Origin of the sequence: Caldivirga maquilingensis IC-167 (genome assembly GCF_000018305.1) — an archaeon.
Taxonomy (GTDB): Archaea; Thermoproteota; Thermoprotei; order Thermoproteales; family Thermocladiaceae; genus Caldivirga; species Caldivirga maquilingensis.
Genome location: NC_009954.1, coordinates 1 through 57,671 on the forward strand (window position 1 = coordinate 1; position 57,671 = coordinate 57,671).

A 57,671-nucleotide genomic window follows, 5' to 3' on the forward strand; every position below is an offset into this window, starting at 1 on the left:
TCTTACTTAGCGCCAGGCCCAAATAAGCCTCCTGCCAACCTCCTCCTCCTCCAGTTACCGTACTCTATCAGCAGCACCACTATTATTATTATCACAATCAGTATTATGACTGCCACTAGTATTAGCGTACTTAACGGCACGAAGGCACCGAATATTACGTAGCCGCTTATTGGCACAATAGCCCTAACACTCATCACTGAGCCAACGGTTGGAGTCACTGTGGTTGAGTTGGTTACACCATAAGCACTCACACTAACTGTGTATGACACGCCACCTGGCACTATAACGCTCACTGAACCAACACCAGCTGCAATCTGCTTACCACTGTAAGTTACGGCAATCTGTGCATTACTCAACTGAACACCATTAATGGTGTAGGCGGCTATACTCAACTGGCTAACCGGCACACTCACTGATGCCTGTGTACCAGGTGACACAGTGACTGTTATTGGTGATAATGGTACACCACTCACATTACCAATCAGTGAATATGTTCCACTCGGCACAATTATACTTACATCACTGGCCGAACCACTGGCAATAGTCCTACCATTATACTGTAGGGCTAGTGAGTAGCTGCTCGGTATCAAACCACCGGCAAAGCTGACTGCAATCTTACCAACAGGTATAGTGGCTGATGCTACTTGCCCAGTAGCCACTGACACACTTATTGGTGATAATGGTACACCACTCACTACTCCAGTTAAACCATAGGTACCAGCTGGAACAACTATACTCACTGCACTTGCTGATCCACTGGCAATAACCATACCATTGTACGTTAAGTTCAATGTGTAGCTACTTGGCACGTAACCACCAGCGAACTGGACGGCAATCTTACCCACCGGTATAGTTACCGATGCCACTGAACCAGCACCAACACTAAAGCTCATTGCTGACAGCGGCACACCGTCAATTGTACCATTTATACTGTATGAGCCGGCTGGGACAACAACACTTACATCACTCACACCACCACTGGCAATAACCATACCATTATACAGCAGGTTCAGTGTGTAGCTGCTTGGTACTAAGCCACTGGCGAAGCCAACAGCTACCTTACCAACAGGTATGGTGACTGGGGTAGTGGTGCCGTTGGTGACAGACACTGATATTGCTGATAATGGTACACTAGTAACCACACCGGTTAAGCTGTAGCTACCTGGTGGTAACACTAAGCTTACGTCACTGGCTGATCCACTGGCAATAACCATACCATTGTATGTTAAATTCAACGTGTAGCTGGTTGGTGTTAAGCCGCCGGCAAACTGGACAGCCAATGCACCAGCTGGGGCAATTAAACTCTGCACTGCACCATTCATTACTGTGGCGCTTAGGCTCTCTGGAACACCCTGTATTGAAATATCCACGGTGTAGGTTGTACCACTGGCACTATTCACAGGTAGTACGAATGTACCAGGTAGTGAACCAGTGGTTACCTGCGTTGTACCATAATATACTGTCACTGAGGTCTGCTCAGTGGGTAACGGCTTCAAGGCTGGTGTCACTGTTAATGCACCAGCTGGTACAGTGTACTGTATTGGTGCTGTGGCATTGCTTGGAGTCAGTGTGTATATCCTGGTTGAGTAGACGCCTATGGGTACATGCATCCACTGTACTGTGGTTACATTAACAATAGCACCACTTACGCTTATTGGTAATACTGGTGTAGTTACAGTACCACTTGATGGCACAGTGAACGCTCCTGAGAATACCTGCGCCGGAATGGGTCCACTAATTATTGGTACACCAGCACTAGTTATACCATTGAAAATATACTCTGGTTCAGTTACCGTTATACTAACATTGGCTCCAGTTGGTATACTGCCAACACTGGTTAATGTGCTAAGTGATAATAAACCAGTGCTGACACCAACGATTACCGGTACGTACACTGCCCTTAATGTAACACTGAAGACACCGCTTGGCACAGTGGCACCACGCTGTATACTGAATGTTGCATTACCAGCCTCAACATAACTATTATCATACACCGGCACGTATGCTATAATGAAGAAGCTTGTTGCAGGTACCTGGCTATACACAGTGGTGCCTATGCTACTCACCCTATGGTCGTATATTGTTGCTGAACCACTGGTTCCGGTGGTTGTCATGCCCTCAAACTCAACACCCTGCGCTGTTGAATCATAGACTAGTACAGTGGCATTGCTAACTGGCTGACCACCAGTGTTCTCCACTGTAACAGTCATGGCGTACACATACGTCCTAACACTGGTTGCTGAGAATGAGTCACCTAACTGGTACACGTCATTGGGTACTGAGGTGTCGTAGATGTCTATGAAGTAGTACTTCTTCGGGTTAAGTAACCAAAGTGGGTAACTATCATACCAGTACACCGCAATCCTAACCGGTGGCTTGGCTGAAGTCGCCGCTGTTACGCTTGACTGACCCACTGTGACACCGTATGCGCTTGACGTGTAGGTTGTGGTGAATGCAGTACTGTTAATACCCTTTAATGCTGTTGATGTTACTGAGGTGCCGTTGGCGTATGTTGCCGTTGCTGATACTGAGACGCTGACTGGTAATGGTTGGGCTAGTGTACCATTCTGCGTTGTTACAGTTAAACCAACTAGATTGTTACCGAAGTACACTGCCACGGTCTGGTTTGCTAGTGGTCTACTGTTCCAATCCTGCACCACGGTTAATGGGGCATAGTAGACGCTTACAGTGAAGGTACCGGCCAACGTTGTCTTAATGTACTGGTCACCGTCAGTGGTTGGGAACGTCATACCTGTGTCAACCCAACCACCAAGCACCTTACCAACAAGCCTATAGTAACCACTGCTCACTGATGCTTGTACAACCGTGGCGTTTGTGCCTGCGTATAATTCAGTGAAGGGTATCTGTATGTTGGCTGACTGGCTAACCACAATTGGTGTAATGAAGCCTTGCACCGCACTTAATGGTAATTCACCGGTATAGCCATTAACAGTCACCGGCTGGCCAGCGTAGTTGTATAGGTAGAATACGAAGGCCTCAGTGTACGGTGTGTAGGTTACGTTGTACAGGTACTTGACGTAGTATGATATGCTTAAGTCCATTGAAGGCTCAACAAAGGACATTACATTAACTGGAGCCATCTCGCTCTCTAATGCGGCTAAAACCTCAGTGGCGTTTATTGCGAAGGTTGAGCCGTATAGTCCAGTCACCGGTATGGTGGTTATCATGCCGAACGGTAACTGGACTGGTGTGGGGAATGATGCACTGGTTATTTCAGTTCCGTTAACGTAGTATACGTAGCCTGTGGCGTTGACGCCAGCCATCACTGTGGCGTATGGTATTGGTGATGGTGGCGTCATGGTGTTGTACACTTGAATACCCTCAAGGTACACTGTGGGTAGGTTAATCGCGTTATGCATTATATCAATGAAGGCCAGTGGCTTACCCTCAACGACACCGTATATCGCATACAGTGGCCAGAACCCGGCTCCAGTGCCGAATCCAACACCAGGTATGCCTTCACTCATGTCACCACTGAATGATGCAGCAACCACGCCAGGCTTCAGTGAGCTAACGTATATTGTTGACCAGTTACCTGTCACGTTATAGGCGTTAAGCACCATGAATAATGAGGCGTTAACATATGGTAGAGTCACTATGGCGTTGCTTGGTGCGTAACCAGTAGTCATGACTGAGATCCAGCTTGGCTGGTTGGGTGTGCTTGGTGTACTTAACACATATGCCCTAGCAATCCTAGCGAAGAATAATGCATTAGCAGCCTCACTGCTTGGTGACGTGGTTAAGAGGCTTGGGTATAGCGTACTCACCTTAATCAGTACCCTGGTTAGGTTGAGTTCAGGCAGTATTGGCGTGTAGCCAGCGGTGTTTAATGCGTAGGTTGGTATGTCTACTAAAGCCTCACCGCTTGGCCCAACTGAAACCAGTAGCGTGAATGGTGAACCGAAGTAGTTGGCCCAACCAACTGGTGTTGTGGCTGTGGCGAACGGTAGCGTTGTGCCATTAACCGGCACAACCCTCCACCACACTAGGCCCTTACCGTATCCAGTACCGTTATTGTAAACAGTGATACTGCTCCTGGATAAGTAGCCACCCATTGCTGTTGAGATCACTGGCGTTGTCTCAAAGGCCCAGCCTGAACCAGTACCGTAAACTATTATTGAAACAACCTCACCAGTAACCGTCGCCTTTCCACTTAAGACCTGGGTTAGTAGCTTAGCTGCGGTTAAGTTTGTTACCTGGGTTAATAGACTCTGAACACTCACAGTGAACGCCATGGGTACCCATCTGCCAACAGCCAGGTTATAGTACATTGTTAGGTTCTTAGTGGCCACGTCAACAACGAAGGTACCCGTTGCGTTGGTGACCAGTAACTGCACCACTGCCGTGGCGTTGATTATGCTGCTGCCTGGCTCAACATATATATATGCCTCAAAGGTCCTTAATGCCAACGCCGCAGTGGATGGTGAGAAGCCTAATGATACAGTGCTATTGAATCCGTAGAATGAGCCTAGGGTAACAGGGGTGGTTGTTGGTAGTGTTACCTCGGCTGCAAGCTCATTAATCTTAACTGCACCGCTTAGGCTTGGTGGGAATAGTAGTGAGACGTATGGCGTTGTCACGTATGTTGGTACACTGGTTGTGAATATTGATGTACCAACAGTCACATTAGTTATGTAGGCTGAGCCACTCCAAATGAAGTTACTCATGGGTAGCTCAGTGATGCCTACACCAGGCGCCATTACGTAGCCTGCTAGGTTGGGTAGGTAGTAGGCTATTAATGCGTACTCTGATTGCGGTGAGGCGTATTTACTGTAGTCAACGCCACTGTAGCTATTGGATATGTACTCTGAACCCTCCCTGGCTATGTAGGTTGCTGCATTAATGTAGGCTTCACTCAACGTCTCGAATGGTGAAAGTAATGATGATAGGTAGCCGGCTGCCCATGATGATACACTTGACGGTACTGCTTGACTTGGTATAAGTACCTTGAATAATGAATCGTAGAATGTTAAAGCAACCACAGTGTTACCCACATTATAACCTAAGCTCTTACTGGTGACGTTAAGTAACACTGGATACACGCTGCTAACTATAACTATTGAGTTAGGTGGCACTTGTACAGGCATACCACCCTCATACACAGTGTAGCTGCTCACGAACTTAATGGTGCCGTTGGCGTAAACCAGGGTTATCATACCCGGCGGCGGCACTATTATGTTGCCGCTGAACACCTCATAGCCCAGGTAGAATACTTTACCGTAGAATACTTGATTAGGCATGAATAACCTAACCAGGAAGCCTGTTGATGACCTACCGTATGGGTATGATGGTATCTTGAATACTGCGTACTGGCTTGTACCTGAGGCGTTGGCTAAGTATATTGAGGTTAATAGGTATGACTGATTGTTAAGCACATCACTGTATAATCCCTCACCTAAAGCCACAGACGTCAGGTTATAGAATATTGAAGCCAACCTAGTGTACAGTGACTTAGCTCCAGCAACACCCATTGTACTGAAGAATGTTAGGTTCCATGCATTATATGGGTAGGTGAACCAGACGCTTGCACCATTGTATGGACTGAAGGCGTCGTAGATAAGTAACGTAGTATTCATCCAGACTGCGGCACCAGGCAGCGCCATGGCTGGGTAAACCAACTGGTTGGCTAGGACATTATTCTGGGCATCAACCACGTAGGCGTGCAGGTTCTCAACATAGACAGGTATCTCGAAGGTGTAGTAGCAGGATGTGTTAACTGGTATTGAATACTGGGCATTATAGTAAGCCACTAATCCCTCATCAATCTGAGCCCTAGTACCAAACGTGTACGCTGAAACACCTGATGGTAGGCCTAGCCAAGCCGCGTACTCCGCATAGGTCTGGTTCCATAGTGACTGCAGGTAGGTGTATGTCCAAGACTCCTCAGTACTCGGTATAATGGTTCTGACCTTTAATTCAAAGTAACTATTAGGCATTATGTAACTTGCGTTAATGGGTACATTCATTATGACTGCGGTACCGTAGTTGGGTAACCCGGTTTGAGCATTAGCTGGAGGTAACTGGAACCCGGTAATGTGGCCATTAGCCACGAACTCAGTGGTGCCGTTGGTAATACCCTCAGTTATCTTCTGCCCAGTAACTGAACTGTAGGCCGCCACAACAAAGCCAGGTAGCGGTGTTGCCGGTGTAGTTACATTAGTTACTACCTGAATCACCACGTCAATCAATGGGAAGTATATGAGGTTAACCACAGTGGGCTCTAGGGTTATTGGAGTCGTTATGGCCTGCCTTGTGAATGGATTAACAGGCGGCATTACGTAACCGAAGTAGTTCAGTGTGAAGCTTGCTGTTGGTGAAACAACAGTAACGGGTACATTCCACATGTTAACCTGCACTGGGAACTGGAGCACTGTGTATGGGTAGGCGAATAACAGTGACACATTGAACTTACCGTACGTTGTAGATACCGTGACAACACCCTGGGTTATGGTTTCATTGCATAGGTTAACGAACTCAACCTTATATAAAGCAACGTGAACAGCAGTAATACCCTGCTCAGCAAAGTATGAGCCAGTAGCCGCAGTGAAGAAGGCCTCTTGGGCTGTGCCGTATAGCGTATTGTTAACTAGGCTTGGGTAATACTGAGATGGATAATAGGCCTCAAATATTGGGTATATGTAGCCGCTTGGTATTGCTAATGGGGCATTGTAAACATTAACACTTGAACTATTATAACTGGCCTCAAAAACACCTGAACCAACCAGTATTGTACCGTAGTAGAGCTGTAGGTTGAAGTACTCCAATTGAGTTGTTGGGTAGTAGAATGGCTCAGCGGTTAGTGATTCACCAGGTATTACTGATGCTGAGCTGAAGGTACCCTGCAGTGTGGGTAAGGGTAGTTCAACAACAGGTGATTGAGCCAAGAAGCCGTTACTTATGTGAACTACTTGAAGCGCCGGGAACACGGCTACTGTTGCTACTGTTGATGCTGAACTATACATTGTTACGTTACCAGTGGCCATTAGCGATAACTGTGATGTGGATGGACCGGCTAATAACACTGCCTTAATCTGCTCAGCCTTCTCAGCAAGTAGAGGCTCTTGACTAGTTACTGCAACACCGGGTGTGTACAAGGTTACCTCAAGTACAGTGGGTAGTAGTGATGTCCATATACTGCTTATGGTTACTGTGGGTGTATTATACTTTATGGCTAGGTTGATTAATGATGATATGTTTAGTAAGGCTACATCCCAAGTACCACTTGTTGTTTGAAGCTCAATGGTAAGCATCATCTTAGTTGGTGAAATAGGTTGAGCCGTTGGTGATGTTGGTGGGTATACAGTGCCCGTGAATTCAACAGCCGGTATTGTGAAGCCCTCTATTAGGAAGCTTATTGGCAATGGACCATAGAGTATCTGCGCCAACTGCGGGCCAGTGGTTATCTCAAAGAGCAGTGAGGCTGTTGGTGAGAACTCGAAGCTGCTTGCAGCTATCAAATTACCCTTAATATCATATATGTTATGCGCTAACAGTGTTATTAAACCGCCTGCAATAACTAAGTCAGGTAAGCCTTCAAAATGCAGAACCCCTGTTGACGACTTCACTACACCATACCCGTAACCATCCATTGACGTTATGTTGAAGAAGGCATCATAATGGAAGTCGTAGCCAACCAATGCACCACCGAGGAGTAGACTACCGTTTGAGTATCCAGCTGAGGCGTAGTTGGTGGTTGCGTATACTGGCACTGACACAATACTCTGGGTACCTGGGTTGTAGTAACTGTACGTTACATTTATTGTGAAGTAAACTGGGTTACTACTACCACCCTCAGCGTAACCCAGTAGGTGACCGTTCTGGAATATTAAACCAGTGAAGTACACTAATGGCCCGAAGGCGGCATAGCTGACACCGTCACCGTATATGCTGGTGCTGAATTGACTTGCCGTTGGGTTGTAGGATAATGAGGAATTCACTATAATAGGCGTACCATTATAATACTCAGCGAATGTTAAGGCCAAGTCACTTAGTATTGATGATGACACTGAGGAGGCTACTCTTGAATCATTTAAATCAGTCCCAAACCAAATATATATTACATTAACACCAGGCAATGGTAACGCGTAGTACTCACCCGTAGTGCCGTTAACCTGAACCATTATTTGGAATTCCTTACCATTAGGCGCCGTTAAGAATGAGGGTGTTGAGCTTGATGCAGCACTAGTTAAGTTGGCTAGTAGGCTACCTAATTGGGCTGGTGCAGTGGTGAAGTTGAATGCAACCCACTGGTAACCATCATAGTTAATAGTAACTACAACGAACCAGGAGGCGGTGAAGCTTGAGTAGTTCAGTGACTCAGGTGATACCGGTAGCTGGAAGCTGCTGGTGAATCCACCAGTGCTGTTTAGGGTTACTGTGAATGATTCACCAACCAGTAGGCCTATATCACTGGAGACTGCCGTATTGAAGTAGTCTAGGTAGGAGCCTGGAACCAGTGTGCCGTCGGGGTACTTTATGTCTGATGCGTTAAGTATGTAGAATGTTATTGTTTGCCCAGCGACACCGTAGTATGCTGGGACTGTGTCGTAGAGCAAGTGGTACATGCCCACTAGCGTAGTGTTTAGACTACTTACATAGGATACTGGTGGTTGAGCGTAGGCTAGGTTTAGTGATATTGTGAAGGTTTGATTAACTATCTTAACAGTAGGCGGCACCGGTGGACCAGGTAGGCTTATTGCCTTAACCGCATGCCCAGCCCAGGCTAGGGCCAGGGCTAGGGCTACTGCGAGCACTGGTAGTATTTTTGCTATTCCGTATTTCCCGGATTTATTGGACATAAGCCCCTCCTAGAGCCACCCCTATTTAAAGAACCCCTCAGCCTCATCATGGAACAGTTAAAATAAGATCATGGAACCAAGCAAAACCATCAATGAACCAACACGACTAAGTAAACTCAACGCAATTCCACCATTAATTAACATCAATACGGCTTAATCACACATGGGCTTAAGCCGGAGGAGTGATTCAGTTTGAAGAAAATGGTTTAATTATTTTAAAGGTAGTTCACTTTAATTACTTGTCAAGCAGTTGCGTACCGTAGTACACCAGGTTACCCACGTCTAGTGAACCAAAACCATTGACAGGGTTCCAGATGCATGGATTCTTAATAACCCAACCATTCACAGCCGTGGCGCCGTTTTGACCATATATTGATGGGTAGAAGACACCGTGGGTGTTTGTGCCGTAGACTGATGTTGGGTAGTAGGCGTTGCAGAAGCTTGAACCAGCCTCAGTGGCCCATATTTGGCTTAATGGCACTGCGGCTAAGCCTACTTGGTAAGGTATGCCGGCTTTATTCAAGTAGTCCTGCCATAGGGCAACCATACCCATGGTTAATGGTGACGCCAGGCTAGTGCCACCCCATATGAATGGGTTAAGTTCACCATCAATCACTATCAACACACCTGTATATGGATTAGCGTCAGCTGAGACTATTGGGTAACCCTTAGCGCCAATGGGTACGTATAGGCTTGGATAAAGCATCCACTCAAAGGTCCTGTAGAGGGGCGTGTATGGGTTAATGTTGAGTGTGGGTACGTAGGGTTCATTAACGAAGAATTGACCAAGCAATAGACCCCATATTAATGGCTGGAACTGGGTTTGCTCATAGAAATTACCCTCACCTATTAGGTTGAATATGTACTGGTACTGGTAGAGCGGCATATCGAAGAATATTGAGTAACCACCGCCACTCCCCCAATATATTAAGTCCCATGGAGGTAGGCCGAAGCTGTAGAAGCTCCACGCGGTAATGAACCTTGATCCACCTGGGAACAGGTAGCTTGTTGTTCCACCAACCCCAGTGACCCATGGGTCAATGGATGGGTGGAAGGCTGAGACGAATGGGTAGAACTCGTAGGCACCAGAGTCACCGGAGGAGGCGAATACACCAATGCCCTGTGCCGCTGCCTGCATGAATATTTGATCGTAGGCTAAGGCATAGTATGGGTCAAGGTAGTCCTCTGATAAACCCCAGCTTAGGCTAATGAAGTTAACTAGGCTCTCATTAACCATGTACTCAATGGTAACGTATAAGTCATCCCCAGCATCAGGGGACACCCCGAAGACTATCCTGGCCCCTGGGGCTATTGCGTGAACCCACTCATTATCGAGGACTGATTCAAAGGACCAACCGCAAGCATCAACGCTGTTAAACGGAGTGATGAATGGTTCACCAGCCGGGTATATTACTGTAATACTCGCTGGAGGTAGGTCGAAGAGTGATGAGAATGCATTAACATCACTAACTATTATATCGTTGTACGGTGATAAGGCGTAGCCGCAGAATCCGTTAACTAAATGACTCTCAGCGTCACCGAAGGCGTCAACTATACCCACGGTAACTGATGAACCGTTGTAACCGTTGTAATCACCAATGAACCAAAGCGGGTACAGTGGTGTGGCATTGTAAAGTAGCTCAATACCCTGGGGTAGGTATACTTCTATTGGGAATTGCAGTATGAATTCACTGGGCTTATTTAACGCTGAGTTGGCTAAGGCGCTTTGAGCCTCCAATTGAACAGCAACAGGCTTACCGTTAATCACCAGCGGTGACTTTGAGACAACGCCACTGGGCTTAATCATACTGTAGCTAGGCTGCACCTGAAACTCCCTAGCCAGGTATAGGGCTAAGGCGTGGCCAACACTGTAACCGTGGCTACCCCTCACGTAGACGGCATACTTCATTAAGACTGGTTGACCCTTATAAGTTACCGGTAGTTGGATTACACCAGTGTTATTATTAATAGATTCAACGGTCTTAAGCAACTGCTGAAACTCACCGGGTGTTATTTCAAGGAAGAAGCCCTGTGGATTAGTCTCAGTAACCAACACCCAACTAACCCATGAAAACGAAGCATTATTGTAAATGAAGTACTCTATCGTCGCGTTAATTATTGATATGCAGGCGTTGTAAGCATTACTCTGCACACCTAATGCAGCATACATTGGTGCTGACTTAACCTCCGTGGTTAAGTTATAGTAACTGTATATTGCCGTTAAGTTACCGTAGACGCTTGCTGGCGCTGAGTACCATTCATCGAATTCAGCCGCTGATATGAACCTGTGGTATAGTGGGCTTGAGGGATTATAGTACTCACTATAAAGCACGTTACCTAAGCCTGTGGCGTTGTTTAGGTATAGGAACGTTATTAGGCTTGTTGGGTAGGGTAACGGTATAAAGGTCCCATTAGGTGCAATAATTCCATATTCTATGCAAAACACCTCTGAGCCCAGGTAGTATGGGTTTGGTTGATCAGGTGATTGAGCGTTAACCACGTATAGTGAGATGACTATAGCCACTGTTACAGCCACTAGTATTGCAGCTATTTTACCCCCTTTACTGAATCTATAATCCATGAATTACTTAAACCCACTGTAGGTTTTTTAAAAATTCACCTATAGCTTCAGCGTTACCTTAATCTTCTACTCAATACAATTAATAATACCACTGTAACTGTAAATATGATTAATGCTATTGAATAATAACCCACCGCTGGTTTACTTAATAGGCATGCTTCATTAATGGGTACTAGTGGTTTAATGATACCGTAGGCGTTACTCACCTGCCTAACACTATACTCACCGCACTTAACCATTACTGTTACGAATGGTTCCGGTAACCCCAGTGAATCCGTAACCTTAAACACCCTGTACGCTACATCAGCCTCAGCGTTAATGGGTTGATTAACCATTGAGGCGTTTACTATTAATGGTTCCTTAAGCCTAATTGTTAAGTTACCCCATTTAACACTACTGATGATTGGGCTGCTTGCATTAACCCACCCACTAATAATAGTTAACGGTGTGTTGTTTAAAGTGTGTACGCTGATGCTTATGAACCACTGCTTAAGGTACATTACAGTTACGTTTAATGGGGCATTAACCACCAATTGATTAGAGTTTATCGGCTTCCCATTAACCAGAATACCGCTTAGTATTAGCCTAGTGCTGTTTCCTAGGCTTAACACTGGGGTTGGGCTTAAGTTAAGTCTAGTTGATGCGTTAACCCAATACTCCTCAAACATCCACGGTGACTCATCTATCGTGGTTACATTGGTTAATAGGTACTGGGGTGTGTAGGATTCATTAATAATCATTGGACCAGTCACATTAATGATAATGCTATTTACCCTAGGTATGAGCCTGGTTAGGTTGCTTAACTCAATAATGGTATTAGTTATCTTAATTATTGAATCTGAGTTAACCCATTCACTAGTCTCATTAAACACACCGAGCTTAGAGTATTTAACCATGGTTACTAGGAATTGAATAACATAAGTCACGTTAATAATTATCGGCTCATTAACAGTAACCTCAACCACAGGGGTCCTTGGTATTAGCCTAACGCTGCTATTAATGTTAACCACCGGCCTCGGCATTACCCTGAGTATTGAGTCTGAGTTAACCCAAAGCCAAGTCTCATTAATTAAACCAAGCCTTGAGTACTCTATTATAGTTACATTATACTGCCTAGTGTAGTTCACGGTTACTGTAAGTGGCTTATTAACAATCACTGTTACTGGTGTTTCATTAATGAGCCTAGTACCGTTATTGAAGTACACGAACATAGGGTACTTTATCACATAACCCTCCCTAAACCAACCCTCTGTTGAGTTAATGGGTAACCCATTCACAAGTACATTAACCCTAACCCAATACTCCCTAATCCAAAGAACATCAAGGTAATTAACCATTCTACTCAACCTTATTGAGAATGAGTTATTGGCTATGTATTCACCGTTGAATATTGAACCATTGTATATTAGTCTAGTTCCATTCCCCAACGTTAAAACCAGTGGTAATGTCACATTAACAGTCTCATTACCGAGATAGTAGCCTGAAAGCTTTAACGCTAAACCTGATTCATCCATCACTATTAACTCACTGTGAAGTACAACATTCACCATTATGCATAATGGCCCATAATCAATGTAAATGCTCCCATTGAATAGACTCCACGTGTATGCGCATACGGTGTAGGCGCCATTGTTGGTGAAGTTCCTCACTAATTGGAGTGATGTAATGTTGGTTTCATTTAAGGTGAATATTCTTAAGCCATTAGTACTTATGATTAATGTTAGGTTACCTGGCTTACTTAGATTAAGGTATATTAATACGCTTTGATTACCAGGTATTATTGGCTTAACACCCATGTCCTCGATTACCGGCGTTCTCCACGTGATGTTAATTACGTTTAAGCCAGGCTTAAGATGAATAATGGTTTCACCCAGGTATTGAACGGTACCGTTGATTAACCTAATTGTGAATAACCTAATTAAGCCTACTCTACTTAATGTTAGGTTGAATAATGATGCATTACCCAGTATTATTGAATCATTAACCACACCACTCATAATTACCCTATACTCCCCAGCCTCATTGGGTGCCCTAATGGTAACGTTGACTATTGGGGTTAAGTCAACGTCAAGTGTTACTGATGAATTAATGTTTATGTTCTCCGACTCACCTATGAAGTACCTAGCCTTAATACTCATTGAGTAATTATTACACACAACCATTAGTGAGGCTTCACCCGACCCATTACTCAACGCCACATACTTATTGGCGTTAGGCCAATTACTAACTAGGGTTATGGATGCGTTAGCCACTGGTTCACTGGTTCCATTAACCATAACCCTCACTGTTACATTGCATAGCCTAACCCTACTCAGCATTAGGTTAATAACCTCATTGGAATCCACAATAACGCGCTCAGTCACGTTATAATAGCCCTCAGCCTGGGCTAGTAAGGTATATTGGCCTTGGGGGAGGGGTATTGTTGAATTCGGGGTTATGCTCAATGAGACTGGGCCGCTTAATTTAATTAATGCATTCCGGGTGTTGGTTAATAGGGTTACATTATATATTACTGGTATTGCCTCCCGGGAGGCCACCGATGATGAACCATCATTACCAACCACGTAGAGGACACCAGGTGAGATTGGGGTTATTGAGTAGAGTATTAGCGGTAGGTATAGGTTCCCACCTTGAATAGTGTTGTAGAGTGGTGTTAAACCATATATTGAGTAGTAGCCGTAACCACCATCACCACTTGATGTTGAGCCAGCGAAAACATACTCATAATCAATGTAAGTAACACTGGTGAGTAGACTGTATTGGTTCAGGTACATGCTTAAATCCTTGAATTCACCATTACTAATATTGAATATGCCAGCCACCGGCACTTGAATTAGGTAACCGGAGGAATTAACCACACCTTCACCAACAACCATGAATCCAAGGGGCCCGTACGCCGCTGAGTATAGTACGTAATTGTAATTTGATGGTAATTTACTGCTCAGGTTTATTAAGGAACCAGTTGACATATTATAGAACCCTAATGCAGCACCATTAAGGCCCTCACCGACAATTAGGAACCCGCCGTCACCGTATGCTGCACCGTAGAGGGCTTTGAAGCCTATTGGCTTAATAATACTGTAACCAACCCCAGTGGTTAATACTATTAACCCAGTGTTATTAACTGAACCAAGGGCCATGAAGTAACCGTCACCGTAGGCAACACCATATAAGGCCCCAGTACCATTAATATTAATAACATTATAAGCACCATTGGTTAAATTATAGATGATGAAAACCGGCCCACCGCCCTGGCTCACACCAACGGCAACAGCCATACACCCACCCACAGCCACTGAGTAGAGTATTGAGACGCCATGCACGCCCACAGTGCTGTATGGACCTGAATTACCCATTACACTAATTAACCCAACACCCCCGGATTCACCAACTATTACAATGCGGCCACAGCCATATGCTACACCATAGTATAATTGACTACTCGCCACGAGCGATACGGCTAATGTAATTACAGTGACTATAACCAGTACCTGCAGCTTCATTGCAGTTGAATCAGGGTGCTTAATTTAAGCATTATTGCGATGAGTGCGCTTAATGAGGCGCCTCCGCTATTGCTCACTTACCCTTGGCTGCAGGCTTCTTCTCAGACTTCCTCCTACTCTTCAACTCATCCCTAATCTTCTTAGCCTGATCCTTAGGCATATTCCTAAGCCTAACATAGAGTGGCTCAACTAATTCAGCTGTATTCTTATCAAAGTACACGTGGACCTCAATCCTAGAGACCCCGACACCATACTGCGTATACACGTGCGTCACATAGGTGAGTTCCGGGTTTGAGCCAAGTGCCTTAGCTAACTCCTCCCTTAACTGAAGCCTCTGGGGTGTTGGTAAACCAACGTGATAGACTATGGCCTTAACCTCCTTACGCTGCAGCAGTGGGTTATTAAACTGCTCAATAACCTTAACCTGAACCTTACCAGGCTCCACACCCTCAGGTAGGGGTGAGATTACTAAACCACCCCCAGCCTGCTCCCTACCCTGCTCTTCACCACTACTCATTAAACACCAGTAATTTAGGTGCATTTTTAAACTCTGACCCAGCCTCACCATATGATTGATGCAGGGACTGTTGATGGATATATTGATCCACTTACCCCATTTAATGCATTATAATTCACTGCTAGAATATAGCCTAACTGCGGATTAGCCGCATTCGTATTATATCTAGTAACTGTACTAGATTATTGCGCTTATGACTAATGATGTAGTTGTTTGAGTAAACGTAACAGGTAGTATTGAGGTTGACGTTAAGATGCTTGTAACTGGAGGTGCAGTGGATTTAACGTAAAAACCTACGAAAAACCCGCAATTACGGCAAATAACATAACAACAGCAGTTATTATAGCTGGAGTATTTGATGCATGTTCCCCATAATAATATTAGCCATTAAACATTTCATAAGTATTGTATCATTACCACATAGTATATATTTTACTATAATGCATTGATTCTACCACTATCATGGTGTTGAAAAGCGGATGAATTAACCTTTACTTTAAGGGATGGGTGAATCCACTTACTAGTTTGCTTACTGACCCCTTTACTTGAGGGTGTGGGTTTAGTCTTAATCCGTGAGTTCAATTACCTTGCTTAACTCACCCTCAATGAAGCCTAAGCCAAGTCTCCTCAGTGTGCTTCTCCTGGGAATACCCCTCTCATCCCATCCCCTAGCCTCATAGTACCAGTTCAGCATCTGCTGGTATGCGTTATAATCCAGTTTAGCCCCCTTGAGTGGGCCCTTGGTTAATGGGTCCTTAAACCACCTAATGGGTGGTGTATCGTAGTCCCTTGACCAACCCCCATACTCCCTAATCCAGAAGGCCCTAATGAGCGTGTAAACCCTATTAGCAACCCCCTCTAGGTCTAGGTCCATGCCTGTTGCCGCCTTATACATTCTCCAGTACCAGTCCAGTTCAAGGCCTATTTCAACCCACGGTAGCCTGCACCCAACCATAACCTCAAACCAACCTCCCCTAATGTTCTGTAGTTCAATAACCTTAAGCACCTTATCCCTACTGTAGGCGAACCTATTGGTTTGAACCTCCCATGAAATAACCCACGCATCCTTATGGTGAGCACCAATTGGGCTTGTGGCGAAGGCTAAGGCCATGCCTGGTGCCGCGTGGCAATCGTAGGCGCTTACCTCAAGACCCTTAACATGCATTGCGAATCCCCCTGACCCACCGCCGATTCTACTTGAGGCACCCTTAACCCCAAGTCCAAGCAACCTACCTAATTCACTCCCCTGGTGGGCTATGTCTAAGGTAACCTCAGCAGCCCTCTTGTAATCACCCCACTCTAAGCCATCCTTAATAAGCCCCCTCTCAGTGGCCTCCATGGCCCAGCCTAACGCGGAGCCTAGGCTTATCGTATCCATACCCATCATGTCCGCTAACCTATTCAGGTAGGCGACCTCCTGTAGGTTTCCTACGCCTATGTTACTGCCCAGCATTGCAATGTTCTCGTAGTCTAATTCCGATAACTGATCCTCAGCATCCTTAACCACGTGGCCACAGGGCATTACGCAGTTTGGGCATGATCTAGTGGTTACGTTATTCTTCTCAACCATGACGCCGCCTATCCTATCATAGTAATCAAACTGCCCCTCCCTATAGTTAAACGCCGGGAGTACGCTTGCCTCCTGGGCCCACTCCACCGTGGCCGTTGTCCCTTGCTTAAGCCAGAAGCCGTAATTCTGCTTAGCCTTAGCCGCTAAGTCGGCATCAACCCCAATTCTACTTAATGCTGGGTCGGCGGGCTGGGGGAGTGGTTTAGTGCCCCTTATTACAATGGCCTTAAGCCTCTTACTACCCATAACAGCCCCCATGCCTGGCCTACCCCCACTCCTACCCCTCTGGGCAATCACGGTGGCGAATCTAACCATGTTTTCACCAGCCGGTCCAATAATCAACATGCCTACGTTGGAGCCGTGAATCCTCCTTAACTTATCCTCGGTGGTGAACGTGTCTAATCCCCATAGGTCATCAGCCGGCATTAAATCAACCTTATCATTATCCATGTAAATGTAGACTGGTTTACTTGAAGCACCCTCAATAATCATTGCGTCGAAGCCAGCCTTCCTAAGGTGCACCGAGGCCCAGCTACCAATATTACCGTCACCGTAACCCCCAGTTAACGGGCTCTTAGCAGCAATCACCAGTTTACCCGTATTTGGACCTGGGTAACCTGTTAATGGGCCGGTTGCAATTATTAACTTGTTTAATGGGCTAAGTGGATCAACACCCCTCGGTAACTCATCCCAAAGCAGCTTAATGGCTAACCCCCTACCGCCTATGTAATTCATGAGGATTAATGGATCAATATCCTGTATCCAGTACTTGCCTAGGCTTAAGTTAACCCTAATTAACCTACCTGTCCAACCCCTCATTATGAGGTAAACAATACTTCAGTATAAATTACTTCTGCTCAAGCAATCTAGGTGAATTAATATTAAACCCTCGCTTAATTTTGAATCCCATGAATGAGCTTATTGCATCATTACTGTACGTTGGTTTAATGCTTATTCTAGCTAAGCTACTTGAGGAGGCTTTCCTGAAGATTAAACTAGTGCCATTCGTGGGCGCTATAATTGTAGGGGTGATGCTGGGTGATGGCGTGTTAGGGCTTGTTAACGTGAACATGGTGATTCAATTCATATCCTCCTTAGGCATAATCCTACTATTATTCCTATCCGGTGCAGAGGAGTTTGAGTTTAGAAGTAAATTAAGCCTAAGCATCACAGCCGCTGCGGCTATTGAATTAGCTTTACCATTCTTATTAACCTACGTATCAGTGGCATTAATGAATCTGAGACTTGAGCCATTACTCATAATACCACTTATAATGACTAGTGTTGGGCCATTGGCTAGGCTACTCATGGATATGGGTATAACGAGGACTAGTCTAGGTAATTCACTATTTCAACAGGGGGTATTGGTTGAAATAGCCTCAGTGGTGCTTTTCGCCGTTTTACTAACTCTTCAGTTAGGGGGATCACTGGTAACATTACTTAGTATTATTCTCCTAATAGCCTTAGTTTTCATAATGGGGCCTTGGGTGTCTAAACTCCTTGAGAGGGTTGAAGGCTACATTAAGGTTAGGGAGATTGAGTTCGCGGCTGTTATTTCCCTAATACTCATTATGGCGTTTCTAGCTGAGTTAGTTAACTTTAACTCAGCCATAATGGCCCTCTTCCTGGGTATACTGCTGAAGCGTTACCTTAATGATAGACCTGAATTACTTGAGAAGCTGCACGGCTTCACCTACGGGTTCTTTGAACCCTTATTCTTCGTTAGTATTGGCCTATACTTCACTAAGGTTAACTTAGGCATCTTGGCATTGGGCTTCTCACTGGCGTTAATACTACTTGCATCAAAGATCCTTGCAGGAGCCTTATCAGCCATGGTGCTTAAGGTTAAGCCCTTGATTAATGGCTTAGGCACATCAACTAAGGGTGGGGTTGATGCATCACTACTGGTAACCCTGCTGACAATGGGTTTAATACCTAAGGTAACCTACTCCTACCTTGCATTAGCCATAATAGTTAACTCACTGGCTGCACCATTATTCTTCAGACTCATTACTAGGCCGGTGATTCAAGTTAACAATAACATTAGGGTTAAACTCAATAGTAGAATAATGAGTATTAGTGACCAGGTGAAGCCATTAACAGCATCATGCGGTGAAAGCCTTAAGGTTATTATTAATAGGATTAATGAGAGGGGTGTTAGGGCTATTGCAATTGTTGATAATGATAATAAGCCATTAGGGTACTTATCGGTGCAGCAGTTGCTTGACGTGGATCCAGCACTTTATGAAACCACGCTTGCCTGTGACTTACCGTTGAATGAATTAGTAACCATTGATAGTAATGCTAAGGTAATAGATGTTTTAAGGAGGTTTAGGGAAACTGAGGCGCCTCTAATTGCTGTGGTTGATGATTCTAATAGGCTAATTGCGACAATTTACGAGAGGGAATTACTGAGACTATTAACGGTGGTTTAATGCGTAGGGATTAAGATAACGTAGTGAGGGAAGAAGAGGGAATTAAATCTAAGCCGGAGTTAACTGTTTTTAATTAATCACTACTGGTTCCGCCTTCCTCACCGGTCTTTGACTCCTCACCGGCCTTACCCTTACCTGTGGATGACTTTGTCTGGCCGGCTGCTATTATGTCATCTATCCTAAGCACCATTATCGCTGCCTCAGTGGCGCTTCTCAGTACCTGCATCTTAACTATTAATGGGTCCCATATGTTTAATTCACTCATCCTTGTTATCCTGCCTCCAAGCACATCCACACCGGCGTCAAGCTCACCCTTATCATGCCTACTCCTTAATTCAGCTATTGCATCCACTGGGTCTAGGCCCGCGGTTAGGGCTAGTATTTCAGGAACCTTCTCCACGGCCTCGGCGTACCTCATTACCGCTAACTGCTCCTTACCTGGAAGCTTCCTACCCCACTCCCTAAGCCTCCTAGCAACCTCAATCTCAAATGCCCCACCGCCTGGGACTATTCTCGGATCCCTGAATAGGTCCCTTGTGACGTGTAGTGCATCGTTTATCGACCTCTCAGCCTCATCAAGCACCCTGTCCGCGGCACCCCTAATGAGTATTGTGACTGCCCTTGGGTTGGGGCATTGCTCAACGAACACCATCTTCTCCTCACCAACCTTCCTCTCCTCAACTAACCCAGCTGTACCGAGGTCCTCGGGCTTAAGATCCTTAATACTGGTGGCTATCCTAGCCCCAGTTGCCTTAGCCAGCTTCTCAATGTCACTCCTCTTAACCCTCCTAACAGCCATAATACCGGCCTTAGCCAGGAAGTGTTGAGCAGTCTCATCAATACCCTTCTGCGTAATAACTACGTTGGCCCCTATCTCCTTAAGCTTATCAACGTAACCCTTAAGTATGTTAGCCTCCTCCTCAAGGTAGGCCTTAATCTGCTGCGGTGATGAAACCGATATCTTAGTGGTCCACTCAGGCTTCTCAATCTCAAGTGGCGCATCTAAGACAGCTATCTTAGCCTTCTCAATCCTCTTAGGCATCCCTGGGTGAACAACCTCCTTATCCAGTACAATACCCTGGATGAATTGAGTCTCGTATAGGCTCTGGCCCTTCTTCTTCTCAACCTTAACCCAATCTAAATCCAGGTTGTACTTACCGTTGGTTTGCTCAGCGGCAATGTAGGAGGCGTCAACAACTATCTTGGCTAAGTAATCCCTAGCCTCAGCAACAACCTTACTGCTCAGTGAGTTGGCAACAATCTTAGCAACCTCATCCCTATTACTTAAGTTAACAGGGTATATTAGGTTCGGTACCTCGGTTATGGTTGAGTTTATGAAGTCTAACGCCTTCTTAAATCCGTCAATTATTATAGTTGGGTGAATACCCTCATCCAGCAGTATCTCAGCCTGCTCAAGGAGCTTACCCGCCAGTACAACCACGGTTGTTGTACCGTCACCAACCTCAGCGTCCTGTGCCTTAGCCACCTCAACAAGTAGCTTAGCGGCAGGGTGCTGGACCTCCATTTCCTTGAGTATTGTTGCACCATCACCGGTTATTGTCACGTCACCGAAGGCGTCAATGAGTAACTTATCCATTCCCCTGGGTCCAAGGCTTGTTTGAAGAACCTCTGTTATAACCTTAGCAGCCATTATGTTACTCCTCCTGGCATCCGCACCAGTTGTCCTTGAACTACCCTCCTTAAGTATGGCTACTGGAACACCACTCTTAGGTTGTTGAGCTGTTGACATATGCATCCCCAGAAGCCGCTTCTATATAAACCTTTCCCTAAGTAACCATAGAAACCTAGGACACTGGAATAAACAGTATTGAGTGCTTAAATAAGCCTCATAGCCCTCATAGTCTCTAAGGTCAATATCGTTATACCCGCAGCACCCCTAACCAGGTTATCGCCTAAGGCAACCATCCTAACAACGTTACCTGAGGCCATTAACCTACCCACAGTGACGGCCATGTGATCCAGATCCCTAGCCGGCTGGGGGGCGTCAGGCCTATCGGATACTATTATCGGCCTGGGTGGTGCAGTGGGTAGGTTAGCCTCCTGGGGTAGTGACTTGAAGCCTGTTAACTCACGTTTAACATCATCAACACTGTACTCCTTATCCATAACCATGAATATTGAGGCCATGTGACCATACTTAACCGGGACCCTTATTGAGGTAACCCTAACGGGTCTACCCCATGGTTCATACTTACCCTTACCCATAATACCCAGCATCTTATTTGACTCAGCAGCTATCTTATCCTCCTCACCCTTAATGAATGGTATTACATTACCCTCAATGGCTAGGTACGATAAACCCATGTAACCAGCCCCTGAAACAGCTTGAAGCGTAGTAACGTATAATTCCTTAATATGCTCCGCCAATGGCTTTATCGCCAGGGTAATTATGGCTGATGTGCAGTTAGGGTTCTTCACGAGCCAAGATCCCTTGGATTCCCTTAAAACCTCAAGATGCTGCCAATTCACCTCAGGGTTTATTAAGGGTACATTAGGGTCCATTCTCCTTGGGGAGGCATTAGATATTACGTTTAAACCAGCCTCAAGTAGCTTAGCCTCAACGGGTTCAGCAACATCATTAGGTAACGCTGATAAAACAACATCAACGTTCCTTTGATCCACAGGGTCAGTTGAGGTTAATTTAATTCCCCTCGCGTACTCAGGGACGTCGCCCTCTATGAACCACTTAACAACATCACCATACCTCTGCCCAACCTTACCCGGTGAGGCTGATAGGGCGGTCACTTCAATGTATGGGTGATTCTCAAGTAGCTTAACCATCCACTGCCCCACTAGGCCCGTTGCCCCAAGTATTGAAACCCTCACCTTATCCATGACACCACCCACTTGTGCAGGTCCTTAGCCAACTTAACCGCTTCATCCTGATCCTTAACTATTGATGAGACTGCGTTACCCTCAGTATCATTTACCACGTCCACTGGGTCGTAACTACTCATGATTAAGTAAACCTCCCTCCTATATTCATCAAGCCCCATTACACAGCCTACAACCGTTACGGCGTACCCACTCTTGAGGTTGATTAAGCCTATTGAACCTACATCAGATACTGAGACTAATTTAGGCGTGTTAACGCACCTTGATATTATTGATGTACCGCTACTTGACCATGGGTTAGTCACCATGACGTTAACGTTACTATCTATTAACGGCTTAAATGTACCTGGGTGGAATTTCTTAGCGCCGGTTAATGATGCTACGTAGGCCTCCTCATGGGTTAGGCTTGGTATCACCTTAGCATCACCTATTATCCTAGGATCCCCAGTCATTATACCCTCAACGTCAGTGTAGAAGATTAACCTTGGGGCATTAATGTAAGCTGCTATTAATGAGGCAGTGTAATCACTACCACCCCTACCCAGTGATGTTAACCTACCGTTTAGGCTGATTCCCAGGAAACCTGGAACAACCACAATACTCCTCCTGGATAATGCCCAGGTTAACCTATGCTTAACGTAATGGGAGCTAACACCCAGCACTGATGCCTTCCCCCAATCCTCATTAGTTGTTATTCCTGGGTCATACACTGCACCTGCATCGACACCAAGCTCATTATAGAGTATTGACTCAATCAACATCACTGAGAGTAATTCACCGTGAACAACAACATTATCCCTAACCCACGGTTCCCTAACGTTAATTAAAGTCTCCAGTCTCTCACCCACACCCTCAATTAATGAACCCAGTTTACTTAAGCCGAACCTATATGCTTCATTTAAGTAAGGTTGAATCGCATCCTTTATTAAATGAGGCTTACCTTCATCATAAGCCTTAATTAAGAGGTCGGTGACACCCTTCATTGCAGATACAACGAGGATTAACTTACCATCATCAACCATGTGCCTCTCAATGACCTTACTTAAAACCTTCTCAACGTCACCTGGCTTAAGTAGGGAGCCACCCACCTTAGCCACGGTGACGTTTAATGTCCTTGGCATGTTTCCCGCATTTCCCACCACATCATATATAGCCCCATATTAGCCCTCTTTTAAACATTACCCCCCTAATTAAACTATATTCTATCACCTTAGTGATTATTTACTTAACCCATACGCTAGGTATTGCATTAGCCACAGTTACTAAACTATTCATGGGTTAATGCCTTTAACTATGACAAAGAGCACTGAATCCGCATAATAATTAAGCACCCTTGAAGCACCTGGTTATGAATTAGCCCTAGAGGAATTGCAACTAGGCCATTGGGACTGGAGTATGTTGGAATCAGGGATTGAGGTGAGGGTTACTACTGTGAATCCTCCGCCTTGGCTTCACTCTTAGCGTACTTCTCCATGATCTTTGATTTAACCTCCTCAATGTGCTTGCTTATGTTTTCAGGTTCAAGACCCCTTGCAAGGTACTTGGAGAACCTTATTTTATAGAGTTCCGGGTTGGATTGCTTTAAGTCTGCGGCGTATTGGGCGATATGCTCCCCATTTAACCTATCCTCACTTGGTTGGACTTCCTCATCATGAGGCACCTCTAATCCAGCATCCACGGCGCCCTTAACCACTGCGAATAATCTACCACCCTTAGTGACCCTATGTAGCCCAACGTCCAGTACAGCTAACTTAATGCCCTTTGATAACGCCCTATACCCAATGAGTAAACCCACTAAGTACGCTGCAGGTGTATTCCCGGTTCCACCAAGCCAACCAAACTTCTTAACCAACTCCCTACTGCTTGCCTCAGCCACCGTGAAGTCGCCCTGTGGTGCTGATACTATTACCTGAGCCAGCACGTAGCGGTTACTGAATCTTACAACTAGCCTTGGTTTACCGCTTATTACCATGATCCTCCTCTTATAGTAATCAGTCTTACCCTCCCTCCTCCTCCTGAACTTAACCTTATACCTACCGCTGCTTGCCATTAGGAACCACCCTTGAAGGCTGCCTTAATCTTATCCTCAGTGACGATTCCATTCTGAATCATGTATGTTCTCAAGTGAGCCAGTGACTCGAAGTAGCCTCCCTTAGCCATCCTGTATAGGTTCCTCCAAGTGGCCTTATCAATAACACCCCTATGCTTCAGTGTGTTTAGGAATCTCCTAATCCTCCTAATCCTAGGTACCCAAACCTCCTTACCAACAGCACCCCTAGCCTTCCTAGTACCCCTTCTACTTCCCCTACCCCTCCTTCTACCGCTCTTCCTCTTCTCATGGGTAATCCTCCACCTACCCCTACTATTACGCTTCCTTGGTTTAACCTCAATTAACCCCTCCTTCATTAGGCTTCTCACATCATTCCTAGTTATAGCCTCCTCAAGCTGCTCAAGGGCTTCCTGCTTAATCACAATCCTTGACTTGGGGACGTTAAGTAATCTAGCCACTGTTTCCCTTAAATCCACTTCAGGTCACCTCCCTTATGGCTTCCCTAGTCCTCTTATCAACGTTAAGCACCTTAATACCCCTCCTAACAGCCTCCCTAATTATCTCAATCCTCTTCCTAACACCCACAGTGGACGCTATCCTAATGGCCTGGGTCTCGGGGTTGACCCTAGATAACTCCTCGGGGTTATGTACAATGACCTCAATGAAACCACTTGGGTGAATCCCCCTAACACCCCTAGGTCCCCTGTAGCCTACGTTAACCATGGGTGGGTAACCCTTCCTCTTCATCCTAATCTTATTATCAATACCCTTAGGCCTCCTCCATGGTGAGTCCTCAAGCCTAATCTTATGCTCCTTATTATAATACCTAATGAAGCCGTACCTCTCCCTACGCATTCTTATGGATAATTTAAGTAACTTAACCACATCAACCGGTATGTTAGGTTTCCTGGAATTAACCTTAATTAACTCATCGAGTAAAGTAGGCCTCCTCTCCTCAACCTTAGCCTCAGCCTCACTGGGCTTAGCCTCAACCTGCTGCCCACCAGCACCCTCCTGAACCTGCTGAGTCTCCTCAGGCTTAGCCTCAGTGGCCTGACCTTCACCGCTCAAAGTTGATCAGAGGCACGTTTATACCGGGTTTTTAAGCCTTAAGTATAGTGCGTTTATTCACTGGTCCACTTAATTAATTTACCGCCTCATGGAAAATTTTATTAAGTTACTGATAATGGGTTCACCGTGGACACGCTGATAACTTACCTACCATTCTACAGGATACATGAGGTCATTGATTACTTCATGGTTAACGCTAAGCTACTTAATGTTAAACACCGCATAGTCTACGTTGATAATGTGTTTAAGGATAGGCAGGTGGAGTTACTTAGAAGGATTCTCCCCGAGGATGTTGAAGTCAGGTACGGTAATTGGCGTGACAGGAACTTAACGTTCATGAGGATTATAAGGGATGCTAAGGAGGAGGGGTTAGACGCCCTGGTTGTTGATAGTGATAACCTGCTTGAGGATGAATTAGCTGAGGCTGATCATGAATTAATCAGCAAATTCAACTACTACACTGTGCTTGACCATGAGACCAAGGGTAGGGCAATATTCCTAAGTAGGAGTATTAAACTGGGTGACATTAACGTTAATGGGAGGAGCATTGAGGTTTACGGCTACAGGATCCCAGGCTTCTGGAAGGCGATCTTCTTCATTGGCCCTAAGCAGGCGGTTAGGTTAAGTAAACCACTCCTTGATTCAGTAAACTTAAGCACCCTGGGTAAGATCGAGGAGTCGCTTAGGGATATGGAGCCAGGAATTAGGCTTTACGTCAGTGATGAAACAACCCTAGGCCTACTACTATACTATAGTGGTGTAAGGGTGATGCCGTGGGTAACAATGAGCCACCACATGCATCACGGATCCACCACCGTTAATGATATGAGGACCCTTAAGTTACTTGTAGCCACCGCCCATGCCCAGTTGGGTAGGGGGCTTGTGGCAAGGGGTATGGGTGGTAGGGTTCTCTGGTATCTTAGTAGATATAAGATATCACAGTTACTCAACTTCATTGTAAGCTACGTAGTTAATTAAACCTTGGGTTAAACACCTTATTCAGTATGCTTCACTTACATGAACCTAAACCACCTGCATCAGTGCCCATAATGTTGATTCTCCAGTTACTTAACAGTGACCTTTCATTAATACTGCTTAATTCACTGGCCTTTACCTTAATAATACTTGCCTTAATTACGCCTAATAGGTTAATTACCCTGCTTAATTCCTCGTCAAGCCTACTTGGTGTTGATCTAGTCCTCGGCTTCCTAGAGAACACTGAGCAGGGTTCAATCATTTTCACTGATTCCTCATACGTACCTATCCTCTTAGCTAACTTAATTATATCATCCTTATCCATACCTATTAAGGGCCTGAATATAGGCACATTAATACCCGCTGATGCTGAGTACAGGTTACTTAAGGTTTGACTACTAACTTGACCTAGGGATTCACCGGTAACTATACCCATGTAACCACCCTCCACAGCTATTGATTCAGCTAACCTGTATAGGAATTTCTTAAAGACAGTGTTCATTAAGTGGCTGTTAACTGAACTCCTCATGGCGTTAACTAATTGAGTGCAGTCAGCGATCATGATTAATGGGTCGTACCCAAATACCCAATTCTCGTAAAGATACCTAATAACCCTAATTAACCCAATAACATCCACTGGTGGGGCTAGACTGCAGAACAATGCATCAACCAAGGCCCCCCTCCTACTCATTAACCAATAAGCCACAGGTGAGTCAAAGCCACCGGAGACTAGGGCAAGTACCTTACCTCCCTGTGAACCTAAAGGTAAGCCACCTGGCCCATCTATTACCTCATCGAATAGGAAGGCGTAATTATCCCTAATCTCCACATACAACTCCACCTCCGGGTTATCTAAGTCAACACCATTGGAGAATGGGTAGAGTACTGCACCAACACGCTTAGCCACGTCAATTGATGTGAATGGGTGATTACCAGTCCTACTAACCCTGACCGCGAACTTCCTCCCATTCACCTTACCACGCCATAGTTCATAGGCCGCAATAACTATATCATTAATGCTACTGAAGTTAAGCGAGTAGGCTGGTGATGTTGATACAACGCCAAAAACCCTCGCGGCCATTAGGGCTGTATTAATTAAATTCTCCTTAGGCACGTTAATCAGAATCCTACCCCTAGTCTTACTAATACTATAGTTTAATACACCTCCTCTCCTTAAGGCTTCCTGAATATTCTTAGTGAGCAGGTTCTCCAACCTAACCCTAACCCTATTACTCTTCACTCCTATTTCCCCATACCTAACGAGTACAATTGGGTTAAGGTTCATTAGACCCAAGGCTCCTGTGGTATTAATATTTCTTATCCATGAACCTGACTTATACTGTTGGTTAAATTCGACTTACCTCTAATGTACTTGAGCACAAGCCTCTTGGCTTCCTCAACCCCCATGAATTCCTTAACCTTAGTCCACTTACCTGGTTCAAGCTCCTTATAATGTTCAAAGAAGTGCCTAACCTGGTAGAGTATTACATCGGGTAGGTCCTTAATGTCCTTAATCATTGAGAACCTTGGGTCAACTCTACTTAGCGGTACTGTTATTAACTTGTAATCAAGCCCCTTCTCATCCTCCATGTTTAAGGCACCCACTGGTCTAACATCAACAATGGTGCCTGGTAGGAATGATGCACTACTTATTACTACGGCATCAAGTGGGTCACCATCCTCAGTTAACGTCCCCGGTATGAAACCGTAATTAAACGGGTACGACATAGCCGTATAAAGCACCCTATCAACAATAAACACACCACTGGCGCTATCAAACTCATACTTAACATTAGAACCCGCCGGGATCTCAACAACAACATAGAGTTCATCCGGCGGATTCCTACCAGGCGGTAGATTAGTAATATTAACCATTATATGGGACAATAATTCACCCCTTAATAAAGTTTACTTAGTGCACTTAGCCGTAACTGAGTGTAATGGTATATAGGGGAATATAGTTAGTGATAAAAATATTCATTAATGATTAATGTTTTAAATAATCCCTAGTAAATCATCAATGAATTAGGGTTATATTAAGGATTAGTTATGCAGGAGGGAAGCTATTTTAGTTTACTTTAAACATTCTATTCCTCTCATCGTAAGTGTACGTTATTGGTGGCGTTAATATACCGTATATTACCACAATGTTGTCTGGATTCCTTGAGTTTGACGCTATATAGCTTACACTACCATGACCATCCCTACCATTAATCCTCTTAACAGTCCTCCTTACCACTGTCTTCTTAACTGTATCTAATGGGATTTTTGTAGTTGGTACGTTCATTTCACTCACCTCAAGTACACCTACAGTGGAGGGGGTTTATATAACTTTCTGAGTTATCTACTATCACTATGTAGCTTAATGGATCTTAAACACAACATAAATATTAAGCACGATTCCCTAGGTAATAATAGTGATAAATTTTACTTAGTTTATCTAAGGAATTGAAAGATGAGGATTTAACCTAGGCATCAACGTTAAAATACATTACTCAGGCGGTATCTCAGTGTAGGTTAAGGCAATATCAATGCCAAGTCTCCTCCTATTTAATTCACGGGAAACAAAATACAGTACAATGCCTATTAATACTGCTGCAGCCTCAACACCATAGGCTAACGGATTACCACCCCATATTGATGGATACTCCAGGAATTGGTAGGTTAGAAAACCCATTACCGCGGCTTGAAGCATACCAGATACCGCTAACGCTGCCTTACCAGGTTTACTTAAGCTCATTAAACCAGCCCCCTTAATACCTATTACCACGGCGGCGGCGCCAATAGCCATGTAGTACAGTAACGCCTCAACAACTGCACCATACAGTGCAGTGAATGTACCGTAGAATACACCGGCTAGCGTAATTAGGATGGAGGTTATGGTTAAGTCAAGTAAATGGGCGTAGATTGGTGAACCAAATCTTGGGCTTAGGTAGGTGAGGAAACTTGGTAGGACTCTGTCAAAGGACATGGCGAACCAATACCTAACAACTATAATTGCACCGTAGGCTAGTATAGCTAGGTTCCACGTTACTGAACCTATTCCAATAATCCAAGCCAATACGGGGTTACTCGACGCTGCCATGGCTATTGTCCAGTAGTTTACCGTACCATTTATGCTTGGGTTAGATAAAGCTGCAGTAACGAAGTTGAAGCCTAATGCATGATACATGGCCGTAAAGCCTATTGTTGCGAGGAGCATTGTTAAGAGGGCCGCTGTGGGTACGTTAAGGCTAACAGCCCTTCTACCCTTAATCTCAGAGGACATGGCAGGCCCCGCGTTGAGCCATGGGTATATGTATATTGCGAAGAAGGGTAGCATCATTATTGTTGGGCCTAGTGCGAAGTATGGGCCAGTGTACTGTGAAGCAACCTTACTGTATGTGTATCCATTGGGGAGGAGGCTTGAGACGGCTTCAATGATCTTAACCCTAGGTGTGAGGAATAGTACGAGGAATGATAGAATTAGGCTTAGTATTGAGAATAACGTTAACCCAGTCATTAACCTAATACCATACTTAGTACCCATTATATTTACCGCGACTATAATGGCGAACAACGCTATTGAGAACACAATACTCTCCACTGGGGTTATTGCAATATTAACACCTAGTAGTGGTAGGATTAGTGATAATTGATCAACACCAGCTATGGCTATTAGTGAGTAGTAGACTAAGGATTCTATGACGAATCCGAGGGCCAGCCCGAAAACTAACCAAGCCAACTTTGCTCCAAAGGCCCTGGTTAACCATACGTAGTCTCCTCCTGTTCTTGGTATGTGTTTTGTTAGTGTTGTGTATGTTATTATTTGTGGTATTGATAGTGTGAAGGCTATTATTGATGCTGCAACTAGGTTAACACCAGACACTGTGGGTAAGGAGGCTAGTGTAAAACCAACAGTACCCAAAGCAGCACCAACAGACATATTAGCAACATTAACACTAACAGCATCAACAAAACCAGCCTCCCTAACCAAACCAGTAGAACCCCTAACAAACAAACCCTTACTATTCTCCATATAAACCGCTGAGTAAATTGGTTTAAATAGTTTTCCTTTATTTTAAAATAAAATTAAGTTAATTGATTACATGATTATCATCATCATGTAATCAATTACATAAATGATAAGCACATAGCCTAGCATGAATCCCAGGATCAATAATGGGGATACCTTGATTTTTACATTACTTCAATTTATTAAATAATTCATTTTTAACATCCTTACCAAGCTTAGTTAATATACCCCAGGCAGCAATCACACCTGTAGCTGCTGCAACATTGATTCCCCTTGATAAGCCTGCTCCATCGCCTGCGGCGAATAAGCCATCAATGGTGGTTTCCATTAACTTATTCACAACAGCCCTCATGCTGTAGTACTTTATTTCAGGCGCGTAGAGTAGTGTGTACTTTGATGCTAAGCCGGGCACCACGTTATCAACCTTATGTAGGAATTCCAGGAGGTTGTCAATAATCCTGTGGGGTAGCGCCATCCCTATATCCCCTGGCGTCACGAATTTAAGGGTTGGCTCCACTATACTCCTCCTAATCCTATCCCACGTAGACCTCCTGCCATCCTCCAGGTCACCAAGCCTCTGGATAATTGGCCTCCCTCCACCTAGCTTAGTGGCTAATTTGGCTATGGATTTACCGTACTCAATAGTATCCTCCATTGGGTCCGTTAACCTTATTGATGTTAGTAACGCGAAGTTAGTGTTACTGCTCTTCCTATCCAGGTAGGTTTCACCGTTGACGCCGATGGTTTTATCATCGTAATTCTCCATTACCACGAAGCCACCTGGATTAACGCAGAATGTCCTAACCTTATCGTCATGTGACTTAGTGTACATTATTACTTTAGGATCCATGTATAGTTCAGTTAAGGGATCCATAACGTATCTAGGTACCTCAACCCTAACCCCCACGTCCAGTGGATTCGGGTTAAGCTCAATACCAATCCTCCTAGCCTCATCCCTAAACCACTCTGCCCCAGCCCTACCTGGTGCAATAAGCACTGTTTTAGCCTCCAAGTCACCCCTCTTAGTCTTAAGCCTGAATAAGCCGTCACTACGCGTAATATGTTCAACAGCTGTACCCACTATTATGTTGACGCCGGCCTCCTTAAGGTATGATGTGAAGTTTTCAATAACCCTGATTGAGCCATCAGTCCCAATGTGCCTTTGCCTAATGGGTACTAATTGAGCCCCAACCTTAGCTAAGGATCTTTGATAATCCTCGAATAGTGAGCCGCTTGGTTCAAAAACCCTATCCTGCGGTGCACCGAACTTAATGAATACTTCATCAACGTAATTTATAATACTCATTGATGCGCTCCAACTACCCACTAGTTCATGCAAGTCACCACCTATGTCTGGTCTCAGGTTTATTATACCACTGCTGAATAATCCCGCACCCCCTATACCGTGAGTTATGTGGCATGGAACACATACGCATTTACCAACCTTAGATAATGGGCAATGCCTCTGCCTAGCCATATAACCCTTATCCACTAATGCTATTCTTAATCCATCAGCATTCCTGGTGAGTTCATACGCCGCAAATAAGCCCGCTGGTCCAGCCCCAATTATCGCTATGTCGTAAGTCACTGCGACTCACCCCTTAAATCAACCATGTCTAACGCATCCTCCCCCGTTCCAATTAACGTAACCGGCACACCCAACTCTTCACTAATATTGTTTATCCACTTCCTAGCCTCAGTGGGTAATTCCCCCCACTTCCTCCTCCCCCTCGCCTCAGGGAATAATGCGTCGAGTTTAGTTATGGCTATTTGAGTGGGTTTATTCAGCATTACAGCCCTCTTAGCTAAATCAATGTTAAACGGTGCAACCCTCCTTAACCTACCGGTCACAGTACCCTTCTCAACCCAACCCCTAGCCTCCGCCTCCTCAGGCTTTAACTCACCAGGTAATTCCCCTGCACCAACCCTACTTACGAATGCCTTAAAGATTAATATAATATCACTCACACTCCTTGGGCTAACACCAACCTCACTAATAATACCTGAAGCAGTGGTGTCCCTACTTGTGACGTATGGGTACGTGCCATGGTATAGGCTTAGGAATGTTCCCTGAGTACCCTCAATAATCACAAGCCTACCCCTCTCCAGTGATTCATTAACCTCCCTTGGCACATCAATTAACATGCCCCTTAACTCCTCGAAATCCCTAGCCAACTTAAGTCTCCTAAGAACCCTATCCACCATGGCTGCCCCAACCCCCTGGCCCGTTGAACCAATAGTCTTCATTAAGTACTCATCCCTCCTTTCCGCCTCAACATGCTTATCCTCAATTATACCCGAGGAGTAGTCAACCCAAACCCTCCCCCTACTGCCTGTCTCATCAATCTCCCTCATTAAGACACTAATACTGAATAAAGCCCCTGGGGCAATCATTAACCTGGTTTCCTCATTAGGGAAGCATGAGGGTATTATCCTAACCTTCCATGTACGGTCCCTTAGATTAACCGTGTGTCCTGCATTTATTGAACCTGTCCTAACGCATATGTCGGGTTTATCAACGAGACTGAGGTATGAGATGACTTTGCCCTTACCCTCGTCACCGAAGAAACCACCCACAACTACTGTAAGAGGCACTTTTTAATTAAATAATGCAGCATGTTTTTAAGTTTTTCGTTTAATAATTAACACATTATTGAGTTAATCAATTAAATGATTAGGAGGATTTATTAACCCCAATTAGATTAACTTAAGTGGACATACTAAGCCCCCTTGATGCCAGGTATAGAAATGAATTAAAGGGTTACCATGAGGTAGCCTCAGAGGATGCCTTCATAATGTACCGCGCCAAGGTTGAGTTACTTTACCTTGAATTCCTCATAGATAAATTATCAAAACTAGGCCTAGTGAAACCCATTAATGATGAAGAGAAGCGGAGGCTAAGGGGGATTAGGTTAAGTAGTGGTGATGTTAATGAGGTTAGGAGACTTGAGGATGAACTAGGGCATGATGTTAAGGCACTTGAGTACGTGTTGAGAGGCAGGTTAAAGGCCATTGGCCTTGAGGATTACGCCCACTTAATACACTTAGGGTTAACCTCAGAGGATGTTAATAATTTAGCAATGGGGATAATGATTAAGAGAATACTTTACGAATACTTGATACCAAGCCTAGTGGATTTAGGTAAGGTACTCGTTAACTTAAGCAATAAGTACGCTGACACCCCCATGCTTGCCAGGACCCATGGTCAACCAGCCACACCAACAACCTTCGGTAAGGAAATAGCCTACCACTCCCATAGATTATGCTCATGGATAAGCACCTTAATCAACCTTAAGATTAATGGTAAGGTAGCTGGGGCAAGTGGTTCAATGGCTAGCTTCACCATGATTGCTCAATTGGATTGGCCTAGGGAATTAATGAACTTCGTATCATCACTCGGCCTTGAACCCACACCAGTGGCGACTCAAATCCTCCCCCCAGATAATTTAAATCATATTATTGCAGCAGTGGGTTTAACATCATATTCATTAATTAACCTGGCTCAAGACATGTGGATGTACTCAATGCTTGGTTACATTAAGTTTAAGGGAAGGGTAATTGGGTCATCCACAATGCCTCATAAGGTTAATCCAGTAGACCTTGAGAATGCTGAGGGTAATTTAAAGCTGGGGGCCTCAATGCTCATGGAGATTTCTAAAATCCTGCAATCAAGCAGGTTACAGAGGGATTTAAGTGATTCAACGATTAAGAGGAATCTTGGGTTAGCCATGGGTTACGTGGTGCTTGGATCAAGGAGACTTAGGAAGTTCATGGAGGGTATTGAGGTTAATGAGGAGGCCTTAACCAATGATTTAAATAATCATTGGGAAGTCTTAAGTGAGGCTGTTCAAGTTAGGTTAAGGGTACTTGGCCAGGCTAATGCCTATGAGAAGTCGCTGAAACTCTTTAGAGTGCCGAGAATGAGCATGAGTGATTACATTAATGCGATTAAGGAGTTAGGCGTTAACGATGAGTTGCTGTTGAATTTAAGGCCGAGCAACTACATAGGTTATGCTAGTGTGATTGCGAGGAATATTGCTGAATCATGCACTCAACTACTTAATAAGGCTGAGGATACTTGCATTAAGGAGAGTGAGGCCATGAGTGCGCTTGGGTTTAAGTGAGTCTTCAATTTAATTAATTGATTAAACGTTAACTAGCCTTTGCGAAATATTTAAAAGGTAAATTGATTAGTATGATTACATGGTAACTATAGCCGTACTGGCAAGCCACTCAGCATTAGACGTACTGGATGGTGCAAAGGATGAGGGCTTCAACACAATAGCGGTAGCCAAGAGGGGTAGGGATTTACCTTACCGTGAATTCCCAGTGGTGGATAAGTTGATTCTCGTCGATGATTTCAAGGAGTTGATCAGTGACCGTGTAATTAATGAGTTGAGGAACAGTGAAGCCGTCTTCATACCCAATAGATCCTTTGCAGTGTACGTAGGTTACGATAATATTGAGGATAAATTCCCAATACCAATATTCGGTAATAGGAGGCTACTCAGGTGGGAGGAGAGGACTGGTCCATGTAATTACTATAAGTTACTTGACCATGCTGGGATTAGGAGACCAAGAACCTTCAATAGTATTGATGAGGTTGATAGACCCGTTATAGTTAAGCTCCCTGAAGCTGCTAGGAGGGTTGAGAGGGGGTTCTTTATAGCTAGGGATAGGGATGACGCCTTAAGGAAGGTTAAGGAATTAGCTGATAAAGGTATCATAAGGTTAAGTGACTTGGATAATGCATCAATAGAGGAGTTAGTTATTGGCGCCCATTTCAACGCCAATTACTTCCACTCTAAGGTAAGGGGAAGGCTTGAGTTACATAGTTTCGATAGAAGGATTCAATCAAACCTAGATGGCGTCTACAGGATACCGGCTCAGGATCAAATTGGGCTTAACATTGATGTTAGGTACATTGAGGTTGGGCATGAACCAGCAACCATAAGGGAGAGCCTACTTGAGAAGGTTTTTGAAATTGGGCATAGGTTCGTTAAGGCAACTGAGGAAATGGTACCACCCGGGGTTATAGGGCCGTTTACCCTTCAATTCATGGTAACCCCTGAATTAGACCTGGTGGTTTATGATGTCGCACCCAGAATAGGCGGTGGCACTAATGCTTACCTGGGTATTGGCGGGCAATACAGTAAACTCTACTTCGGTAAACCCATATCAATAGGTAGGAGAATAGCCATTGAGGTTAAGGAGGCTGTAGCCAATAGCATGCTTGAGAAGGTGACCACATGAATATTGAGGCTACTTTAAAGAACTATGACTTAAGTAAATTAAACGTAGTCACAATAGCCAGTCACTCATCGCTCCAAATATTGAGGGGGGCTAAGAGGCATGGGTTAGGTACCGTGGCTGTGGCTAAGCCTGGGTCGGGTTGGTTTTACAGGCGTTTTAACTTCATAGATAATGTTATTGAAATTGATTTAGGCAGTATGGAGCAACTTGCAGGTGACTTGGTTAAGAATAATGCAATACTCATACCCCACGGTAGCTACGTGGAGTACGTTGGGTGGAGGAGGGCATTAAGCATGCCTATTCCAACCTTCGGTAACAGGTACATTATTGAATGGGAGGCTGATCAGAGGAAGAAGATGAGGCTACTGGAGTATGCTGGAATACCCATACCTAGGTCATTTAATGACCCGACCCAAGTCGATAGGCCTGTTATAGTTAAGTTATCTGGTGCAAAGGGTGGTAGGGGTTACTTCATAGCTAAGGATGCCGGTGAACTTGCAGGTAAATTAAGCAGTATTAATACGGATGATTACATAATACAGGAGTACGTGATTGGTGTACCAGCCTACTACCACTACTTCGACTCTAAGGTATATGATCGTGTTGAATTGTTTGGAATGGATTTAAGGTATGAGAGTAACGTTGACGGTAGATTATTCAACCTAGCTGAACCAACCTTCGTAGTTACTGGTAATATTCCACTGGTTCTAAGGGAGTCCCTACTACCCACGGTTCAGAAGTATGGTGAAGACTTCTCAAGGGCTGTTGCGGAATTAGTGCCACCGGGTATGATAGGGCCGTATAGCTTAGAGTCAATAATTAAGGATGACTTATCAATAGTGGTTTTCGAATTCTCAGGTAGGATTGTTGCAGGTACGAACGTATACATGGGTGTAGGTAGCCCATACTCAGTACTGTACTTTAATGAACCAATGGACATGGGGGAGAGGATAGCCCATGAGATAGTGAATGCTGTTAAAAGAGGTAAATTAATCAATGTATTAACATAGTCAGCAGCGGCATTCATCCTCATTAATCAGTGGGCTCTAGAATCATCACGCTTAAGGCCCCTTAACTCACATTTATTAAATTTCCCAGCATCAAGTAATGCACTGAAAGCCCATGCAGTGGTGAAATCCATGTAATGCATCATCAGTATGGTTAAAGCCGGCAGCATTGCAGCCGTGGTTAGGCTTAATGCCTTAATAATAATTAATGCGTTACTTAATGTTGATACACCTGCGTGGAGCAAATCTTAAATTAATGAGCTTAAGGGGGACTCTTATGCCCATCATCAGCTTCAATGGTAAGGCACCTAGGATTGGTAAGGGTGTCTTCATAGCTAACACAGCGTACGTTATTGGTGATGTGGATATTGGTGATGAGGTTAGCCTATGGCCTTACGCCGTTGTTAGGGGTGATGAGGACTCTATTTCAATAAGTAGGTTCAGTAATCTGCAGGATCATGCAGTGGTTCACACTGATAAGGGGATTAAGACAATTATAGGTGAGGGGGTTACTGTTGGGCATAGGGCAATAATCCACGGGGCTAGAGTCGGTGACTACGTGCTTGTGGGTATGGGGGCTATACTGCTTAATAATGCTGAGATTGGGGAATACTCAATAATAGGCGCTGGCGCCGTGGTCACTGAGGGCACTAGGATACCGCCTAGGAGTGTGGCTGTGGGTGTACCGGCAAGGGTTATTAGGAGCGTTACTGATGATGATGTACGTAGGATAATTGAGAATTATAAGGCTTACTTAGAATTAGCTAAGCTTTATGGTGGTAATAGCCTATAGTTATTAAAAACACCTTCCACGGTTACTTAATTCCACTGCCCTCATTAACCCGCTTCATTAAGGCTAATCCCACATACTTCTCGTATGCTTTAATATTCTTAAGTGAGTCAACGTAAATAATGAAGCACTCACCACTGCACTTAATGAACTTAACCAAATCCCTATACTTATCCTCCACCAGTATTACTGAGTCCCTTATCTCATATTTAATCGGCCTTGGTTTAACATTCACACGTACCGTTTGGGAGAAGGGGTATACGTCGCTTAATTCAATTGGGATTAAGCCGTAGACCTCATTATATGTGAAAACCCTTACACCCAACCTAGTAACTTCATTGGCTATTTGAGTCCTTATGAAGGGTTCCTCATAGTCACCAATAATAATGAGGACATTGGTTAAAACACCCATACCCTTAATCAACCTCCTTAATCTACGCCTAGCCCACTGAACCTCAGGTCTCGCTAAGTCACTATTATCCAGAATACTCAACTGCGTTGCATTAACCTTAAGCCCACTGGCTAATTTAATGGTTAGTTTACGGAATAGTGAACTATTACTTAAGGTTAAGTAAGCCCTATAAACCGATGGATGCTGCCTAGCCTTCTGAGCCACGTAGCTCCAGATATCATGCTCCTTAATCCTCTGCTTAATCTCCATTAACTCCCTTGACAGTGTCCACAGGTTATGCTGGGCAATTAACCTAATCCTCTCCTCCTTACTCATCTCCATTAACTCCCCAGCCCTCTTACCGCAGCCATCAAGGACGTAATCCTTATCCAATTCACTTAACCTAACAGTCCTACTGCTTAATATTATTCTATCATCATTGGCGTAAAGCATGTATGAGGCTGAGTCGAATAAATCAATACCTAAGGCGACCGCTAGGGGTAGTATTAATGGGTGGCCGACACCGAATAAGTGTACTGGTTTACCGGGTGGTATTATTGACTTAACCGTGAGTATCATTTTAATTATGCCTGTGAAATTATAAGCCTGAAGCAGTGTAGTGGGGCTACCTATTGCATATATGTCGAAGGGTAATTCAGAAACCATCCTAGCTGAGTAGGCCAGTAAATCCCTATAAACACCCCCCTGGGTTGGTCCAACTATAAGCATTCTATGTTCAGGATCCAGCTCCTTAAGTTGAAGTATAGCCCTCCTGGCCCTCCTAATGGTTTCATTAACCTCAACCTCCACAAGCTCCCTTGGCCTAGGGTAACTGGTTGGTATATCCAGTATAACGCCTATATCACTACCTATTTCAACCTGGTACCTTAAGGCCTCATCAGGACTCACCTCAATGTTACCGTACTGGAGTATTTGATATGCGCCTGAATCAGTCATTAATGGGCCATCCCAGCCTATGATTTCATGAAGCCCAACCTCCCTGGCGGCGTCACCGTAGGTTTTCCTTATAATGTAGGCGTTGGTTATGATTTGATTGAAACCAAGCTCCTTAATCCTACTTAAATCAACGTACTGCTTACTTGGGTTTATTACAGGGAATAATGCAGGAGTCTCTATTACACCATGCCTAGTGTACAGTTTACCAATCCTAGCTATCTCATCCTTCTCTATTACCTCAAACATTACCTCTTCCTCGATTGGACGTATTCATCGTAAATCTCCTTAACCCTCCTAGCCACTAATCCAGTTCCCTTAACACCCTCCTCGGTAACAGTAACGTTCTCGCTCACTATTATGGTATTGGTTTCCTCAATGTACTTCACCATTCCTGGGAAGTACTTCTCAAGTATTTTCGCCAACTCCCTTAAGTCAATGTACTCCTCCACTAGGGCAATATCCCTAATTGCCTCTGATTTAATTAAAACCTTAGGGAACCTTTCATTCCTATCATTGGTAACGTCAACTAGGACAATATTTAATCCCTGATCTATACCGACTAATTGCCCCCTGTAGAATGAGCCACCTATGAGGTTAACTAGAACCTTCCTACCTAACATACCCATTACCTCCGCGTTGAATCGCCTTGCTCCTTCACCAAAAGCCATACCAGTGGACTTATGCAGTGGCCTTTTTAAACTCTAATAGTATAAACCCACCTATGTACGAGTATAGAGGTACGTATAAGGTTACGGGGATTGAGTATGAGCCTAATAATGTGGTTAAGCTTAGGCTTGAGGGTGAGGGTTCATTAATTACCGTTGAGTTACCTGCCATTATTAATAAGTTTAAGCAAGGTGACTCGGTTTTAATATCCCTCTCCAGTAGTAAGGATGAGAATTATAAGGGGAATTGGGATGTATACATGTGGGGTATGGTGTATTACCTCGGGGAGAACTTTATGAGAATATCAATAGGCGGCTTCATACTTCACTTGGAGGGTAATGTAAGCAGTAGGCCGAATCTAGGTGATAAAATTTACGTTGGTTTAAAACTATTAACTAATTGATATTTTATTATCTTAGTTACTCAAAGCTTCCTGATGAACCAGCCCCCTCCTCCCCCTCCTTCTTACCCTTCTCACCGCCGCTTTCAATCTTACTTGCGGCAATTATCTCATCAATCCTAAGGATCATTGATGTAGCCTCCACAGCAGCCTTATAGGCCTGGGTCTTAACAACCAGTGGTTCAATAATGTTCATTGCAACCATGTCAGCCACCTTACCGCTGAAGGCGTCAATACCGTACTTCCACCCATCCTCCCTGCTCTCATGCATGTGCCTAAGCTCAGTGAGTATATCTACTGCATCAAGGCCGGCGTTCTCCGCAAGTGTCTTAGGCACTGCCTCTAATGCGTTAGCGAAGGCCTCAATTGCGTACTGCTCCCTACCACTAACCTTAGCCGCCAACTGCCTAACTGCCTTTGCTGCCTCAATCTCAGGTGCACCACCGCCTGGTACTATGAATGGGTTCTCTATTACATCTGATACTACACTTAAGGCATCTGTTAGATTCCTCTCAGCTTCATCAACCAGTCTCTCAAACCCACCCCTAATGAGGATGCTCACTGCCTTCGGGTTCCTGCACTGTTCAACGAACACCATCTTCTCATCCCCAACCCTCCTCTCCTCAACAAGACCAGCGAAGCCTAGGTCATTCTCAGTTAAATCATCTATATTAGTTACCAGTCTCCCTCCAGTTGCCCTAACAAGCTTCTCAATGTCACTCCTCTTAACCCTCCTAACAGCCATAATACCGGCCTTAGCCAGGTAGTATTGGGCTATGTCATCAATACCCTTGGTTGTGAAGACTACATTGGCGCCTATTGACTTAAGCTTATCAACGTAACCCCTCAGTATATTCTCCTCCTCATCTAGGAACGCCTTAATTTGGGTTGGGTCCTGGATCCTAATCTCTGCATCAATCTCAGGCTTCTCAACCTCAAGTGGCGCATCAAGTAGAGCTATCTTAGCGTTAGTGATCTTCTTAGGCATTGCGGCATGAACAACCTCCTTATCAACAACCACACCCTGAATGAGTTGAGTATCAAGTAGACTGCCGCCGTGCTTCTTAACTAATTGAACATTATCCAAGTCCGCAATCCACTTATCACCCCTCTGCTCCTTAATCATTGATACTGCCCTGGCCGCTAATTCAGCGAATTGATCCTTAACGGTTTCACTAATCTTACCATGCATTGAGGTTGCAGCAACCTTCTTAAGAACATCAATATTATCCCTATCCACTGGGGTAGCTATCTTGGTTAAGTACTGGATTGCGGCGTCAAGACCCTTCTTAAAGCCTGATATTATTACGGTTGGGTGAATGTTCTTCTCAATCAACTTCTCAGCCTCATCAAGCAGCGCCCCAGCTAATACTACTGCTGTGGTTGTACCGTCACCAACCTCATCATCCTGCGTCTTAGCTATCTCAACAAGCAGCTTACCTATTGGGTGCTGTACATCCATTTCATTAAGTATTGTTGCGCCATCATTGGTTATAGTTATGTCACCGAGGCTATCAATAAGCATCTTATCCATGCCCTTAGGCCCCAGTGTAGTCCTCATTACCTCTGATACCGCCTTAGCAACCATTATGTTTATCCTAAGCGCCTCCTTACCAAAGGCCCTCTGCGTCCCCTCCTTAAGTACTAGTACAGGGACTCCACCTATCTGAGCAATGTAGGCCTGCTGACTCATACGTGCCCTTAAAACCGCTTCTATATAAACCTTTCCTAATGTAGCGGAAGTAAAGACACATGTTAAACCAGCCTAAAAGCAACATGCACTAAATCCTTAATAATCACGGGGTTATTAAGGATTTATGATACTCCTTGAAACGTTACTATACATAATTAAGAACGGTAAAGTACTGCTAATAAGGAAGAAGAGGGGATTAGGTGCCGGTTACTTCAATGGTGTTGGCGGTAAGGTTGAGGATAATGAGGATGTTAACAATGCGGCAATCAGGGAATGCATAGAGGAGATCGGCGTTAAACCAAGGGGATTAAAATGGATGGGGCTCCTGGAGTTCTGGAACTACGATAATAATGCGATTGAATCCATTCACTTCGTTCACGTATTCACAGCCAGTGATTACAATGGTGAACCCAGGGAGAGTGATGAAGCTGAGCCACTTTGGTTTAACATTAATGAAATACCCTTCAACTCAATGTGGGAGGATGACTCACTCTGGCTACCCTTAATTTTAAGTGGACGAAGAATATACGGTAGATTCATTTTTAATAAATGGAGGATGATAAGTCATGAAGTTCACTCAATCTGCACTTAACGCTCATCGTTAACTCAGTAGACTATTAATTATTCAAGCACCCTGCGCCTTAATTTCATTTAACTAATCTAATTCTATATACTATGTCAAGTTTTATACTTGCACTATACAAAATGTAAGGAGAATTAACCCTATGGGTAATGCTTAAATATACCCTATTAGCTAGCCCACTGTGCACTACGTAGAACGCCTTGATAATATAAGGATTATAAATAGTTTCCTAAAGATACTCAATAAAGATTATACAAGAGACTTCTGGAGCAGTAGCGTTGTTGAGGAGATTAGGCAAATGGCAGTGACAGGGAAGCCTATTAGAATATTTAGAAGGGGGGTTAGGGCTTATAGAATCCTTGATAGGTTAAGCTTCGGTAAGGATGAAATTATTCTAAATGGGGATGAGACCCATAGCTCGGATTTAACAACCACAATTAGTGGTATTGAGGTTGCTGCACCTATATATATTGGTGACATGTCATTCGGCTCACTCTCAGGGGTCCCTAATGTTGTTGTGGCCGAGGTTGCTGATGAACTCAACCTAGTAGCCGGAACAGGGGAGGGGGGTCTTCACCCTGATGTTGCTAAGCATAGGAGGATATTTGTTCAATGGGCCTCAGCTAGGTTTGGGGTTGACATAGATGTATTAATGAGGGGGTTAGGTATAGTGATTAAGATTGGGCAGGGTGCTAAACCCGGTATAGGTGGGCACCTGCCTGGTAGTAAGGTGACTGGGGTCATTTCAATGGTTAGGAGAATACCCATTGGTGTTGATGCCTTATCTCCAGCTCCTCACCATGATATATATTCAATAGAGGATCTTAAGCAGAGGATTGATGCGCTTAAGGAGGCTACAGGTAAACCAGTCTTAGTTAAGATAGCTGCCACTAATTACGCCCCCTACATTGCCGTTGGGATAGCTAGAATGGGTGCCGATGGGGTGATAATTGATGGACACGGCGCCGGAACTGGAGCGGCACCACAGGTTGTTAAGGATAACGTGGGTGTACCCATAGAACTGGCCATAGCCTCAGTGGATAAGATGCTTAGGAGGGAGGGGCTTAGGGATGAGGTTACGGTAATAGCCTCGGGTAGGGTATCGTCGGCTGATGATGCCGCTAAGATTATGGCTTTAGGCGCTGATGCTGTTGCCTTAGGTACATCAGTGTTGAACTCAATGGGATGCATTATGGCTAGGACATGCCACACAGGTAATTGCCCAGCCGGCATAACCAGTAGGTTAGCTGATGGCTCAGTGGTGGTTGATCATGACTTAGCCAAGAGGGCGGTAATGAATTACCTTAAGGCATTCCAAGTGGAGTTGGGGCTAATTCTTGATAATTTAGGCTTAAGGAGTGTAAGAGAGCTTGTTGGGAGGAGGGACTTACTTAAGGGGCATTGCATAACCGGTGAATTAACTAAGATACTTGATGTTGAAGGGGAATGCACTGGTGAATTACCGTTAAGGAACAGTGGCTCAGTATGGACCCCAGACTACTCAATTTACGCAAGTCAACTGGCTAAGAAGGGTGATGTAGTCATAAGCAGTATGGGTAGTACAGGACCCCCTGAGGTTGAGCCACCTAAGAGGCTTATTGATTGGCTTAGGTTAGATGGAGCCCAGGTTACTAAACCATCAATAGACCCCTATAGGGAGGATATAGATATGTCAGTTTACCTGGCGGGAGGGAGGTTACAGTTATCGGCGCCATTAATAATTAGGCCACTTACTACCTGGAGTCCTGAGCAGATTGAGAAAGCTAAATTCGTGGCGCATCTAATGGACTTAGCCATAGACCTGTACGGGTTTAGTAATCCATCAAGTAAGCATTCATCAAGAGTCATGTGGAATAAGTGGGTTAATGGAATTGGGGCATTAGTGCTTGATTTAAGGGACTTAAACGGCGTGAAGACTATATATGAGTATGATTCACCAATATACATTAGACTACCCCCATTACTAAACCCGATTAAAGCCGTTGAACCCTACTTAAACCAAATCTCAGGCATCATAATAGATGATGCATTAAACGGTGAAGTGGACCCAGAGGTTTCAGTGGTTAACGCTGATCTTGAACTTAGGAGGAGGGGGATTAGGTATAGTGTGGATGTAATAATTCACATGACATCCCTCAGGAGCTCAGGGGATGCGGTTAAGTTGGCTGCATTAGGCGCCGACGCCGTGGAGGTGAGCTCAATAATAGGTAAGGCTGTTACCGCGGATGGGTTTGAGGATAAGTTAATAAACATTATTAATGGTTTAAGGAGGGAAATGGCTCAACTCCTTGGGGCAGCAGGCGTATACACTTATTACTCAACAATCGTTGGTAATAGGGAGTTGCTGAGAACCCTTGACCCAAGGGTTAAGGAACTACTTAAGGTTAAGGTGGCTGGGGAATGGTGATTGTGAACTATTACCCATCATCATGCGGAATACTAGGCATTATTAGGGCAGGCAACGCACCAGGCATAAGGGGTAGTGATGTAGTTGAGGCAATAAGTGCAGTCAAGTATAGGGGGGTTGGGCTTGGGGCTGGTTACGCAGCCATGAGGATTAATGGCCATGATAAGTATAGGGTTGGGTTATTTACCATTAATGAACACCACAATGACGTTGAAAACCTAATCACTGAACACTTAAGCAGTAATGGAGCCAAGGTGGTTAACGTTAAGGTGAGGGGTAAGGTCGGTAAGGTGATTGATACTGAGTATGAGTTAGAGGGCGTGGATGGTAATATTGATCATTTAATGCATGAAATCAACAATAGGTTATGGGAACTGGGGGGAATAGGTAGAGTTTACTACTGGGGGAGGCATATAACAGTCTTCAAGGGTATTGGACACCCTGATGAGGTGGCTAAACTATACGGTGTTAATGATTACGAGGCTGATGCATGGGTGGCGCATACGAGATTCCCAACCAATTCACCAGGTCACTTACCCTACTGGTCACACCCCTTCGCCTTAAATGATACCGCAATAGTACATAACGGTGAATTAAGCTCCTACGGCGTAAACGCAGTGCATCTGGGAGTCACAATAGGGGTTAGGGGGCTTGTTGGCACTGATAGTGAGGCTGTAGCCTACATATTCAATTACTTGGTTAAGGTAATTGGACTAGACATTGAAACTGCGGTGAAGGTTCTTGTTAACCCATCCCTCAGGGGGATTACTGATCCATGGTTAATAAGGCTACTTAACGAGTACAGGTGGGCTAGGCTTGATGGACCCTTCACAATAATAATGATGATGCACCACATGAATGATATCTACCTAATAGCCCTAGCAGATAGATTTAAGCTAAGGCCAGTGGTTATTGGTTACGATGGCCAATACTACTACGCCGCCAGTGAGGAGGCTGAAATTAGGGCAATCTCCCCAAATGCAAGAGTCTGGACTCTTGAGCCTGGTGGTTACTTAATAGTATCACTTAAGAGGGGGGTGGTGTCATGGGGTAGGCCTAAGGAGCAGTTGGATGTATTCTTCCCACCTAGGTTGTTCCCAAGGCAGGTAAACGGGGATGTAATTAACGCTGAGGGTTTAGGGTATAGGGAGATTAATGAAGAGATACTTAGAAGGATTATGAATGGAAGTAGACTCGTCAGGGTGATTAACGTTAATGGTCAAAGATTCATAGGCGTTAACCTACCTAGGTATAAGCTTAAGGATGTTAGGGTTGAGATATATGGTACACCAGGCAATGCATTAGCCAACTTAAATAATGGCGTTGAATTCGTGGTCTACGGTAATGCCCAGGATGATGTAGCTGACACAATGCACGATGGTAAGGTTATTATCCACGGTGATGCAAGGGATGTTCTTGGACAAGCCTTCCAAGGCGGTAAAATATTCGTTAGGGGTAATGCAGGTAATAGGGTTGGGGTACAGATGAGGGAGTACTCCAATAGGAGACCGTACTTAATCATTGGTGGTAGGGTTGATGACTACCTGGGTGAGTACATGGCTGGTGGAGTCATAGTGGTTTTAGGCATTGACGCCTATAGGGCTGGTAAGGACGTTGAATTAACGGGTAATTACGTGGGGAGTGGTATGGTTGGTGGTAGAATATTCATTAGGGGTAAGGTTGATTACAGTAAGGTTGGCTTAGCACCATCGAAACATGAGGTAAAAGTACTGGTTGAAGCCTTAAGGGAGGAGGGTTACCCTGAGGACACCATTAATGAGTGGTTGAATAGGGTTCTTCAGGTTAGTCATGTACCAAGGCCAATGGCTAATTACAGGGAATTAACCGAGGATGAGGTTAGGGAATTAAAGCCAGTACTCATGGATTACGCCAGGGAACTTAACATTGATGAGAATCTTATTGATGACTTAATAGGTGAAAAATACACTATCATTAAGCCAGGCATCAAGGGGGTTTTAACACAGGGCTATAAGGGATTTGAGTAATTTCAACTAACCCTTAACAACAGCGATTACATCAACTTCAACCAATGCCCTTGAATCAATCATACCGGTAACAACAGTGGTTCTAGCAGGCCTACCCCTAAAGTACTCGCTGAATAACTTATTCATTGCATCAAAGTACTTGGCATCAGCTAAGTAAACAGTGACCTTAACAACATTATCTAATGATGAACCAGCCTCAGCCAGTATTTTGCTAATTTTATTAACAGCATTCCTAAACTGCTCCTCAAAGGGCAAATCCTTACCTGGAATAGTACCCAACTGCCCTGATACGAAGACTAACCCATTGGCAATCACTGCATGGGAGTATGGACCAGCCTTAGGTAATCCCTCTACATCAATATTCCTAATCATCAAGGGCACTGGGTAATACTTGTTTTTAAGCGTATCACACATAATGCATGAAAACAGTGATGGGGAATTAAGTGAAGTATAATGGATTTAAGCTTAAAAAGATATGAATTATCATTTAAAATTATTAGGTGATTTTAAGTGATTCCAGAAGGCTTAAGTAAGGTTAGTGAACTAGCCTTAGTATCATTTAGATTTAGACATAAGGGTGACTGGACACTATGGACTAGGATGATTAATGCACACTTCATAAGCACTGCCTGGTACCCAATAATTGATTACGCCAACATTGAGGTAATTAACGTTAAATGGATTGATAAGGGGTCTAGCATACATGAGTACTTCACTAAACTCAGCAAGAGAGGCTTAATTTATGATGTTGGCTTAGTAAGGAAGATTACCAGTAACATGTACCTAGTGGGGTTCATGGGTCCATACCGAAATACTGTTAGGGAAAGATTAATATTGAATAATATACTTTACTTTAAGTCAACAATCCATGATGGGGTTCAGGACTGGTTAATACTAGCACCATTAAACAAGGTTAATGACTTTAAGGAGTCCCTAAAGAATATAGGTAAATTAGTGAATTTTAGAGCGCAACCCATCACAAATATAAGGGATATTATGCGGATAATAATTAGGAATAATAATCTAATTGACTATGTTAAATTAGCGTTAACTAACAATGAACTTAAAACCCTAAGGAGTGCTTGGGAACTTAAGTACTTTGACTTGAATAATAGGTCAACGCTAAGTGAAGTATCAGCAGCACTCAATAAGGATAAGTCAACCGTGGATAGGCAAATTAAGGAATCTATAAGGAAGATAATTTACTACATAATGAGTATTATGTAATTAAATGCAACAAATTGCAAGTAATGCTTAATAAATTATTGAGCATCAAATAATATGGGATGACACATGAGGTATATAAGTAAATCAACAATACTAATATCAGTAATGGTATTAGCCATCATTACGATTATTGCACTACCCCAACAAACTCAGAAGCCTCAAATAATATGGGCTGATTACGGTACAATAACCACACTAACCGGCCCAATCTATAATCCATTTTACCCAAATACATTAGCCACAGATACAGTAACCAGTATAATATCCTATGCGCCACTGGCGTTATATAATCCATTCAATAATGTATTTTACCCGGTCTTAGCCAGTAACTGGACTATTCAAGTTCTCCCTAATGGTAGTGGTATTTTAACTGTTTACCTTAGGAAGGGGCTGTATTGGTTTAATGGTTCAGCTACAATGCTCTTCACTGCATGGGATGTTTACGCATACTTCTACATTGAGGATAAGGCCTTTGAGGCATATGCCCCATTCATGCAGCCACAATACGCTGATGAGAGTATAAGGGTACTTGATAATTATACTATTCAATTCCTATTCCAAATATGGAGCCCAACCGAGTGGATATACTTCATTACCTCAAGCATTGCGACTCCTTGGCCTGTTTGGAAACCCATTGTTAATGAGTTGAAGACTATGAATGCCTCCCAAGCCTTAGCCTTCTCAACCAATGTAACTAGGTACGTGGTGCCTTACTGGGGTATTTTCCCATATTACTTAACCTACATAAGTTCATCAAGCATAGAACTAACCCTGGAGCCAAGCCCATTGCTCAACCAGTGGTATACCGTATTTCCGCTTGCAGACTGGAATTACTATGACCCAACCTTCGAGGAATTCTTTACTGGGAGCCAGTACATAGCATCACTGGTGTCGCATAAGGCCACTTGGGCTGGCGGCGCGGCAGGCATTAAGCAGGTAGCCTTACTTAATAGCAGTGGCTTCAGTGCATACTTCGCCCCAGACTTATCAGGCTGGGGAATCACGTTCAATCCACATGTGTATCCATTCAACATAACGCTGATTAGGGAGGCCCTATGCCTCATATTTAATAGAACAGCCGTTGTAGCTGCCTGGGGACTTAACTACCCTAACTACTACTCTCAGCCAATAGCCCCTGAAACTATTAGTTCTTATCCGCCAAGTGTTAGGCAGTTCATTATACCGTGCTCCTATGATCCAGCTAAGGCGGCTCAAATGCTGCAGAGCCTAGGATTCAAGAAGATTAACGGATACTGGTATTTGCCTAATGGCTCCATGTTCTCAATATACGTACTGGCACCCAGTGGTTGGATTGATTGGGATACCATGGCTTCTGAGGCTATTGAGGAGATGCAGGCATTCGGCATAAACGCTAAGTTAATCACAATGGATGCTGGAGCCTACTGGGGTACCATGATACCTGATGGTGATTACGTCGCTGCATTAACATGGACCACCGCATTCACTCCAGCCTACTATAGTGCGTGGGAGGCGTTGAGTAATCCATGGTGGGCCTTCGGTAGTGCAATATCTGCTTATACTCCTGGTAGTGAGGTTTGGCCATTCCAGTGGCCTAATGGGACATGCACACCAGTCACTGCACCAGCATCATTGAAACTACCCAATGGCACAATAGTATGGTGCATCAACTCAACATACGGCTACATAAACCTAAGCAACTGGCAAACATTCTTCAATGATGCAACTCCAGGAACAGCGGACTACAATCTAGCACTAGACACAATATTCGCATGGTATAGTTACTTCACTCCAATAGTGCCGTTAGCAGCCAAGATAGACCCATTCACGTACTTAACACCAATAGCTGATCCGAATTGGCTATACCTCTGTCTACCTAATGAGACAACGTGGTTCCTTGTATCTGCAAACTGGTACACCTACGGCTCATTAATAATGCTAATGTTTGGTGCTGTTGCACCAAGAGGCGTAGTACCACCATTAGCCCAGGTAATTGCTAACGGTAGCCTTTGGGTAAAATACCCACAAATAGCAAATCTACTTGCCTTACCTAGTCCTGATCCTTCGTTGCAGGCTTGTGTGGCATCGTACTTCCATATACCGTATACTCCGGTGACTACTTCAACCTCAACAACCACGACTACATCAACAACTACTACATCAACAACCACAACCACTACTACACCGGTTACTACTACGGCTACAAGCACTACTACGACTACTTCAACAGTAACCACTACTGCCGTTAGCACTGTTACAAGTACTGTTACAACCACTGCTGTAAGCACGGTTACAAGTACAGCAACCACTACGGCAGTAAGCACAGTAACAGTAACCAAACCAGTAGTATCAACAGCATTAATAGCAGGAATAATTATTATTGTAATCGTAATAGCAGCAGTAGCAGCAATAATAACATTAAGAAGAAGATAAGAAGATAAGAGGCCATCTCAAACCACTTCCCATAGTTAAAAAATATTTTTATCTCATCAAATCTGTATTGGTTCATAAATCATGCTTTATACATTTTACCGCATCTATTATACTTATTCCGGTAGCAGTAGTTGTGAAGCCTTGCTTTTTTAATTCTTCAATTAGTTTCATAACCATGCTATTAGATAATGTTAATGGTAGTATTGTTACCTGCCCTGTGCATGCACCTGCTGGTAATTGGGAATTTAGTAGTGTTAATTCGCTTGAACTTGGTTTTGACGTTAATCCTATATTAAGGGATAGTAACGTATAGGCTGGGTCGCTTACTGATTCATCACCTATTTCATTGCTGGCTGGCAGTACCCCTGGATTACTCCAATCCACTACCTTATCGTTTAATTCACCTTGAAGTATTAATGCTGTATTAAGTTTAAGATCCCCCATTAGGTGTTTTTTCATTAATAATGTCTTACCTCTTCTTAACTCAACCCTTCTCCCATTTAATACCGATAATGGATTCTCATAGATTACTGCTAAACCTAAATCATATATATTGAATCCCAGGAAGAGTTTTAGGGCATTGGATAATGCAATTACGTCAGCTAAATCACCTGCCTCTTCATACGCCCTCATAATTAACGATACTATATCATTGTTTCCTGAAACACCTTTAATATATGACCAGATTTCCCCATACGTGTCCTCAATAATCCTCCTGCTACCAGTTATTGATACCCATGCTTTAAAATAATCCTCATTAATCTCAACCCCACCAATCATTACTATTGTTGATATTAATGCCCCAGGGAATGATTTATATTCATTAATTAGCTCAGCCAGGCTAGTTATTATTTTTCTATCCCCAGGGTAATCAATGTAAGCTAGCATTCCGTAATATTCATTAAGTTGCAGGTACATTTAAGTTTTTCGTAAACCTTCGTGGTTAATGAGTTTACGTTTTACCATGATACTGATGCACAGTGAAGAAATATTTAAAAATCGATACTGATATCGAATACTATGAAGCTAACGGTAATAGTTGACTCTGAGAACCGGGTAACAGGCCCAGGGGAGGGTGAGTACATACTCATTTATGAAGTAAACGGTGATGCAGTGGGGTTAATAGGTAAGGAACCTAACCCAGCGTTGCAGGCTGAGATGCATAGGGGATTATATGCACTAAGGAGGGTGAAGGAATTGGGTGCTGATTCACTGATTGTGAGTGAAATAGGTAGGCCTGGGTTTAATCTTGCTAAATCCCTCAATTTAAAGGTCTACATAGTTCCTGAGGGTGTGAGTGCTGATGATGCCGTTAAGATGGTTATTAGCGGTAAAGTTAATGTCGCTAATGCACCTACACATGAACATGGTCATCATGAACACGGGTTAGAATTCAGGTAATGGAATCATTATTTAATACTGAAGTGATTTTAAATGGACTTACCCTCCTCCCCCTCCTCTTGATTAGACTTACCTAGTAATTCATTTATTGATACGGTGTATTGCTTAAGGTGGTTTGCCACGAAAATCGGTGCATTAACCCTTAAAGCCACTGCAACTGCGTCACTTGGTCTGGCATCAATGTAGTGTTGTGAACCAGTCCTATTATCCTTAAGGTATATTGTGGCAGTGTACGTGTGATCAACTAAGGCATCTATCGTAACCTTCTCAATTGTTGCATTAAGCCTCTCCAGAATATCCACTAGGAGGTCGTGTGTTAATGGCCTTGGGAAGTCTGTTTGACCCATTGCCTTCTGTATGCTTAATGCCTCAGCCATACCTATCCAAATCGGTAATACGAAATCACCCCACTCCTCGGTGCTTAGAAGCATAACAGCCTCAGCGCCAGTTGAAGTAACGTACACACCCTCAACCACGGCCTCTAGGTAATCCTTAGTAGTCTCCTGATTAGGCATGCTCTAATTATTCAACTTCTTCTTTATTAAACTTTTCCAGCTTAAGTGCCGTGTAGCGTATTTAAAGTGAAACATTAATCGTCATTGATTTCCTACCTCTAACAACCCTTAGCTTAAACTCCCTCTTACCTTCAATATACCTATTGTATAGGTATGTCTTAAGCCTAACTATTGATGATAACTCAATATCATCTATACTTGTTATGACATCACCCCTCCTTAAACCAGCCTCATCTGCAGGTGAATAGGGTTGAATAGAAACCACTAATACTCCTCTATCCACCGGTAACTTATACTGCCTTGCAAGTATCTTATTAATATCAATACCGTAAATCCCTATCTTAGGCTTCTCAACAACACCCCTACTTATTAATTCACTTATTGATAATTTAGCTAAGTTAATCGGTACAGCGAAGCCTATGTTCTGGGCTCCAGCTATTATAGCTGTGTTTATGCCCACTACCTCCCCATCCAGGTTTACTAATGGTCCACCTGAGTTACCTGGGTTTATTGCCGCATCAGTTTGAATTAAACCCTCAAGCATTACTTCACCAGCCCTTATTGTCCTACCTAAGGCTGATACTATGCCGAATGTTGCGGTGGGTTGATTCATTAAACCCAGTGGATAACCTATTGCAATTACTGGTTCACCAACCATTAACTTATCAGAGTCACCCAGTTTAATTGGGTTAAGCTCACCCTCAACCCTAAGGACTGCTGTATCAACCTCGGGATCCACACCAACTAACTCTGATTCAAATAAGTCACCATCACTTGTAACCACGGTGACTTCACCGAGTTGAGAAACCACGTGAGATGCCGTGGCTACGTAATGCTTATCCACTGCAAAACCTGTCCCAAAACCCCTAACTGGTACTACATTAAGCCACTCATCCACCACCGCTCCAGCAGTCACAATGGCAACTATTGATGAACTAACCTTATTAACTATGCTTGGGATTAGTTCCTTAATATTAGTTGACATGTTAACGCATTCTAACCACTGCTTATAAAGCTTGATTTCAACATCCAAATCACTTAATTAATACTTCCTTTAATCTAATTAATGTACTCATCTTGAGATTCCTCAACTCAGCCTCAAGGGCATTCTCACTAGTGTTAATGTAGGCTTCCCCAGTCGCTACATCAAGCATTGATTCAAAACCCGTGGGGTTAAGTAAATTAACCCTACTTATCCTCTCCCTCACTTTATCATACACGAATTTAATCATGATCCTTTTCACATTAGTCACATTATCTTCATTAATCCTTTCAATTAAATCATCAACACCATTAAGGCTCATTACCCCCCTCACCTCATTAATGAATGCCTTAGTAACCTTACTCATGATGCTTGATGAGTCTGCCTCCAGTTTACTTAATATTAACCTTAATACATCATTCACATTAAAGCCAGTTAACTCACTGCCTGAATCATTATTCTTAATCACAATTGGCCAGTAACCGTAATTCTCCGTTAATATGCCTGGGGACTCCATGAATCCTAATTCACCCACATCATTAATGCCTAATGCCTCCTTAACCTCCACAGGAGCCTTAACAATATTTCTATCACCTAATGAATCCAGGTAGACGTAGGTTAATGGAACCAAGTCACTAATTATACTTCGCAGGATACCTTCCATGAAGGATACGGTACTGAAGCCCCAGTAGAGTGGTGAGAACCTTGGGTTACCCCACTCATCATTAATCGCAATATGGATAACATAGTTAAGTTTAAAACTTAAGGACGTTATCATGTTCACTAGGTTGATTAAGGCATCTAGTACTTTACATGACTCAACACCAATGAAGATGGGGCTAACGTTAACACCAAAGATTACCACGTGTCGTGAATCCCCCTCCCTCATTATTACTAAGTCATAGTAAAGTTCACTTCTTATGGATGACTCAATACTGTACTTAACCTTAATGCCCTCAGTGGCCTTCGGTACATGTATTACAGGTATTTCAGTGGGTTCACCCCTACTTTTAATTGTTAAATCCCCCAGTAGTAATGGTGCATTAACATTATTACCGCCGCCGGTGTAGATTATTGAATCGTATCCTTCACGTAAAGCCCTCCTATAATCCATTCTTCTACTAATGACCGACTCATTTAGGTTAAGGATAAGTGGGTTTGAAACTTCACCGCTTCCAGCAAATAATGGTGATAGTGACCTCGCATCAATGTTCTCCTTATCATTAATAATGACCTTACTTAAAGCCCTAGCCCCCCAGTGGGGTGTTATTAAGTATGATAATTGAGGATTATCTATAGTGGCTAGTAATGATTCAATAAACTGCTCAATAATGGGTGTTAAATCCGCTTTACTCTGAATCCCCCTGCACATGTCCAGTAAGTTAGGCTTCACTGCGTTAGCCACTGCGAAAAACATATTTAACGGTTAATTGAACTAGCGTTATGCTTAGGATAATTAGGAACATTACCCTAGTGCTAGTGGTTGTGATTTCACTATTGGCTATGCGGAGTAATGGTGACTTATTTAGGGTCTACTTGAGTAACGTTAAGGCATTAAGGCGTTAATTAATATTCACTACCTGGGCATAATTCCCTAATACCCTCCAGTATCTTCACAACTGATTGGTAATCTTTCCTCTCCCTAGCCTTCCTAAACAGTGATGCTGACCAGGGGGCTTCACGTATAGTTAATTGGGCGATTAGGCTTAGTATAGTCATACCCTCACTATTTAAGTACCCATCACTGTAGTAGCCCGAGAATGGGTCCTCAAGTAGTTTCACTAGTTTAAGCAAGTATACGCAATCTACCCTTCTCTGCTTGGTCATTTTAATCAACCGAAGAATGAGTCGAGGGTCGTGGATCCCTTAGCCTTACCCATGCTTTTTCTTAATCTTTCTAATGCATTCTTAACCCTGTCTTGGCTGAAGTCATGCTCCTCCACAAGTAGCCTAACTACCTCATCCTCATTAGGTTCCTTAAACTTAACATTAACCTCCTGGGTCACTGGTGGGTTGAGGAAGAATTCCCTTATTTTAAAGGGGTCCACGGGGAATTGAGCGTTCTTAAGCACGGTATTCATGAGTTTATCTAGGCTACCATATTCCTGAATCAACCTAAGAGCCCTCTGTGGACCAATACCAGGTATTCCTTCAGGATTATAATCAGTACCCAGTAGTATGGCTAAGTCTATTAATTGACCCCTATCCCTTAACCTAAGCGCCTTAAGAACATCATTCAACTCTATTAACTCCGGTGTAACCTCAACGTACTCATCCCTACCCGGTAACTTTCTTCTACCTGAAATAGTTAAGTTCCTAACAAGCCTAGGGGCACCGAATAAGAATGAGTCGTAATCCTGGCTGCCGGCAGCCCACACGATACCCTTACTAGCCATATACGCCGCTTGAGCCTCCCCCTCGCTTGGAGCCTGAACCCAGGGTACACCCATGGAGTCTAGGAGTCTTTTAGCCTCATCAACCATATCACTCGTTATGAATAATGCCCTCTGCGCATACTTCCTAGCCTCACTCTTCTTACCCTCCTCAACAGCCTTAATCCAATCCTCCACAGCCTTCTCCCTAACCCTCCTCCTCTTCTCAATCTCAATAAGCTTCAATTCAGGGGGCTTACCATCAAACACATAGACTGGTTTAATACCATACTCAAGCAGGTTAATTGTCCTGTAGAGTAATCCACTTAAGTGACTGGTGACCCTGCCTTGGGAATCCATGAGCGGTGTACCATCGGGTTGCCTTATTGATGCTAGGAATTGATAAAGAGCATTATACGCATCTAACGCTATTAACTTACCGTTAAGCTGCTCAAGACTCACCCTCCTCCTCAAGTTATCTGGAATAAGCTTACCAAGCTCAGTAACACCCACACAGCCTAATCTAGCCCCAGCGTATTAACTTATCTTCCCATTACTTCAACCACACATTACCCTCTAGTTAAGGCAAAACCCCTGCAACCACTAGCATTGGCATATCCCCTATAGTATTCCTAACAGGATGAATGCACAAGACCTCTATACAGGACCTGTCTCTTAAAGGTTGAGGGAGGATCATTCGCTTCTATTCGGGTTAAGTTAAGGGGTTTGCACCGTTCTCGCTAATAATTCTCTCAATCTTATATATTACACTGAATTTATCAATCTCCTCGAACTGTTCATTAACTCTTATGGAACCAACCCTAATTCCCCTTATGTTATTAAGCTCAAAGTTACTTAACCTCTTAGGCACTGTGACGACTATTCTTCCATTATTATAGTAAATTCTCCTTAATACGGCCAACGTTATTAAGAATCCATCCTTATCCTCCAAGCCTACTAATAATCCATTTTCCCAATTGGGTTGAAGCAGTACTGCAACACCACCTGGTATGCTTCTAAGCATTGGTTCCTTAACCATACTTGACACCACCATTACCATGTTCTTTAAGGAATCCATGTAAATTGGCTTAACCTTGAGGTAACTTGATATTAATCTAGCTAGGTTACCGTTTAATCCCCTACCGGTTAAAGGCATGTTAACCACTGGTACTTGAGTTAGGTTAAGGGTTAATTCCCTTGATGGTGACAAGTACCTACCATACCCCATATCCCTGTGTATCTTCCTATCATTCCTATCCCTAATTCTCATTGATGGTGGCGCATTGAGAATAAGCATATTGCCTATACCTAATCCATTAATTAAACCATTAACCTCATCACTCTTCCTCATGATTATGACGTAGTTAGGCTTAATGGCATTAACCAAAGCCCTCTTGTACTCAACAGCCCCCTCACCCTCAACCCATCCATCAGTGTTAATTACAATGAAGTCCACTGATTCAATATTCTTTAAGTAATCCACTAGCTTAGCTACCCCGTAAACCGCCCTATACCAATTACCCTCAAGATTAGTTGAGCCTAGGAACACCTGCTTCACCGGACTCATGTAGCTTAAGTGAGTTATCTTACCACCCTTGAGTATTGAGCAGGACACAGTGGTGGGGGGTCCTAGGTCATTTTGACCTGGGTCAGCATCAACCACACCCACCTTTAATCCCATTGATGATGCCTTATTAACAAGTATTGTCGTTATGGTTGTTTTACCGGAATCCATAGCCCCCATCACCATTATTACTGAACCCTTTAATCCCATTGATAATTTACTATCCCATTCATCAATCATCTCCTCACCAGCCTTAGGCTTATCCACGAAGCCTCCCGGCCCAAGGACCACTGATAACTCAGTATCATTAATAGCCTTAGCAACAACCCTCCTAGCCCGTAATATTGTTATTCTTGAACCCTCATCATACTGTGCCCCAAGGATGTAGAGTTTGCCTCTTAAAACCTCAATCATTGCGGGTCCTTCTACTCTAACATACTCACCACCATTAAGCTTAACTTGATCCACGCCTCCTATAATACACTACTCCTTAAAAAGACTATTACAATATTTATACTTAACCTCTTACCAATAAGCGCCTCCATCATTTTCACTACCGGCCTTAATCAATAAGCGTATGCATGATAATGAATTACCCACTGAAATAATATCTGAACTCTTAACTATAGGATCCCTCTTGAATTACCAGTATT

The 57,671-nt window shown here is 43.8% G+C and carries 42 protein-coding genes; 14 read left to right on the top strand and 28 right to left on the bottom strand.

Annotated features, from left to right (window positions below; genetic code table 11):
- Positions 1-2: 2 nt before the first annotated feature.
- The 5 genes from CMAQ_RS00005 to CMAQ_RS00025 form a co-directional block, all read right to left on the bottom strand.
- Positions 3-8,819, bottom strand: coding sequence for a hypothetical protein (locus tag CMAQ_RS00005; RefSeq protein ID WP_012185075.1), 8,817 nt, complete (start codon positions 8,817-8,819; stop codon positions 3-5).
- 235 nt (positions 8,820-9,054) lie between these two features.
- Positions 9,055-11,400 (bottom strand): S53 family peptidase, encoded by a 2,346-nt coding sequence (locus tag CMAQ_RS10310; RefSeq protein ID WP_012185076.1) that lies wholly within the window; start codon positions 11,398-11,400, stop codon positions 9,055-9,057.
- 53 nt (positions 11,401-11,453) lie between these two features.
- Positions 11,454-14,903 (bottom strand): PEGA domain-containing protein, encoded by a 3,450-nt coding sequence (locus CMAQ_RS00015; RefSeq protein WP_012185077.1) that lies wholly within the window; start codon positions 14,901-14,903, stop codon positions 11,454-11,456.
- A 73-nt stretch (positions 14,904-14,976) separates the two neighbouring features.
- A complete protein-coding gene (locus CMAQ_RS00020) occupies positions 14,977-15,420 on the bottom strand; it encodes a 30S ribosomal protein S24e (RefSeq protein ID WP_156769789.1) in 444 nt (147 codons plus the stop codon).
- A gap of 565 nt (positions 15,421-15,985) precedes the next feature.
- On the bottom strand, positions 15,986-17,809 hold the full coding sequence (locus tag CMAQ_RS00025; protein WP_012185079.1) for an aldehyde ferredoxin oxidoreductase family protein: 1,824 nt from the start codon (positions 17,807-17,809) through the stop codon (positions 15,986-15,988).
- A gap of 89 nt (positions 17,810-17,898) precedes the next feature.
- Between CMAQ_RS00025 and CMAQ_RS00030 the strand changes: the two genes are divergently transcribed.
- The gene (locus CMAQ_RS00030; protein ID WP_012185080.1) at positions 17,899-19,425 is read left to right on the top strand and encodes a cation:proton antiporter domain-containing protein; all 1,527 of its coding nucleotides are present in this window, start codon (positions 17,899-17,901) and stop codon (positions 19,423-19,425) included.
- A 73-nt stretch (positions 19,426-19,498) separates the two neighbouring features.
- On the opposite strand, the gene thsA is transcribed toward CMAQ_RS00030, so the two are convergent.
- The 6 genes from thsA to CMAQ_RS10790 form a co-directional block, all read right to left on the bottom strand.
- Entirely contained in the window at positions 19,499-21,175 is a 1,677-nt protein-coding gene (gene thsA / locus CMAQ_RS00035) for a thermosome subunit alpha (protein WP_012185081.1), read from the bottom strand.
- Between the two features lie 86 nt (positions 21,176-21,261).
- Positions 21,262-22,281 carry an aspartate-semialdehyde dehydrogenase gene (asd, locus tag CMAQ_RS00040; protein WP_048062830.1) on the bottom strand — a complete coding sequence of 340 codons (1,020 nt, stop codon included), beginning with the start codon at positions 22,279-22,281 and terminating at the stop codon, positions 21,262-21,264.
- Entirely contained in the window at positions 22,269-23,402 is a 1,134-nt protein-coding gene (locus CMAQ_RS00045; RefSeq protein WP_012185083.1) for an amino acid kinase family protein, read from the bottom strand. The genes asd and CMAQ_RS00045 overlap by 13 nt, the downstream gene beginning before the upstream one ends.
- Before the next feature lie 305 nt (positions 23,403-23,707).
- A complete protein-coding gene (locus CMAQ_RS00050; RefSeq protein WP_012185084.1) occupies positions 23,708-24,331 on the bottom strand; it encodes a 50S ribosomal protein L18 in 624 nt (207 codons plus the stop codon).
- Positions 24,331-24,807 carry a 50S ribosomal protein L19e gene (locus CMAQ_RS00055; protein WP_012185085.1) on the bottom strand — a complete coding sequence of 159 codons (477 nt, stop codon included), beginning with the start codon at positions 24,805-24,807 and terminating at the stop codon, positions 24,331-24,333. Before CMAQ_RS00055 ends, CMAQ_RS00050 begins: the two co-directional genes overlap by 1 nt.
- Position 24,808: 1 nt before the next feature.
- On the bottom strand, positions 24,809-25,402 hold the full coding sequence (locus CMAQ_RS10790; protein WP_012185086.1) for a 50S ribosomal protein L32e: 594 nt from the start codon (positions 25,400-25,402) through the stop codon (positions 24,809-24,811).
- 126 nt (positions 25,403-25,528) lie between these two features.
- On the opposite strand from CMAQ_RS10790, the gene CMAQ_RS00065 reads away from it, so the two are divergent.
- On the top strand, positions 25,529-26,380 hold the full coding sequence (locus CMAQ_RS00065) for a hypothetical protein (protein WP_012185087.1): 852 nt from the start codon (positions 25,529-25,531) through the stop codon (positions 26,378-26,380).
- Between the two features lie 31 nt (positions 26,381-26,411).
- Here the strand turns inward: CMAQ_RS00065 and thiI are convergent, their stop codons facing one another.
- The 6 genes from thiI to CMAQ_RS00095 all read right to left on the bottom strand — a co-directional run bounded on the left by thiI (position 26,412) and on the right by CMAQ_RS00095 (position 32,987).
- Positions 26,412-27,662, bottom strand: a complete 1,251-nt coding sequence (gene thiI, locus CMAQ_RS00070; protein WP_012185088.1) for a tRNA uracil 4-sulfurtransferase ThiI — start codon at positions 27,660-27,662, stop codon at positions 26,412-26,414.
- A 32-nt stretch (positions 27,663-27,694) separates the two neighbouring features.
- The gene (ppa, locus tag CMAQ_RS00075; RefSeq protein ID WP_012185089.1) at positions 27,695-28,252 is read right to left on the bottom strand and encodes an inorganic diphosphatase; all 558 of its coding nucleotides are present in this window, start codon (positions 28,250-28,252) and stop codon (positions 27,695-27,697) included.
- A 193-nt stretch (positions 28,253-28,445) separates the two neighbouring features.
- Positions 28,446-28,664 carry a hypothetical protein gene (locus CMAQ_RS00080; protein ID WP_156769790.1) on the bottom strand — a complete coding sequence of 73 codons (219 nt, stop codon included), beginning with the start codon at positions 28,662-28,664 and terminating at the stop codon, positions 28,446-28,448.
- Positions 28,665-28,868: 204 nt separating this feature from the next.
- Entirely contained in the window at positions 28,869-30,395 is a 1,527-nt protein-coding gene (locus CMAQ_RS00085; protein WP_012185091.1) for an APC family permease, read from the bottom strand.
- A 166-nt stretch (positions 30,396-30,561) separates the two neighbouring features.
- Positions 30,562-31,980, bottom strand: a complete 1,419-nt coding sequence (locus tag CMAQ_RS00090; protein WP_012185092.1) for an NAD(P)/FAD-dependent oxidoreductase — start codon at positions 31,978-31,980, stop codon at positions 30,562-30,564.
- Positions 31,977-32,987, bottom strand: coding sequence for an adenylosuccinate synthetase (locus CMAQ_RS00095; RefSeq protein ID WP_012185093.1), 1,011 nt, complete (start codon positions 32,985-32,987; stop codon positions 31,977-31,979). Before CMAQ_RS00095 ends, CMAQ_RS00090 begins: the two co-directional genes overlap by 4 nt.
- Positions 32,988-33,103: 116 nt before the next feature.
- Here CMAQ_RS00095 and purB point away from each other — a divergent pair, with 116 nt between their 5' ends.
- The 4 genes from purB to CMAQ_RS00120 all read left to right on the top strand — a co-directional run bounded on the left by purB (position 33,104) and on the right by CMAQ_RS00120 (position 37,445).
- Entirely contained in the window at positions 33,104-34,516 is a 1,413-nt protein-coding gene (gene purB / locus CMAQ_RS00100) for an adenylosuccinate lyase (RefSeq protein ID WP_012185094.1), read from the top strand.
- Positions 34,517-34,595: 79 nt separating this feature from the next.
- A complete protein-coding gene (locus CMAQ_RS00105) occupies positions 34,596-35,645 on the top strand; it encodes a formate--phosphoribosylaminoimidazolecarboxamide ligase family protein (protein ID WP_012185095.1) in 1,050 nt (349 codons plus the stop codon).
- A gap of 2 nt (positions 35,646-35,647) precedes the next feature.
- Positions 35,648-36,655, top strand: coding sequence for a formate--phosphoribosylaminoimidazolecarboxamide ligase (locus tag CMAQ_RS00110; protein WP_156769904.1), 1,008 nt, complete (start codon positions 35,648-35,650; stop codon positions 36,653-36,655).
- A 274-nt stretch (positions 36,656-36,929) separates the two neighbouring features.
- Complete coding sequence (locus tag CMAQ_RS00120; protein WP_012185097.1) at positions 36,930-37,445, top strand: gamma carbonic anhydrase family protein; 516 nt, start codon at positions 36,930-36,932, stop codon at positions 37,443-37,445.
- Between the two features lie 22 nt (positions 37,446-37,467).
- On the opposite strand, the gene tgtA is transcribed toward CMAQ_RS00120, so the two are convergent.
- Positions 37,468-39,036 (bottom strand): tRNA guanosine(15) transglycosylase TgtA, encoded by a 1,569-nt coding sequence (gene tgtA, locus CMAQ_RS00125; RefSeq protein WP_012185098.1) that lies wholly within the window; start codon positions 39,034-39,036, stop codon positions 37,468-37,470.
- A complete protein-coding gene (locus CMAQ_RS00130; protein WP_012185099.1) occupies positions 39,036-39,458 on the bottom strand; it encodes an Lsm family RNA-binding protein in 423 nt (140 codons plus the stop codon). Before CMAQ_RS00130 ends, tgtA begins: the two co-directional genes overlap by 1 nt.
- A 53-nt stretch (positions 39,459-39,511) precedes the next feature.
- On the opposite strand from CMAQ_RS00130, the gene CMAQ_RS00135 reads away from it, so the two are divergent.
- Entirely contained in the window at positions 39,512-39,859 is a 348-nt protein-coding gene (locus CMAQ_RS00135; RefSeq protein ID WP_012185100.1) for a hypothetical protein, read from the top strand.
- A 16-nt stretch (positions 39,860-39,875) separates the two neighbouring features.
- Here CMAQ_RS00135 and thsB read toward each other — a convergent pair whose 3' ends face one another.
- Complete coding sequence (thsB, locus tag CMAQ_RS00140; RefSeq protein ID WP_012185101.1) at positions 39,876-41,549, bottom strand: thermosome subunit beta; 1,674 nt, start codon at positions 41,547-41,549, stop codon at positions 39,876-39,878.
- A gap of 124 nt (positions 41,550-41,673) precedes the next feature.
- Here thsB and CMAQ_RS00145 point away from each other — a divergent pair, with 124 nt between their 5' ends.
- The 3 genes from CMAQ_RS00145 (at position 41,674) to CMAQ_RS00155 (ending at position 46,545) form a co-directional block, all read left to right on the top strand.
- The gene (locus CMAQ_RS00145) at positions 41,674-42,141 is read left to right on the top strand and encodes an 8-oxo-dGTP diphosphatase (protein ID WP_012185102.1); all 468 of its coding nucleotides are present in this window, start codon (positions 41,674-41,676) and stop codon (positions 42,139-42,141) included.
- A 199-nt stretch (positions 42,142-42,340) separates the two neighbouring features.
- The gene (locus CMAQ_RS00150) at positions 42,341-44,539 is read left to right on the top strand and encodes an FMN-binding glutamate synthase family protein (protein WP_048062833.1); all 2,199 of its coding nucleotides are present in this window, start codon (positions 42,341-42,343) and stop codon (positions 44,537-44,539) included.
- The gene (locus CMAQ_RS00155; protein WP_012185104.1) at positions 44,533-46,545 is read left to right on the top strand and encodes a GltB/FmdC/FwdC-like GXGXG domain-containing protein; all 2,013 of its coding nucleotides are present in this window, start codon (positions 44,533-44,535) and stop codon (positions 46,543-46,545) included. The genes CMAQ_RS00150 and CMAQ_RS00155 overlap by 7 nt, the downstream gene beginning before the upstream one ends.
- Before the next feature lie 6 nt (positions 46,546-46,551).
- Here the strand turns inward: CMAQ_RS00155 and CMAQ_RS00160 are convergent, their stop codons facing one another.
- Complete coding sequence (locus CMAQ_RS00160) at positions 46,552-46,917, bottom strand: RidA family protein (protein ID WP_048062556.1); 366 nt, start codon at positions 46,915-46,917, stop codon at positions 46,552-46,554.
- Positions 46,918-47,055: 138 nt separating this feature from the next.
- On the opposite strand from CMAQ_RS00160, the gene CMAQ_RS00165 reads away from it, so the two are divergent.
- Together CMAQ_RS00165 and CMAQ_RS00170 are read left to right on the top strand one after the other, a co-directional pair.
- A complete protein-coding gene (locus CMAQ_RS00165) occupies positions 47,056-47,772 on the top strand; it encodes a helix-turn-helix domain-containing protein (RefSeq protein WP_012185106.1) in 717 nt (238 codons plus the stop codon).
- 66 nt (positions 47,773-47,838) lie between these two features.
- Positions 47,839-50,184, top strand: a complete 2,346-nt coding sequence (locus CMAQ_RS00170) for an ABC transporter substrate-binding protein (protein WP_012185107.1) — start codon at positions 47,839-47,841, stop codon at positions 50,182-50,184.
- 72 nt (positions 50,185-50,256) lie between these two features.
- Here the strand turns inward: CMAQ_RS00170 and CMAQ_RS00175 are convergent, their stop codons facing one another.
- The gene (locus tag CMAQ_RS00175; protein ID WP_156769791.1) at positions 50,257-51,072 is read right to left on the bottom strand and encodes a hypothetical protein; all 816 of its coding nucleotides are present in this window, start codon (positions 51,070-51,072) and stop codon (positions 50,257-50,259) included.
- Between the two features lie 132 nt (positions 51,073-51,204).
- Here CMAQ_RS00175 and CMAQ_RS00180 point away from each other — a divergent pair, with 132 nt between their 5' ends.
- Positions 51,205-51,585 carry a NifB/NifX family molybdenum-iron cluster-binding protein gene (locus CMAQ_RS00180; RefSeq protein ID WP_012185109.1) on the top strand — a complete coding sequence of 127 codons (381 nt, stop codon included), beginning with the start codon at positions 51,205-51,207 and terminating at the stop codon, positions 51,583-51,585.
- Between the two features lie 29 nt (positions 51,586-51,614).
- Here the strand turns inward: CMAQ_RS00180 and CMAQ_RS00185 are convergent, their stop codons facing one another.
- The 3 genes from CMAQ_RS00185 to CMAQ_RS00195 form a co-directional block, all read right to left on the bottom strand.
- Positions 51,615-52,100, bottom strand: coding sequence for a bifunctional nuclease family protein (locus CMAQ_RS00185; protein ID WP_012185110.1), 486 nt, complete (start codon positions 52,098-52,100; stop codon positions 51,615-51,617).
- A gap of 61 nt (positions 52,101-52,161) precedes the next feature.
- On the bottom strand, positions 52,162-53,085 hold the full coding sequence (locus CMAQ_RS00190) for a S1C family serine protease (protein WP_012185111.1): 924 nt from the start codon (positions 53,083-53,085) through the stop codon (positions 52,162-52,164).
- A gap of 49 nt (positions 53,086-53,134) precedes the next feature.
- The gene (locus CMAQ_RS00195) at positions 53,135-54,475 is read right to left on the bottom strand and encodes a hypothetical protein (RefSeq protein WP_156769792.1); all 1,341 of its coding nucleotides are present in this window, start codon (positions 54,473-54,475) and stop codon (positions 53,135-53,137) included.
- Between the two features lie 50 nt (positions 54,476-54,525).
- Here CMAQ_RS00195 and CMAQ_RS10890 point away from each other — a divergent pair, with 50 nt between their 5' ends.
- Positions 54,526-54,648 carry a hypothetical protein gene (locus CMAQ_RS10890; protein WP_269479081.1) on the top strand — a complete coding sequence of 41 codons (123 nt, stop codon included), beginning with the start codon at positions 54,526-54,528 and terminating at the stop codon, positions 54,646-54,648.
- Here CMAQ_RS10890 and CMAQ_RS00200 read toward each other — a convergent pair whose 3' ends face one another.
- From CMAQ_RS00200 to CMAQ_RS00210, 3 genes are all read right to left on the bottom strand, one after another.
- Positions 54,649-54,909: a hypothetical protein gene (locus tag CMAQ_RS00200; RefSeq protein ID WP_012185113.1), complete on the bottom strand. Its 261-nt coding sequence runs from the start codon at positions 54,907-54,909 to the stop codon at positions 54,649-54,651.
- A gap of 5 nt (positions 54,910-54,914) precedes the next feature.
- Positions 54,915-55,967: a flap endonuclease-1 gene (fen, locus tag CMAQ_RS00205; RefSeq protein ID WP_012185114.1), complete on the bottom strand. Its 1,053-nt coding sequence runs from the start codon at positions 55,965-55,967 to the stop codon at positions 54,915-54,917.
- A 199-nt stretch (positions 55,968-56,166) separates the two neighbouring features.
- The gene (locus tag CMAQ_RS00210; RefSeq protein ID WP_012185115.1) at positions 56,167-57,486 is read right to left on the bottom strand and encodes a Clp1/GlmU family protein; all 1,320 of its coding nucleotides are present in this window, start codon (positions 57,484-57,486) and stop codon (positions 56,167-56,169) included.
- Positions 57,487-57,671: the final 185 nt, after the last annotated feature.

What these genes read in the sequence shown, in the direction of transcription:
- CMAQ_RS00005 (WP_012185075.1), bottom strand. Translation starts at nt 8,819, where the DNA reads ATGTCCAATAAATCCGGGAAATACGGAATAGCAAAAATACTACCAGTG.
- CMAQ_RS10310 (WP_012185076.1), bottom strand. Translation starts at nt 11,400, where the DNA reads ATGGATTATAGATTCAGTAAAGGGGGTAAAATAGCTGCAATACTAGTG.
- CMAQ_RS00015 (WP_012185077.1), bottom strand. Translation starts at nt 14,903, where the DNA reads ATGAAGCTGCAGGTACTGGTTATAGTCACTGTAATTACATTAGCCGTA.
- CMAQ_RS00020 (WP_156769789.1), bottom strand. Translation starts at nt 15,420, where the DNA reads ATGAGTAGTGGTGAAGAGCAGGGTAGGGAGCAGGCTGGGGGTGGTTTA.
- CMAQ_RS00025 (WP_012185079.1), bottom strand. Translation starts at nt 17,809, where the DNA reads ATGAGGGGTTGGACAGGTAGGTTAATTAGGGTTAACTTAAGCCTAGGC.
- CMAQ_RS00030 (WP_012185080.1), top strand. Translation starts at nt 17,899, where the DNA reads ATGAATGAGCTTATTGCATCATTACTGTACGTTGGTTTAATGCTTATT.
- thsA (WP_012185081.1), bottom strand. Translation starts at nt 21,175, where the DNA reads ATGTCAACAGCTCAACAACCTAAGAGTGGTGTTCCAGTAGCCATACTT.
- asd (WP_048062830.1), bottom strand. Translation starts at nt 22,281, where the DNA reads ATGGATAAGGTGAGGGTTTCAATACTTGGGGCAACGGGCCTAGTGGGG.
- CMAQ_RS00045 (WP_012185083.1), bottom strand. Translation starts at nt 23,402, where the DNA reads ATGCCAAGGACATTAAACGTCACCGTGGCTAAGGTGGGTGGCTCCCTA.
- CMAQ_RS00050 (WP_012185084.1), bottom strand. Translation starts at nt 24,331, where the DNA reads ATGGCAAGCAGCGGTAGGTATAAGGTTAAGTTCAGGAGGAGGAGGGAG.
- thiI (WP_012185088.1), bottom strand. Translation starts at nt 27,662, where the DNA reads ATGAACCTTAACCCAATTGTACTCGTTAGGTATGGGGAAATAGGAGTG.
- ppa (WP_012185089.1), bottom strand. Translation starts at nt 28,252, where the DNA reads ATGGTTAATATTACTAATCTACCGCCTGGTAGGAATCCGCCGGATGAA.
- CMAQ_RS00080 (WP_156769790.1), bottom strand. Translation starts at nt 28,664, where the DNA reads ATGAACGTACCAACTACAAAAATCCCATTAGATACAGTTAAGAAGACA.
- CMAQ_RS00085 (WP_012185091.1), bottom strand. Translation starts at nt 30,395, where the DNA reads ATGGAGAATAGTAAGGGTTTGTTTGTTAGGGGTTCTACTGGTTTGGTT.
- CMAQ_RS00105 (WP_012185095.1), top strand. Translation starts at nt 34,596, where the DNA reads ATGGTAACTATAGCCGTACTGGCAAGCCACTCAGCATTAGACGTACTG.
- CMAQ_RS00120 (WP_012185097.1), top strand. Translation starts at nt 36,930, where the DNA reads ATGCCCATCATCAGCTTCAATGGTAAGGCACCTAGGATTGGTAAGGGT.
- tgtA (WP_012185098.1), bottom strand. Translation starts at nt 39,036, where the DNA reads ATGTTTGAGGTAATAGAGAAGGATGAGATAGCTAGGATTGGTAAACTG.
- CMAQ_RS00130 (WP_012185099.1), bottom strand. Translation starts at nt 39,458, where the DNA reads ATGGCTTTTGGTGAAGGAGCAAGGCGATTCAACGCGGAGGTAATGGGT.
- CMAQ_RS00135 (WP_012185100.1), top strand. Translation starts at nt 39,512, where the DNA reads ATGTACGAGTATAGAGGTACGTATAAGGTTACGGGGATTGAGTATGAG.
- thsB (WP_012185101.1), bottom strand. Translation starts at nt 41,549, where the DNA reads ATGAGTCAGCAGGCCTACATTGCTCAGATAGGTGGAGTCCCTGTACTA.
- CMAQ_RS00145 (WP_012185102.1), top strand. Translation starts at nt 41,674, where the DNA reads ATGATACTCCTTGAAACGTTACTATACATAATTAAGAACGGTAAAGTA.
- CMAQ_RS00155 (WP_012185104.1), top strand. Translation starts at nt 44,533, where the DNA reads ATGGTGATTGTGAACTATTACCCATCATCATGCGGAATACTAGGCATT.
- CMAQ_RS00160 (WP_048062556.1), bottom strand. Translation starts at nt 46,917, where the DNA reads ATGATTAGGAATATTGATGTAGAGGGATTACCTAAGGCTGGTCCATAC.
- CMAQ_RS00170 (WP_012185107.1), top strand. Translation starts at nt 47,839, where the DNA reads ATGAGGTATATAAGTAAATCAACAATACTAATATCAGTAATGGTATTA.
- CMAQ_RS00175 (WP_156769791.1), bottom strand. Translation starts at nt 51,072, where the DNA reads ATGCTAGCTTACATTGATTACCCTGGGGATAGAAAAATAATAACTAGC.
- CMAQ_RS00180 (WP_012185109.1), top strand. Translation starts at nt 51,205, where the DNA reads ATGAAGCTAACGGTAATAGTTGACTCTGAGAACCGGGTAACAGGCCCA.
- CMAQ_RS00185 (WP_012185110.1), bottom strand. Translation starts at nt 52,100, where the DNA reads ATGCCTAATCAGGAGACTACTAAGGATTACCTAGAGGCCGTGGTTGAG.
- CMAQ_RS00190 (WP_012185111.1), bottom strand. Translation starts at nt 53,085, where the DNA reads ATGTCAACTAATATTAAGGAACTAATCCCAAGCATAGTTAATAAGGTT.
- CMAQ_RS10890 (WP_269479081.1), top strand. Translation starts at nt 54,526, where the DNA reads ATGCTTAGGATAATTAGGAACATTACCCTAGTGCTAGTGGTTGTGATT.
- CMAQ_RS00200 (WP_012185113.1), bottom strand. Translation starts at nt 54,909, where the DNA reads ATGACCAAGCAGAGAAGGGTAGATTGCGTATACTTGCTTAAACTAGTG.